The following is a 57,671-nucleotide window of genomic DNA, read 5'->3' on the forward strand; positions in this document are numbered from 1 at the left end:
AATGTGTTGAGCCGACTGGTACTAATCGATCGAGGTCTTGACCTGGAGCAGCCGTCAGCTGTCAGCCATCCGCTGTCAGCACGGTTAAAATATATACGACGATGTTACTTAAAGCTGTTCAGTTTTGAGGGAACACAAAAAGTTTGCTAAAGGGAAGACCAAAAAGCCAACGGCCAACGGCTAATGGCCAAAGGCCGACCCCAAAGAATTACCCAAAAGCATAAAATTTCTGGTGGCGATACCGGAGGGGGTACACCTGTTCCCATCCCGAACACAGCAGTTAAGCCCTCCAGGGCCGATGGTACTTGGGGCTCACGCCCCTGGGAGAGTAGGTCGCTGCCAGAGTAATTTTTAGCACCCGCAGTCAATGGATTGCGGGTGTTGTGTTTTTCTTGCAATAGATGGTAAATATAATAAGGGAATGTTTTTGCGAAGGGGATTGTTCATGCAATCAATGGAATTTTTGGCGGTTTCGGTGGCTCAGGAATTAAATTTAAATCTGATTGCCAGGCATTTTGGAATTGAAAAAAAATTTAAGTGGGAAGAAATTCTGATTCTTCAAGACAAGGATTTAAAGGGAATTCTGGAGAACCATTTCCACAAGACGGTCTACATGTTTCATTTTGGCTGTCTGGTGGCCGTTAATGCAACCCGGTATGATTTATCAGACCTATACAATTACCTTTGTAAAATTGAATCTGCTTTATGCCAAAACGTCAATCATTTAGAGTACTCTGATTCCTACCGTCTGGATATTAAAAGCGACCGGGAACTGGAAGTCCATAACAATTACATGATCGCTCCCAAATTACTGGATTACTACCCGCAAATCATTGCCATTGTCCTGGCCAGATCCGTTGCGTTAGATCGTATTGAAGATGATGTAGAAAGGGTTTCCGATGAAATTGAAAGGATCATTGAATATCTTGATAAAGGTAAACTAAACATTAATGATAACAGACTGGCCAAGTTATCGTCCAAGATCCTTCGCTATAAGTACAATACTATCTCCTATGTTATGGTCCTGGATAAGCCCGATATCACCTGGTATCGGGAAGGTGCGGAGGATTTGTTTCTCAAATTGACAGATCTTTTTGATATACAGGAAAGGTACGAGAATCTGAGACATAAAACGGAAAATATTATGGATATCACTGAGGTCTTTACCATTCTGGCCCACGCCAATAGGGGTACTAAACTTGAATGGATGATCATTATCTTAATCGCGCTGGAAATTATTATTTCGCTTTCGGAAAAAATCTTTTAGCAAGTGTTGGGATAGTATTTGTTAAAGGCAGGTATTGGGCATCAATTGGTTGAATTTAATGAAGACCAAAATATTCCACAGGAGTCGTTTATGGAACAGTTTATCACCAATTACTTTAAATTGTTAAGTTCACTGAGCCTTGCCATGGACTTTGGTTCTCATGGATTAATGAGACACCACCAGAGAGTTGCCTTGATTGCTTTGCAAATTGGCAAGTTATACGGTCTTGATCATCATCAATTAGAAAGGCTTTTTACTGCCGCTATCTTACATGATGCCGGTTCCAGTACCTGGGAAGAAAAGGGTCAGATTACTGAATATTTTACCACGGAAACGCTAAAACACTGCAAAAAAGGATATGTACTCTTTAAGGATCACCTCTTATTCAGATCTATTGCTGACATTATTCTTTGCCATCATGACCGCTGGGACGGATTGCGAAACCCGTCCGGACTCAAAGGGGAGCAAATACCGGTGGAGAGCCGGATTATTCACCTGGCAGACAGAATTGATGTTTTAGTACGGGATGACATATATATACTGGAGCAAAAGAAGCACATCTGCCGAATTATCAATGAAAAGAGCGAGGGATTTTTTGATCCAAAGTTGGTGGATGCCTTTAACGATCTCAGTGAAAGAGAATGTTTTTGGCTGGATCTTCATTCGGAATTCACGACAGACATACTGGCCCACCATTGCCCGGTGGCCACTAAAAAGCTGGGTTTGCCTGAGGTAACCGCTGTTGCAGAGATCATGTCAAAGGTTATTGACTTTAAAAGCTCCTTTACCAACAGGCATTCCGCAGGAGTCGCTAGGGTAGCTCACCTGCTGGCAAGGAAAGCCGGTTTTACAGAGGATCACTGCAATATTGTTAAAGTTGCAGGATTATTACATGACCTGGGCAAACTTAACATCCCGGATCAGATTCTGGATAAACCTGGTAAACTGACAGCCGATGAGTTTAATGTGATGAAGCGTCATACCTATTATACTTTTCACATTTTAAATATGATTGACGGTTTTGAAACCATCAATCATTACGCCTCTTGCCACCATGAAACCCTGAACGGCAGGGGATATCCCTTTAAGTTGGACGAAGCGGAACTAAAAACAGGCGCCAGAATTATGGCGGTGGCGGATATTTTTACGGCCCTCACCGAAGAAAGGCCCTACCGTAAACCAATGGAAAAAGAAATGGTTCTTAAGATATTACATAAACAAGTAAAATCAGGAGCTATTGACCCGGATTTAACCGCTCTTTTACTAACTGACTACCAAGAAGCATTTTTAGCCGGGCAAGGAGAATCTGTGAGAATAATGAACCCTCCACCGAGATAACCTGTTAAGGTGGAGGGATTTTTTGCGCAAAAAACATTATTATTTCAAATTTAAGAGAATTAAAGTAAAAACTTGTCAGGTGAGGTAGAATAAATTAAAATTAATTATCAGTGAGTAAAACATGATTTTGGAGGGAAATAACGTGGCTGAAAAGGGAACATGGACCGTTAAGAAAGGCCTGGCAGAAATGCTCAAGGGCGGCGTTATAATGGATGTTACTACACCTGAGCAGGCGAAGATTGCTGAAGAGGCCGGCGCCTGCGCAGTGATGGCGCTGGAAAGGGTTCCTGCGGACATTCGGGCTGCCGGCGGCGTAGCCAGAATGGCAGATCCCAATGTTATTTTGCGCATTATGGACGCCGTCACCATTCCGGTGATGGCCAAGGCGCGTATCGGTCATTTTGTCGAAGCTCAAATTTTAGAGGCTCTGGGTGTAGATTATATTGATGAAAGTGAAGTACTGACACCCGCGGATGAGGTATTTCATATCAATAAACATGAATTTAAGGTACCCTTTGTATGTGGCGCCAGAAACCTTGGGGAAGCCCTGCGCCGCATCGGCGAAGGCGCTGCCATGATCCGTACCAAAGGAGAACCCGGCACCGGCAATGTGGTAGAGGCCGTACGCCACATGAGACAGGTTATGAGCGAAATTCGCATGGTACAGCATATGCCCAAGGACGAATTGATGACGGCCGCCAAAGAAATGGGCGCTCCCTATGATCTGGTGGTGCAGGTTCATGAATTGGGACGGCTGCCGGTGGTTAACTTTGCAGCCGGCGGCATCGCCACCCCGGCAGATGCTGCATTGATGATGCAGCTTGGCTGCGACGGCATCTTTGTGGGTTCCGGTATTTTTAAATCCAAAGATCCCGTCGCCCGGGCCAAAGCCATTGTTGCCGCCACCACCCACTTCAATGACCCCAAAATTTTAGCGGAGATTTCCAAGGACCTTGGAGAAGCCATGCCAGGCATTGAAATTGCTACCATTGCCGCTGAGCACCGCATGCAAGAAAGAGGATGGTAGGGGGATAAAATGGTTATAGGGGTATTGGCATTACAGGGAGCCTTTATCGAACACCAGAAATCACTGGCTGCCTGTGGTGTAGAAAGTATTCAAGTCCGTAAACCGGAACAATTAGATGGTATTCAGGGTTTGATTATTCCCGGCGGGGAAAGCACCACCATGGGGAAACTAATGCACCGGTTTGATTTGTTTGAACCCATCAGGGAATTAGGGCGGCGGGGGGTGCCCATCTTCGGCACCTGTGCCGGGCTGATCATGCTGGCCAAAGAAATTGCAGGTTCTGACCAGCCCCGTTTGAGTTTAATGGATATCGAAGTGGAGAGAAATGCCTTCGGCAGACAGGTGGAAAGTTTTGAGACCGATCTCATGGTACCGGACCTGGGAGAGGAACCACTGCGGGCTGTCTTTATCCGGGCGCCTTATATTAAAAGTACGGGGAACAATGTTCGGGTGATGGCCACATTTGATGATAAAATCGTGCTGGCCCGCCAGGACAATTACCTGGTTGCGGCTTTTCACCCGGAATTAACCGATGATATCAGACTTCACCGGTATTTCTTAAACATGATTAAGTAAAAAAATAAGAGGCACAGGCCTCTTATTTTTTTATTCTTTTTTCCAAGACCCGGGCGGCAACACTTTGGGCTTGTACGAAGAAACAGGAAGGAAATAAATGGAAATCAATGCAAGACCAATAAATTATCCTGTTATTGAACCAGACAAGTTTTACTGGCATAAACAGGATTAAAATGGAATTATATGGAATTTAATAGACTATGGTACACTTAGATTGACGCTAACTTGGCGGCGTTCAGGAGGTGAACTGCTATGAAGTTTGTCAACCTGAACAAGCCGGGTAAGTGGCTCATTACGTTGGCGGTACTGTTTTCCTTTCTGTTTGGCACCCTGCTAGAGAACAGATTACAGATGGTGCAGAATTTTCAAAATGCCGTTGAAAACGTAAATGCAGTCATATTACCCGCGGGCAACAAAATTAAGGAAAGGTTTGATGCCTACTACAAAAAAGCAGAGAAAACCTACGATGCCTTTAAAATTGGGACAGCCATCAGTATGGCCATCATTTTAAGTTCACTGCCGAAGGCAAATAACAGGGGGCCGTAAAGAGGAGGGTAGAAGAAGGTCCATTAAAAATTTTTAACATATCCATTATTGACAAACAAAAGTCTCCTGTGTAAAATCAAGTACATGACAGAGGACATCGAGAAACCCTGAGAAGGGGAAAAGTAATTTAGACCTGTTCTTTCAGAGAGCCGGTGGGTGGTGCGAACCGGTAGAGGGTTTAAGTGAATTCCTCCCCGGAGGGGATCCGCCGAAACACAGCGAGATAGACATAAGAGCTGCACAGTAGGTGGATACGGGAAGACACCCGTTATAACAAATGAGTGGGTCAGAATTTTTTCTGGCCAACAAGGGTGGCAACGCGGGAGAATAACCTCTCGTCCCTAATGGACTGATCATCCGTTAGGGGCGGGAGGTTTTTTATATTTCCCCCCCGGCGGGTAAGAAACATTTTACTGGAGGGATTGTTCATGATGCAGGACAAAAAGTATCTCTTAATTCCGGGACCTACACCCATTCCCCCCCGGGTGGCTGAGGCCATGTCACGGCCCATCATCGGGCACCGCAGCGCCGAGTTTCAGGCTGTGATGGAACGGGTAACGGGCAAGCTGAAGAAAGTGTTCCAGACCGAAAACCATGTCTTTATCCAGGGCAGTTCCGGTACCGGTGCTCTGGAGGCCGCTGTGGCAAACCTGGTCAACCCCGGCGATAAGGTGCTGGCTTTATCCTGCGGTAAGTTTGGCGAGCGCTTTGCGGAACTGGCCAGGATTTACGGCGGCGAAGTAGATTTTGTGGATTTCGGTTGGGGTTATGATATTGACCTGGATGTGGTGAAGAAAAAGCTGGATGCCGATCCGGACATAAAAGTGGTGCTGGCCACCCAAAATGAAACCTCCACCGGCGTGCAAAATGACATTGAGGGCTTGGGCAAACTGGTGGCCCGGTATGATGCGGTACTGGCGGTAGACGCTGTTAGCGGCCTGGCTGCCATCGACTTAAAGACCGATGAATGGCATGTGGATGTGGTGGTCAGCGGTTCCCAAAAGGCCTTGATGCTGCCGCCGGGCCTGGCTTTCATCAGTGTCAGCGACAAAGCCTGGAGGAAGATAGAACAAAATACCTCTCCCAAATATTATTTCGATTTGTTAAAGGCCCGCAAATCCATAGCCAAGTGGAATACCGCCTATACCACCCCGGTTTCCATGGTTTACGGCCTGGAAGCCGCCCTGGACATGATCCTGGAAGAGGGTTTGGATAACGTTTTTGCCCGCCACAAACTGCTGGCCAAAGCCACCCGGGCCGCCGTGCAGGGCCTGGGGCTGGAGCTGCTGGCCCCGGATGAATGTGCATCCCAGGCCGTCACCGCGGTGCAGTCCCCCATGGTGGTGGATGCCGATACCCTGCGCAAGGTGCTGTTGAGAGACTACGGCGTAGCCTTTGCCGGTGGCCAGGACATCATGAAGGGCAAGATTTTCCGCATCGCCCACATGGGTTATGCCGATAAAATGGATGTGATCATTGCCATCGCCGCCCTGGAAATGGCCCTGGGCAAATGTGGATATAAGGCGGAATTGGGCGCCGGTGTCAGAGAAGCTCAAATGGTATTTGTAGGAGGAGAGCACGCATGATGAAAGTTTTGGTAATGGACGGAGTATCGGAACAGGGACTGGCGCCTTTACGCCAGCAACCGGATATTGAAGTGGTGATCGGGGAAAAAATGACTGAAGATCAACTGGTGGAAGTGATTGGCCAGTACGATGCGTTAATCGTCCGCAGCGCCACCAAGGTGACCGCCAGGGTGATTGAGGCAGCCCATAAATTAAAAGTTATCGGCCGGGCCGGTGTGGGGGTGGATAACATCGACCGCAACGCCGCCACCAACAAGGGTATTGTGGTAGTGAACGCCCCGGACGGCAACACCATTGCCGCCGCCGAGCACACCATGGCCATGATGCTGGCCCTGGCCCGCAAGGTGCCTGCGGCCTGCTGCAAGCTCAAGAACGGCTGCTGGGATAAAAAGGCCTTCCTGGGTGTAGAGTTAAGGGGCAAAACCCTGGGGATTATCGGTCTTGGCCGGATCGGTTCCGCCGTGGCCAAGCGGGCACAGGCCATGGAAATGCATATCATCGCCTACGATCCCTATATTTCCGAAGATCATGCCAGAAAGATGGCCGTCGAAATTGTGACTCTGCAAGAACTTTTCAAGCGGGCAGATTTCATCACTGTTCACATGCCCAAAACCAAAGAAACCTATCACATGATCAACAAAGAAGCCTTTGAACAAATGAAAGACGGCGTCCGTATCATCAACTGCGCCCGGGGCGGCATTGTGGACGAAGCTGCCCTGTATGAATACATGGTAAAGGGCAAAGTGGCGGGAGCTGCCTTGGACGTTTTTGAAACCGAGCCCTGCACCGACAGCCCGTTGCTGCAGCTGGAAAACTTTATCGCCACTCCCCACTTGGGCGCTTCCACCCAGGAAGCCCAGATCAACGTGGCGGTGGACGTGGCGGAGGAGATTGTGGCGGCCCTGCGGGGGGAACTGGTGAAAAATGCCGTCAACATGCCGTCCATGAGTCCTAAACTGCTGGCCAAAATCCGTCCCTTCCTGGACCTGGCCGAGAAACTGGGAACCTTCCAGGCCCAGATGCTAAACGGCCGCATCCAAAAGGTAGAGGTTATTTACAGCGGCGAGTTAGCTAAATACGATGTCAACCCCATTACCACAATTTTACTGAAGGGGTTACTGGACCCCATTCTTCAGGAAAACGTTAACTTTGTCAACGCCACACTGGTGGCCCGCAACCGGGGTATTACGGTTGTCCAAACCACCAAAGAAAACGGCGAAGACTATCATAATCTGATTACCGTTCACGTCTATACAGACAAAGGCAAGAGGCTGCTGGCGGGCACCCTGTTCCAAGGCAATGACCCGAGGATCGTCAATATTGACGGGTTCCGCATCAACGCCGCCACCACCGGGCACATGCTGGTGGTGCCGCACATCGACAAACCGGGTATCGTGGGCAAGGTCGGCACCATCGTCGGGGATAAAAACATCAACATCGGCGGCATGCAGGTGGGACGCGTCGAGCTGGGCGGCAAGGCCATTATGGTCATGATGGTGGACAACATTGTTCCCCAGGATGCCCTGGAAGAAATGACGAAGATCGATGGCGTGTTGGAAGTGAAAATGGTCAGCCTGTAAATTTAGAAGTGAGAGGTTAGAGGTTAGAGGTGAGACAGAACAGTGTCTCATCCTAACCTTTCACTTTTTTCTAGAGCTTTAACATTAGCCCGTTGTTTTACAAAGAGGTGGGGTTGTAGTATAATACAGAAGGAAATTTTTGCAGATTTCGGCAATATTACACCAGGGAACTTTATTTCCTGCCAAATTTGGGGGGCATATCGATGTTAGATATTAAATTTGTACGCAGCAATCCGGAACTGGTACTGGAGGGGCTGAGAAAACGGGGCTCCGACATTTCTTTGGATGAGTTTTTAAAACTGGACGCCGAACGCCGTGAGAAACTGGTGGTGGTGGAGCAATTAAAAAACACCCGTAACGTCGTTTCCCAGGAGATCGGCAAGCTGAAAAAAGCCGGCCAGGACGCCGAAGAAAAGCAACAAGAAATGCGCAGGGTGTCTCAGCAAATTAAGGATATGGATGATGAAATAAGAACCATTGAGGAAAGACTGCAAGAAATCCTGCTGTCTATTCCTAATATTCCTCACGAATCCGTGCCGGTGGGCAAGGATGATCAGGACAACCTGGAAGTCCGCCGCTGGGGGAAACCCCGGCAGTTTGACTTTACGCCCAAGCCCCACTGGGATCTGGGCGAAGCCCTGAACATTTTGGACTTTGAACGGGGCAGCAAAGTGACCGGGGCCAGGTTTTCTTTCTACAAGGGACTGGGGGCCCGCTTGGAGCGTGCCTTAATCAACTTTATGCTGGATTTACATACCCGGGAACACGGCTATACCGAAGTTTTCCCGCCCTTCATTGTAAATACCGACAGCATGGTGGGCACCGGCCAGCTGCCCAAATTTGCCGAGGATATGTTTAAGCTGGAAGGCTTGAACTATTACCTGATCCCCACCGCCGAGGTACCGGTGACCAACCTGTACCGGGAGGAAATCCTGCCCGGCGACAAACTGCCCATTTATCACTGCGCTTACAGCGCCTGCTTCCGGGCCGAAGCCGGCGCAGCCGGCCGTGATACCAGGGGCTTAATCCGCCAGCACCAGTTTAACAAAGTGGAACTGGTAAAATTCTGCAAACCCGAAGAATCCTTTGATGAACTGGAACGTTTAACGGAAAATGCCGAAAAGGTTCTGCAGGCGCTGGGCCTGCCCTACCGGGTAGTCCTGCTCTGCACCGGCGACATGGGCTTTTCCTCCGCCAAAACCTACGACATTGAGGTATGGCTGCCCAGTTACAACGCTTACAAGGAAATATCTTCCTGCAGCAACTTCCTTGACTTCCAGGCCAGACGCGCCAATATAAAGTACCGGCCGGCGCCAAAGGCCAAACCGGAATTTGTACACACCTTAAACGGTTCCGGCATTGCTGTGGGACGGGCCTTATCCGCCATCCTGGAAAACTACCAGGAAGCAGACGGCAGCATCACGGTGCCGCCGGTGCTTGTACCATATATGGGCGGTATTGAAAAGATTACCCTGTGAAACTATGAATAACTCTTAACAATTAAATTGACAACATGTTTTGCCTGTGTTATACTCTATCTTGCTTGGGGTTTCGAGCTGTTGGGGAGGAATCACCTCCGGGTTCGGAGGGATGTCCGAGCGGTTTAAGGAGGCGGTCTTGAAAACCGTTGAACTCTTACGGGTTCCGTGGGTTCGAATCCCACTCCCTCCGCCAGGTAAGATAGAACTACGGAGAGCTGGCCGAGTAGGCTGAAGGCGCTCGCCTGCTAAGCGAGTATACGGGCTTAAACCTGTATCGAGGGTTCGAATCCCTCGCTCTCCGCCATTATATAATGAACCGTTAGTATTAAGCTAACGGTTCTTTGCTTTTCATCACCTCAATGCTTATAAACACTTTATCCTCTGAAGATCTTAAACGGAACGCTTGCTGTCAGAGTGGGTAAAAATATAACAGGCGGCACATAATTACAGTTGATTTTTCTTTTCAACTTATTATATAATAGTTTTTGCGACAGGGATGACCACACTGGTCCGGAGTTTGTTTCTATCGCAGCTGTTTAGTAACACAATACGTGCCCGTAGCTCAATTGGATAGAGCATCTGACTACGGATCAGAAGGTTAGGGGTTCGAGTCCCTTCAGGCACGCCACTGTAAAAGTGTTGTTAGTTCTAAGTGAAAATTTGGAGCTAACAACTTCTTTATATATATGCGCCCGTAGCTCAGGCGGATAGAGCAGCGGTTTCCTAAACCGCGTGTCGGTGGTTCGAGTCCTCCCGGGCGCACCACTTTTTTTATTTTAAGGGGTTTTCACAGTTGTCACATGCTTTTTATATGCGTGAAGCGCTGTCAGAGGCCCGGCAAGCGGCTGCCAGGGGCGAAGTGCCCATTGGCGCCGTGGTGGTGGTTGAAGGAGAGATCGTAGGCCGGGGACACGATTTAAGAGAAAGTCTCTGCGACGCCTCCGCCCACGCCGAGATTCTTGCCATGCGCGAAGCGGCAAAGCGCCTGGGAGACTGGCGGTTAAACAACGCCACACTTTACGTCACGGTGGAACCCTGCGCCATGTGTGCCGGAGCCATTGTACAATTTCGGGTCAGGCGTTTGGTGTACGGCGCTCCCAATGCCAAGTCCGGCTCCGTTGATTCCATCCTTGATATCGTTCATCAAGCACGTTTTAACCACCGGGTGGAAGTGATCTCCGGCATCCTGGAAGACGAATGCCGGGAAATACTGCAGAAATTTTTTCGTGAATTAAGAAATAAATAATCCGGAGAGATGGCCGAGCTGGTCGAAGGCGCTCGACTCGAAATCGAGTAGGCCGTGATGAGCGGTCTCGTGGGTTCGAATCCCACTCTCTCCGCCAGATATTTATAAAGCAAGGGATTCTCGCTGTTAAAGGTGAGGATCTCTTTGCTTTTGGTTAGACTTTTGAAGCTGCAGCCGACGATGTGGCTGACGATGATCGCCATTGGGTCGCCTAAATAGATGCAAGTTGTAGAAAACATTAGTTCTTTAATGAATACGGGAAATTTGTATAAAAAAAGAAAAAGCCTGTATTTATCACCAAGAACGGCATTGCCCAAAGACATAATGCCGATATTGATTTTGCATCCGGAGTAGAGGGTACGACTTTTTATTTCAAATTTAGGACTAATAAATAGATTTCAATTCCGTATTACAGGGCTGTCATTGGCAGCCCTTGTTGTTTTTTGCAGGCGGATTTGAGCCGTCGCTGGGGTGGGCAAATCATATTTATAATTCATACCTTATTTGGGAATATTTTAAATGTTTCCGCTTTTATTGTGCTGCATGGCAATAAATTCCAAAATTTAATTTGTTTTGTCAAGGTGAACCTATGATTCTAAATACTGAACAACTGAGACAAAAAGCTCATGAACTGGCGCTGACACACGAACCTTACATGAGACGCCGGCCTGCCAGGCGCCTGTGGCGGGAGTTTTATGCAGACGTCCGCAATTTACGCGCCTTTATTCGCTCCCTGCGGGACAGCAGTACAAGTTGTTCCCAGCCTGCGGAAGAATGGCTGCTGGATCATGCCGAGTTTATCGAAGACCAGGTGTTGACGGTCCGGCAACAGCTTTCTCATGCCTTCCTGCGGGATTTGCCGATTCTGCACCAGACCGGCGATGCAAGGATCCTGTCTGTCTGTGCTGATTATCTCGAGCATGTGGATGGGAACCTGGACGAGGACTCCTTCGTTTCATACATCAATTTTTACCAGGAAGTATCGGTTTTAACCATTGCCGAGGCCTGGGCGGTGCCGCTTGTCCTGCGTATCGCTTTGATCCGGCGCCTGGCCGAAGTCATGGAAACGGTTCGCCAGCGCCGGGAGGTGTGTACGCTGGTGGAAGGGTTGCTGTCGCGCATCGGGCCGTCCAAGGTGAGCCCGGATGTGCTGAAGGCTGCCCTTGAGGAAGCGGGTCAAGAGATGCCGCTCTCCGGGCCGCTCATCGTCCAACTGGTCAGGCATCTGCGTGAATGGGCGGAGGATTCGGCAACCGTACAGGAGTGGCTGCTGTGCAAACTGGAAAACGGCCCTGACAGCCTTGACCAGATCGTCTCCTACGAGTATCAATTGCAGGCCGCCTATCAAGTGACGACAGGCAACCTCATTGGCAGCCTGCGCAAAGTTTCGCGCTGGGACTGGCGTGACCGGTTCGAGCAGATTTGCATAGTAGAGCAAACGCTGCGGCAAGAGAGCGCGGGGGTCTACCCGCTGCTTGATTTTACAAGCCGCGACCTGTTGCGGAAGCGCGTTGAACAATTGGCCCGCCGCCTGCGTGTACCGGAAAACCTGGTGGCGAAGCAAGCCGTCGAGCTGGCGGCGCAAGAACACCAGCAGGCCTGCGCAGAGTGGGCAGCAGCCGGCGAGGCCGCCGGCAGCGGGGCAGATCCCGCAGAACTGCCCCGCCGGGCCTTTGCTCCCTACTACCTGCTGGAGCCGGACGGTATCAAAAAACTGCGGCACGCCCTGCAAATGTGCGGTAAGCCCCGGCATTTACCGGAAATAGGACTTTTGCGCCGGGCCGCCGGCGCCTATTTCACCCTCCTGATAGGGTTGTTGGCAGCTTTCCTGGCGGCATTCGCCCTGTGGATCGGCAGGGGCGCCGGCATCACCGGGATTCAGTGGGCGCCGGTGCTGCTTGCACTGGCGCTGCCCGCCAGCGAGTGGGCCGTCACCGCGGCACACTGGCTCATCGAGTGCTGCAGGCCGCCGCGGCCGCTGTTGAGATACGATTTCTCCCGCGGCATTCCGCCGGAAGCCGCCACCATGGTGGTCATTCCGGTCATCTGGTCCACAGTCAAAGAGGTGCAGGAATTGGCGGACCGGCTGGAAATGCATTACCTGGCCAACCGCCACGCCAATCTCCACTTCGCTCTGCTGGGTGATCTTGTTGACGCCACTGCGGAAAGACTGCCGGAGGATGCTGCCGTCCTTGCCGCCGCCCGGGCCGCCATTGAGGAGTTAAACCGCAAGTACGCCCGGCCGGACGGCAGTACATTCCACCTTTTTCAGCGCCGCAGGTTGTGGAACCCGTCCCAGGGCGTATGGATGGGTTGGGAGCGCAAGCGGGGCGCCCTGGTGGAATTTGTGGAACTGCTGAAAGGGCGGACGGATACAACCTATGACCTGGTGGTGGGGGATACAACCATTCTGCCGCGTATCCGTTATATCATCACCCTTGACGCGGATACGCAGCTGCCCATGGGAAGCGCTTGGCGGATGATCGGCACCCTGCATCTGCCCTACAACCGGCCGCGGTTGAACCCTGCGGGAACACGGGTTATCGAAGGATACGGAGTACTGCAGCCGCGTATAGGCATCAGCCACGGGGCGGCCTTGCGTTCGCGCTTTGCATATTTATGGTCGGCGGATCCGGGTATTGATCCCTACGCCTTTGCCGTCTCCGACCCGTACCAGGACGGGTTGGGGCAGGGCATATTTACAGGTAAGGGTATCTTCGATGTTGGTTCATTTGCCCGGATCCTGTGTGAACGAATTCCGGAAAACCGGGTGCTCAGTCACGACCTGTTGGAAGGAGGTTTTTTGCGTACCGGTCTGCTGACGGACATCGAATTAATAGATGAGCACCCGTCCACCTTCAGCGCCTATCAAAAGAGAATGCACCGCTGGGTGCGAGGCGACTGGCAACTGCTCCCTTGGCTGTTGCGCCGGGTCCCCGACCGGCGGGGAAGGCTGTTGCCGGTTGATTTGTCCCCCCTCAGCCGCTGGCAGATGATTGACAACCTGCGGCGCAGTTTGCTGCCGCCGGTGTTGTTTGCGGTCCTGCTGCTTGGCCTTACCGTTCTGCCCGGTTCCCCCGGGCGCTGGTTTGCCGTTGTTTTCGCTACATTGTTTTTGCCGTTGCTCCGCCAACTGGCGGCCCTTCGGCGGACCATTTGGCGACCGCGCAGCATACTGGCCACAGTGGGTCAAGTTCTGGTCACCCTTATGACGCTGCCCTTTCAAAGCGTGCTGCTGCTTGACGCCATTGCCAGAACTCTCTATCGGTTACTGGTGTCCAAACGTCATTTGTTGGAATGGGTCAGCGCTGCCGAAGTTGAACGACGCAACCGGGGCGGGCGCTATCCTGCGCTGCTGGGTATGTACGGGGGTTACGCCCTGGTGTTCCTCTTTGGGTTGGCCGCGGCCGGCAGCGGCCCGGCGTTGCAGGGGACAGGCCTGGTACTTTGTGCTGTATGGGCCGCTGCCCCCCTTGCGGTGCGCTGGTTGGACCGGCCTGTGCAGCAGGCCGAACAGCCGCTTACGGCGGATGAAGAGGCAGAACTGCGAAGGTTGGCGGGACAGATCTGGGCATTTTTCGAGGACTACGTTACGGAAACAGATCACTGGCTGCCCCCGGATAACCTTCAAATGGACCCGCCCAACGGCATTGCGCACCGTACTTCGCCCACCAACATCGGGCTTTATCTTGCCTGTGTGCTGGCCGCCCGGGATTTCGGGTTTATCGATACGCCCGGCTTCATTGAGCGTTTGGAACGCACCGTCAGTACCGTTGAGCGCCTGGACAAATGGAACGGCCATCTCTACAACTGGTATGATACGGTGACCCTCGAACCACTGCCTCCCCTGTATGTGTCAACGGTGGATTCCGGCAACCTGGTGGGCTGTTTGATGACGGTCAAAGAAGGGTTGGCGGAGTGGCTGGAGCAGGACAGCCAGGGGGACCGGCAGCCGGGCTCCGAGCCGTATCGGGAGGATTGGCCGGCACGGGGGCAAAAGCTGATAGCCCGCCTGGAGGCGCTGATTAACGAAACAGACTTTCGCCCCCTTTACGATCAAAAGACGAACTTGTTCAACCTGGGCTACCACGCCGCCCTGCGCGAACGTGATCAGATCCTCTATGACCTGCTGGCATCAGAGGCCCGGCTGGCAAGCTTTATTGCCATCGCACTCGGTCACGTGCCTGTGGCGCACTGGCATGCACTGGGGCGGACAATGACCAGGGTTGGGCGGCGGGTCACCCTGCTGTCGTGGTCCGGGACAATGTTTGAATATTTGATGCCCTGGCTGTTTATGCGTACCTACCGGAATACCCTCTGGGACAGCACTTACCGTGCGGTTGTCAGCCGGCAAATCCAGTACGCCCGTGGGCGGGGGGTCCCCTTCGGGATCTCTGAATCCGGCTACTACGCCTTTGATTACCAGATGAACTATCAATACAGGGCCTTTGGTGTGCCCGGCCTCGGATTTAAGCGCGGTCTCGAACAAGATTTGGTTGTGGCGCCCTACGCCACAATCCTTGCTTTACCCTTTGCCAGGGGCGAGGGGCTGACGGACTTGCGCAAAATGGAGGAGCTGGGCGCCCGTGGAAAATACGGCTACTACGAAGCCATCGATTTTACCTCCCAGCGGCTGCCAAAGGACCGGACCAGCATGGTCATCCGCAGTTTTATGGCCCATCATCAGGGGATGAGCCTGCTGGCCCTGGCCAACTTGCTATTGCCAAAGAAAATATACGAGCGTTTTCACCGTGACAAGCGGGTACGGGCGGTGGAACTGCTGCTGCAGGAACGTATTCCCGCGCGGCCTAAAATTATTAAACATCCCGCCTTGGCCTATGTGCCCCTGCCGGATGCCGGGCCCGCAGAGACCGGCGCGCTGCGTGAATACCTCTCTGCGGATACGCCGACCCCCGAGGTGTGTATCCTTTCCAACGGGGCCTTGATGACCATGGTCACCAACAGCGGCAGCGGCTTCAGCCGGTATCAGGGGCTGGCTGTCACCCGTTGGAGAGAGGACCCGGTGCTGGACAATTGGGGCAGTTACCTGTATATCCGTGACGTCACCCGGGATGTGGTATGGTCGCCCACCTTCCAACCCTGCCGCGTCCCGTCTTCTGAACAACGGGTACAATTCTCCCTTGACCGGGCTGTCTTTATGCGGGTGTACGGGGATATACAGACCAGCCTGGAAATATGCGTGTCTCCGGAATGGCATGCGGAAGTCCGCCGGTTGACTCTTACCAACGCCGGCGATGAAGAGCGGATTATCGAAATCACGACGTTTCTGGAGCCGGTCCTGGCGCCTCCCATGGCTGACGAGGCGCACCCGGCCTTCAGCAAATTATTCATTCATACCGAGTATGCAGAGGAGGCCCGGTGCCTGCTGGCCCGGCGAAGACCCCGCCAGGAAGACGAGAAACCGCTATGGGTAGCCCATTCGCTGCTGGTCATGGGACAAAGCATTGGACCGGTGGAATACGAGACCGACCGGGCCGCTTTTATTGGCCGGGGCCATAACCTCTCTTTGCCCCAGGGAATCCGTTCCCGCCTGCGCGGTACGGTGGGCTCGGTGGCTGACCCCGCCCTGATCATGCGGCGGCGATTGAGCATCCGGCCCGGCGAACAAGTGCAGCTTTACGCTGTCACTGCTGTGGCAGACACGAAGGAAGAGGCCATCGACATTGTCAGCCGTTTTTCGGGGGACCTGGTGGTGGAACGGACCTTTCAACTGGCCTGGAACCGCAGTCAAATCGAACTCCGGCATCTGCACATGACTGCCGCCGAGGCCATGGACTGGCAAACCTTTGCCGGCCAGGTGTTGTATACGCCGCCGCTGCGGCAGGAGCGGCAAAAAAGTATTGCTGCCAACAGAAAGGGGCAGTCCGGTCTCTGGGCCTACGGCATTTCCGGCGATATGCCGATGATCCTGGTGCGGATCAAAAACCGCGCCAATCTGCCCTTTGTGGTGAAAGTACTGACGGGGCACGAGTATTTACGCCGCTTGGGGTTGCTGTTCGACCTGGTCATTCTTAACGAATCGGCGGGGGGATACCAGCAGGATTTACAGGAGGCGTTGCGGCGGGCGGTGGAACAGGTTATACAGTGGCATGGCGCAGGGCCCGGCGGTGTCTTTATCCTAAATGACAATCAGCTGCCGGAGGAGGACCGGACACTGCTGTTGGCCACAGCCCGTGTTGCCCTGCGGGCAGACGGCCCCGGTTTCCAGGCGCAAACCAAACTGCCCCGGCGGCATACCGCCTGCCCGGCGCCCTTCATGCCCACAGCGCCCTTAAACAGGTTCGCTGCTCCGGCGCCGGCCAATATGCCCCTGCCGGTGTTCTTCAACGGTTGGGGAGGATTTTCACCGGATGGCCGGGAGTATCGGATGATGCTCAAAAACGGCAATCACCTGCCGGCGCCGTGGATTAATGTCATGGCCAACCCGCGCTTCGGCTGCCTTGTCTCCGAACTGGGCACCGGATACACCTGGTGGCGCAACAGCCGTGAGTGCAAATTGACCCCGTGGTCTAACGATCCGGTGCTGGACCCGCCCGGTGAAGTGTGTTATCTGAGGGACGAAGAGAGCGGCGAGCACTGGTCTGCCACCCGGTCCACCGCCCAGGCAGATCCGCCTTACACCGTTACGCACGGCCGGGGGTTCACATGTTTTCACCACGAGAGACACGGCATTGAGCAGGAAATGACCGTTTTTGTCCCGTTGGAGGACCCGGTCAAGGTGGTGCAACTGCGGTTGCAAAACAAAACCGCTGAGACGCGGCGCCTGTCCGCCACCTATTACACCGAATGGGTGCTGGGTGTACGGCGCCAGGCCAGTGCCCCTTTCATCATTACCGAGTGGGATGAAGCTGCCCGCATCATGCTGGCACGCAACAGATATCAGGAGGCTTTTCGGGATGCCAATGCTTTTTTAGGCGTTTATGTGCAGCCGGAACCTTCCGGAGAAAATGCCGGGGCGGCGGATTTGTCCTGGACGGCCGACCGCAACGAATTTCTTGGCCGTAACGGCACACCGGAAAGTCCCGCTGCCCTGGGACGGGAGCGCCTGTCAGGCACAACAGGGCCTCTGTATGACCCTTGCGGTGCGGTGCAGGCGAAGTTCACACTGGAGCCGGGAGCTGAGCGAACCGTCTACATTCTGCTGGGTTGCGAACATTCCCGGGACGCCGCGGTGCAACTGGCGCAGAAATACTGCCAGGCCTCTGTCTGCGACCAGGCCTTGCAGCTGGTTCGGGAATTCTGGGAGGGTGTTTTGGAGCAGGTGTCGGTTGCCACGCCATCGCCGGAGATGGATGTCCTGCTGAACGGCTGGCTGCTTTACCAGGCCCTGGGCTGCAGAATGTGGGCGCGATCCGCTTTTTACCAGGCGGGAGGCGCCTACGGCTTTCGGGATCAACTGCAGGATTCCCTGGCCCTCCTGCACACCCGTCCCGACTTTACCCGGGCGCAAATTTTGCTGCACGCCGCCCATCAATACGAGGAAGGCGACGTGCAGCACTGGTGGCATGAAGAGACCCGGCGGGGCATTCGCACGCACTTCTCCGACGACCTGCTCTGGCTGCCCTATGCCGTCGGGCGGTATGTGGAGCATACGGGGGACCACAGTATCCTGGACGAGACGGCGCCCTTTCTGCATAGTGAACCTTTGCGGGAGGGCGAACATGAACGGTACGAGCCGACCCAAATTTCTGACCGGAGCGGCACCGTTTTCGAGCACTGCCTGCGCGCCATCGACAGGGCTTTACAGCGCTTCGGCGAACACGGCCTGCCGCTGATCGGCATCGGCGACTGGAACGACGGTATGAGCCGTGTGGGCGCCGCAGGCCGCGGTGAGAGCGTGTGGCTGGGCTGGTTCCTCTGTGAAGTGCTGCACCGGTTCACCGAACTTTGCCGGCAGCGCGGCGATGTTGAGCGGGCGGCACGCTACCGGGCTGTAAGCAAACAATTGGCCTCCTCCCTTGATGAGCACGCCTGGGACGGGCAGTGGTACCGGCGGGCTTTCACCGACGCCGGGCAATGGCTGGGTTCTATTTACAATGAGGAATGCCGTATCGATGCCATCGCCCAGTCATGGTCGGTGATCTCCGGCGCGGCGCCGCCAGAGAAGGCGCAGCAGGCCATGCAGTCATTCGACCGTGAACTGGTGGACAGGGACCTCTCCGTGGCGCGCCTCTTGACACCGCCCTTTGACCGTACGGAGCCCAGTCCCGGTTACATTCAGGGCTATCCGCCCGGTATTCGAGAGAATGGGGCCCAGTATACCCATGGCGTCATCTGGAGCATTGTGGCCTGGTGCCGACTGGGCAACGGAGAGAAGGCCTTTGAGTTGTTTGATATGTTAAATCCTCTGAATCACACGCGCACGCCCAATGAAGTGCGGCGGTACGCCGGTGAGCCCTACGTCATGGCGGCGGACGTTTACACGGCGGAGCCCCACCGGGGACGGGCCGGCTGGACGTGGTACACTGGCGCTGCGGGATGGATGTATCAGGCAGGACTTGAGTGGATCCTCGGCCTGCGCCGCCGTGGCAAACGGCTGTACATTTGCCCGTGCATCCCTGGTGAATGGCCGGAGTTCTCCGTCAGCTACCGTTTTGGCAGCGCCCGCTACCTAATTTCGGTGAAAAACCCGTCGGGCAAGTCAAGCGGCGCCACCGCGTTGGAGGTTGACGGACGGCAAGTTGCCCTTAGGGAGCAAGAGGGGCCTTACGTTGCATTGTGCGACGACGGGCAGGTCCATCAGGTGGTCCTCACCTTGTAAATTGTCTTATATTTTAAAGCGCTCTACGGATGCCTGCAACTGCTTTAATTATAAACCTGCAAGATTTAAAAAACACCAACATAAAGTTACAAAAATATGAATATTAGCGTAAAAAACAGAGAGATTCCGGCCCGGCAGGGCGGAAACTCTCTGTTTTTTACGCCACAATATTTGTTTGGTTTTGCTGCAGCGCCCGGGCCATAACCTCCAGGGAGCTGCGGGAAGGCGGCTGCAGGTGTTCCAGCGTATAGGTGAGCCCCAACCTGTTCCACTTATGGATGCCTAGGGGGTGGTAGGGTAATAACTCGACTTTTTCCACCTGGCTGCCCAAGCTGCTCATAAGTTCCTTCAGTTTTTGTATATGCTGCGCCGAATCATTGATACCCGGCAAAACAACGTACCGGACCCAGATGGGGGTTTTTTCTTTCTTGATATAGTCCAGGGCGGCCAGGAACCGGTGCTCATGCCTGCCTGTCAGCCAGCGGTACTGGTCGTCCTGCACCGCCTTGACATCCAGGAGCAGCAGATCCGTATAGGGCAGCGCCCTTGCCAGGGCTGCCGGGTCAACCCAACCGGAGGTATCCACCGCCGTATGGATGCCTGCTTCTTTGCACCCCTGCAGGATTGCAGCGGCAAACTCCGGCTGTAAAAGAGGTTCCCCGCCGGACAGGGTGACACCGCCCCTGTCGTTAAAATAGGGTTTGAAACGGAGGACCATTTTTATCAGGGCAGAGGCCTCGACTTCCTGCCCCCCTGTTGTCTGCCAGGTATCCGGGTTGTGGCAGTAGCGGCAGCGCAGGGGACAACCCTGCAAGAAAATGACACAGCGCAGCCCCGGCCCGTCCACCGTGCCGCAGCTTTCAATGGAATGAATTCTTCCTGACACCATTTTCGTCCCCGCCTCCCCTCTAAAAACGTTCAAAGAAGGTTCTCTGCAGCACCTCCAGCTGGTGAGCCCGGGACAATTTGGTGAAATGGACGGCATAACCGGAAACCCTTACCGTTAACTGCGGGTAATTTTCCGGTTCCTCCATGGCCTTTTCCAGGGTTTGGCGGTCCAGGACATTGACGTTCAAGTGATGGGCCCGCTGGCCAAAGTACCCGTCCAGGATGCTTACCAAATTATTGACCCGGTCCTCGTGGCTCTTGCCAAGAGCCTTTGGAATAATGGAAAAAGTATTGCTGATACCGTCCAGGCAGGATGCATAGGGCAACTTGGCCACCGAATTTAAACTGGCTAGGGCGCCCTGGGTGTCCCTGCCGTGCATGGGATTGGCCCCGGGAGCAAAGGCTGCGCCCTTTGGCCGACCGTCGGGTGTGGCGCCGGTTTTCTTGCCGTACATTACATTGGAGGTAATGGTCAGTATAGACAACGTATGACGGGCATTCCGGTAGGCGGCATATTTTTGCAAGTTGTCATGGAAGCTTCGGACCAACTCAACGGCGATCTCATCCACCCGGTCGTCATCGTTACCGTACTTGGGAAATTCCCCTTCGATTTTAAAATCAACGGCAATCCCCTGCTGATTCCGAACGGGGTACACCCTGGCGTACTTCATGGCGCTGAAGGAATCTGCCACCACCGACAGCCCGGCAGCGCCAAAGGCCATCAGCCTTTCCACGGCGCTGTCGTGCAGCGCCATTTGTATTCTTTCGTAGGCGTATTTGTCATGCATATAGTGGATCACATTCATAGTGTTTACATAGAGTTTGCACAACCAGTCCTGCAGCTTGAGGTAATTCCTTTTTACTTTGTGATAATCCAGAATTTCATCCTCCAGCGGGGGGATGGCCGGGGCCAGTTGCTGGCCGGTCATCTCGTCCTTTCCCCCGTTGATGGCCAGCAGCAGCAGTTTGGCCAAATTGGCCCTGGCCCCGAAAAACTGCATTTGTTTGCCGATTTTCATGGCAGAGACGCAGCAGGCGATGCCGTAGTCGTCGCCGAAGGTTTCCCGCATCAAATCATCATTTTCATATTGAATGGAACTGGTCTGTATCGATATTTTGGCGCAAAAGTCTTTAAAGGGCCGGGGCAAATCCCCGGACCACAGTACCGTCAAATTGGGCTCGGGGGAGGGGCCCAGGTTGATTAAAGTTTGTAAAAAGCGATAGGAGTTTTTTGTTACCAGCGTTCTGCCGTCCAACCCCATGCCGCCGATGGCTTCAGTAATCCACAGGGGGTCGCCGGCAAACAATTGATCATATTCCGGTGTTCTGAGCTGCCGGGCTAAACGTAGTTTGATCACCAACTGATCAACCAGTTCCTGGGCTTCTGTTTCCGTCAGCGTTCCGGCCTGCATATCCCTTGTAATGTAAATATCCAGAAAGGTGCTGACCCGCCCCAGGGACATGGCGGCGCCGTTTTGTTCTTTGATAGCTCCCAGGTAGGCAAAATACAGCCACTGAAAGGCCTCCCGGGCATTGGCGGCCGGGCGGCCGATGTCAAAGCCGTAGGAAAGGGCCATTTCTTTTAATTCCTGCAAAGATTTAATTTGTTCCCGGATTTCTTCTCTCAGTTGAATGGTTTCCGGGGTCATGGCCAGGGAGGACAACCGGTCCAGATCCTGCTCTTTTTCCAATATCAGCCTGTCTGCGCCATACAGGGCTACTCTCCGGTAATCGCCGATGATTCTGCCCCTGCCGTAGGCGTCCGGCAGCCCGGTAATAATACCGAGACTTCTGGCCAGGCGCATTTCCCTGGTATAGGCATCAAAAACACCGTCATTGTGGGTCTTTTTATACTTAACAAAAAATGCTTCTAGCTGCCCGTCCAGGGTATAACCGTAGGCTTGGCAGGCCTGCCTGGCCATCCGCAGGCCGCCGAAGGGATTGACCGAACGCTCCAGGGGTTTTTCGGTTTGCAAGCCTACAATCATTTCCAATGATTTATCCACATAGCCGGGGCCAAAGGCCGTCATGCTGGTTGCGCGGGAGGTATCGATGCTCAGCACGCCGCCCTTTGCCCGTTCTTCTTTAAAAAGGCGGAGGCACTTTTGCCATAGTTTCTTTGTTTTTTCGGTTTCCCGGCAAAGGAATTCAGCTCCGCCGGTATAGGGCGTGTAGTTGTTTTGTATAAAATCCCGCACATCCACCTCCTGCTGCCACCTTTGCCCCTTAAAGCCGGCCCACTCCTGTCTCATCATGTTCCCACACTCCCTGTTGAAAAATAAATAACCGCCCGGGCCATCACACAATGGCAAAAGCATTGTGATGATTGCCCAGGCGGTCGGCGTTCGTACAGTTACAATCCCCTGTGGTGCTCCACAATTTTCCGCCGGTCATGTAACTGCTTATTATGTTTACGGATAGAATTATAAACGGGGATGCGGAGTTTGGCAACAGTTTTTTGTCCCTCTCAGGATCTGCCAAAACATTCGAATATTACAACTTTCGGTTTGCCCTCCGGTGACCTAAAATAGAAATGAGACAGACTGTCTATGTCGATGAACTCTGTTTATTTCCATTTGCATAGAAAGTGAAAAAGCCTGTATTGGAAAAGTATCTAAAAGCTGGAACAATTATGTTACCAAGCACGTCTACCGAATAGAAGGGGGGATGTTCCGTGCAATGCCAGGAAGCATTAGAGATGCTGTCACCGTACCTGGACGGAGTCCTTGATCCTGCCGAACATGCAGCAGTTCAAGACCATCTGGCCTGTTGTCCCTCATGCAGAGCTGAATGGGAAGAACTACGGTCATGTCTGTCCCTGCTGCAGGAACTTCCGGAAATAGCTCCACCAGCCGGTTTCCGGGCTGGGTTAATGGAAAAGATTGATACATTGACTTTACCGGCACAGGCGCCCCGGCGCACAGACTGGTTTGAGCGTGTAAACGGGGTCACCCGCAAAGGGTGGTACCGTACCGCTGCTGTGGCAGCCGTTGTGGCCATGACCCTGGGGCTGACCGCCCTGTGGGAAAAGGAAGGTCGTCAATTGATTCCCGTTCAACCCGCCACCCAGGAAATGGCTACCATTGAGCCGTTAACCGGCGGGCACAGACAAGAGTACCCGGCAGAGAACCAGGGTAAGCCTGCAGAAGGCAAACAGACCGGCGTGGAGGGCGAAAAAACTCCGGCTTCGGCCCAGGGAAGCAAGGCAACCAAACCGACAGACAAAGCGGCTGCTCCCGGGGCGGCCGGTCAGCCTGAAAGGAAGTTTGTTTCCGAGAGCTACCATTCTCAGCCCAGTGAGGGGATGATTGCACGCACGGTGGTCTTAAAACTGGATGTCCAGGATGCCGGTACGGCCCTGAAGTCCATTGCTGCCATCAGCCAGAAGGTTGGCGGTTCCATCGTGGTGCCCTATACCGAGAGCAATGGAGCCGGTATGGTTGGCATTAAAGTGCCGGCCGGTCACTCCAGGATGGTAGAAAGCCAGATAAAGGCCCTTGGGGAAGTGGTTACAGACATGCCCTCGGAAAGAGACCTGAGCAGCCAACATAAACAGGCTGTAAATGCCCTGGAGCAGCTGCAGGCCCAGCAGACCGACCTGGCCAACCAGCTGGCAGAAAAAGAGGACCCGGCACTGGAAGACCGGCTGGCGAAAATAAATGCCGCCGTTAGCCAGCAAATTAAACTGATTCAGCAAATCGAAGAACAGTGCAGGGATTCAATGATCACCATTACCCTTCAGTAAATGCTGCCACCTCGTTGAGGTGGTTTTTGTTTTTTATTCGGCTTGTCTATAATTGGTTCTTGACTTGCCTGAGAGAAATTAATATAATCTAACATGTAGCCTGTTGGCAAAAACTTAATGTACCTTTGGAGAGGTGGCCGAGTCTGGTCGAAGGCGCATGACTGGAAATCATGTAATGGGGCAACTCATTCGCGGGTTCGAATCCCGCCCTCTCCGCCATCAAAAATGTTAGTCTATGGCCGTGCTAGACGGGGAGGTAGCGGTGCCCTGTACCAGCAATCCGCTGTAGCTGGGTTGAATTCCTGCCATAGGGGTTGGCTTGTGAGGACTGGTCAGCGTAAGGGGCGTTGACGACCGGGTCTTGCGCAGCGTAGGCTCTCGAACCGTGTCAGGTCCTGACGGAAGCAGCACTAAGGGAATCCCTGCGGGTGCCGCGAGGTAGCCTGGTCTGAGCAACCTGCGTTGGTTCGCTCGGAAGCCATTTCTCGACGGTGGGTGCACGGTCTCTTAATTTTACTGGTGATAATGATGAACTGTCTGTGTTTCACGCAGGCAGTTTTTAATTTTTGGGTACAAAAAAGCAGCGGGCCTGCGCCCGGCTGCATAGATGTTATCGACAGTTCAACGTAAATAAATAATTGTATTTGGAACCGTGCTTTAACTCATCCGTATAAATCTCGGTGATCATGTTCCTGTAAGGTAAAAATTCCAACCCGAATAATATTTTGCGATATCTTTCCACCGCAGCCAGTTCCCCAAAAAGGGCTGTTTTTATGCCTTCACAAAAATTTTTGGGTGGTTGAAAGGTCGTCTCAGGCGCCTGGGGAATATCCTGCCCGGTTAGCTCCCAATAGATTTGCCTGAGCATCTTGTTGTGTTTCATTTCGTCATCTCGAATGGAAGCAACAATTTCTTTTTGGTCAGGAGGAGCGATGCTGACTAAATAATTGTAGAACAATTCATCTTCCCTTTCGTTGCTTACGGACTGTACGATCAACTGCAGGGACTGGGGATAGGCATAAACAGGAACGTACATGTAGGTTGGATAATACTTGTAGGTTGTATAGGGGTAGCCGGGGTAGGGGGTTCTCGGGTAAGATGTATTCATCGGGCAACACCTTCTTTTTTCTACCATTTTATGAATAATGGCCTTGAAATGGTTACGAAATAACACAAAATTCCCGAAACAGTAGCCTTATTTACCAAATCTCGATATAATATTTTTACTTGGTTAACTAATTGTTTGGGAGGTGTACAAATGGAAAACGTAATCAAGGTTCAGGTAGACGGAGAACACACCTACGAGGTTGCCCAGGGTACACCGGTGTTGGAGCTTTTGCAGATGCACAGGCAGCAACAGGAGATTCCTGTGGTTGCCGCCAGCATAAACAACATACTCAAGGACCTGAGGACACAATTGGAGGCGCCGTGCCAAGTTAAATTTGTGGATTTGGCGTCACCGGAAGGTATGCGGGTTTACCATCGCAGCGTAACCATGGTGTTAATGAGGGCCATTGCCGAAGTGCTGCCCGGCAGCAATGCGGTGATCCAGCATACCCTAGGCAACGGGCTGTATGGAGAAATTCATTACGACCGGCCCCTGAGGGACCGGGATATTGCCAGAATCGAGCGGCAGATGCGTTATATTATCGAGGCCGATGAACCGTTTCTGCACACCGTCCTGAACAAGGAAGATGCAGAGAGGTTGTTTACCGAAGTGGGGCAAACTGACAAGATTCAATTATTAAAATACGTGCCCGGTGAGGAAGTGGAACTCTATTCCTGCGGCGGATTTTACGACTTTTGCCACGGCCCCATGGTTCCCGGCACGGGGTATTTAAAGAAATTCCGCCTGCGTTTTTACCTGCCCGGCTTTATCCTGGAGCTGCCCAAGGCGGAAAGCCCGCTGGAAATCCCCCCCTATGTGGAGCAGGGGAAACTGGCCAATATTCATTTTGAGGCCAAAAAATGGGCCAATATTTTAAAAGTGAACAACGTAGTGTCTCTGAATGATGTGATAACAAAAGGGGATGCTGCCAATTTAATCCGGGTTTCCGAGGCCTTCCATGAAAAGAAAATTGCCTATATCGCCGACGAGATTGCCGAGAACATTGACCGGATCAGAATTGTTTTAATTGCGGGTCCCTCTTCCTCCGGTAAGACGTCCTTTGCCCAGAGGCTGTCCATCCAGTTGCAGGTAAACGGCATCCGCCCGGTGGCCATTTCCCTGGACGATTACTTTGTGGACAGAGAACATACCCCCCGTGATGAAAACGGCAACTATGATTTTGAGAGCATCAGGGCCATTGATATCCCCTTATTTAACGACCACCTGATCAAATTGATCCAGGGCGAAGAAATTAAACTTCCTTATTTTAACTTCAAGACCGGCAAGCGGGAATATCATGGCGAAAGATTAAAACTGGGCTCGGCTGACCTGCTGGTGGTGGAGGGAATACATGCCCTGAACGATCAACTAACCAGTTCCATTCCCAAAGGTAGGAAGTTTAAAATCTATGTCAGTGCCCTGACGCAAATTAATCTGGATAACCAGAACCGCATCCCCACCACCGATGTAAGACTGTTGCGGCGGATTGCCCGGGACCAGCGCTGCCGGGGTCGTTCGGCCAGAGAAACCCTTGCCATGTGGCCGTCTGTGTGCCGGGGAGAGGAGAAAAATATCTTCCCCTTCCAGGAAAGCGCCGATGTCATGTTTAACTCTGCTTTGCCCTATGAACTGGCCGTGTTAAAGCCCATTGTAGAACCGCATCTCAAGGAAATTACGCAGGAGTATCCGGAATACGCCGAGGCCCGGAGATTGTTGAACTTCCTCAGTTATTTTGCCCCCTTAAAGCTGGATGACGTGCCGTTAAACTCCATTGTCAGGGAGTTTGCGGGCGACAGTTGCTTTGTTGGAACGGTGAGATAGAGAAGTAAAGTCCGCAGATGGGAGATGAATGACAAAACCCTCAGGAAGTCCTGGGGTTTTGTGCTTTTACTGGCCATTGGCCATTGGCCATTGGCTGAAAAGGGCTAATGGCCAACAGCCAATGGCCTGACCCCATAGGAATACTCCTTAGCGTAGAAGTCTTTTTCCCAGCCAGCTCTGGTACACGCTGACGGCCCGGTGGGGGCACAGTTCCTGGCAGCAGAAACAGCGAATACAGGAATTCAGCTTCACCCGGGGCAGGCCCTCCGCCATCTCAATGGCATTGGCCGGGCAGCAGCGGTGGCATTCCCCGCAGCCGATGCACAACTCCGGGCTGAACACGGGCCTGGGCTGCAGTTTACTGATCAAGCCCTTGAAAGGACCGGGAATATCAAAATCCACCTGCCGGTGGGCCGGCAGCCGGAAGGGCGGTGTTATTTCGGGAAGGGGGTCGCCGGTTAAGTGGATGCCGGAAGGTTCCGGGCAAAGTCCCCTTTCCATGGACAGGCGGATAAAAGGGAGACCTGTCGGGTTGATGCCAATTAAGTTGGCACAGACAACGTCCAGGGCATAGGGGCTTGGCGATGCCAGCAGCAGGCCCACTTCCCTGGGGGAACCGGCGGTGGGGCCGTCCCCCTCCATACCCACCACAGCATCCATGACGGTGAGGGAGGTGGGCAGCAGCGTATTGATGTCAATTAAAAGGTTGCTGAATTGTTCCAACCGCTGCATGTTAAAGTGGTACTGGGCCTTTTTCAGTCCGGGAATAGCGCCGTACATTAATTTAACGGCGCCGGTGTACCGGGTCATGCAGTGGGTTTTTAATTTTGGCAGGCCAATGATCACGTCCGCCTCGGCCAGCGCCTTGAGGACGGTGAGCTGCTTCACCGCTTTTCCCCCGGGGTGGGCCAGCGTCATTTCCGTGGTATCAAGGCTGAGCCCGCAGCCTGTGCGCTCGGCCACCGCCGCCATGCCGGTGGCCCGGTAAACGGCATTGAGCAGCCCTTTGCTGCTGGGACCTCCCGGCGAGTCAACAATAAAGGGCTTGCCCCCGGCCTTTTGCACCAGCGTTACCACCGCCTCCACCACCGAGGGATGGGTGGTGGCAGCTTCCTCGGGCTTTTTTTTGGCAATCAGATTGGGTTTAACGGCCACAATTTGTCCGGGGCGGATGAAACTTTGCATACCTCCGAAATGTTGTAGAAGCCTGTCCAGCGAGGCAGCTACTTGCTGCTGGTCATAGTCGGCGCAACGGGATACGGCAACGGTGGGATTTTCCGGCAACGGTTCAGTCTCCTTTCACAGGGTGGTCTCTGGCAGCAGTAAATATAGAAATACCATTTTCGTCAGTGTTCCATGATTTCCTGTTTTTTAAATTGGAAATGGCATCCCGAAAAGGAAAAGCGTATTAAAGGGCGAAACAATATGGAAGAATATCTATGAGGTGGTTTTGTTTTGGCGTATAAAGCATTATACCGGACCTGGCGACCCCAAAATTTCAAAGATATTGTAGGGCAGCAGCACGTTACCCGGACACTGCAAAACGCCCTGCTGCAGGAAAAAGTGGCCCATGCTTACCTGTTCTGCGGCCCCAGGGGTACGGGGAAAACCACAACTGCCAAGGTGCTGGCCAAAGCATTAAACTGCCTGGACCCGGACGGCGGGGAGCCCTGCAACCGGTGTGCCCATTGCACCGCGGTGAACGAGGGCAATTCCCTGGACGTGGTGGAAATTGACGCAGCCTCCAACCGGGGTATTGATGAAATACGGGATTTAAGAGAAAAAGTGAAATTTGCGCCTTCTGCAGGCAGCAGAAAAGTATATATTATAGATGAAGTTCACATGCTTACCGACCAGGCCTTTAACGCCCTGTTAAAGACCCTGGAGGAACCGCCGGCCCACGTGGTCTTTGTACTGGCCACCACCGAGGCCCACAAGGTCCCGTTGACCATCCTTTCCCGCTGCCAGCGCTTTGATTTTCGCCGGATCAAACCTGAGGAGATGGTGGTCCGGTTAAAGGAAGTGGCGGCAGGGGCGGGCATCCAGGCGGAGGAAGATGCCCTGCAGCTCATTGCCAGGGCTGCTGAAGGGGGTCTGCGGGATGCCCTGAGTATCCTGGATCAGGGCGCCGCCTTCGCGGAAAAAACGGTTACCGCGGAGGATATTCACAGTATTCTGGGCACCGTGCAGCAGGACATTCTGGCGGCCATGACCCGCTGCCTGGCGGAGGGAAAAACCGGGGAGGCCCTGCAGCTGGTTGCCGAAATAGCCGACCGGGGGAAAGACCTGCGGCTGTTTACCCGGGAAATGACTTCCTATTTAAGGGGACTGCTGGTGGAAGGTATTGAGGGACGAAACACCGGCCTGCAGATAGGGAACGAAACACTGTTTAACCTCCTGCAAGTCCTTGTCCAGGCAGAACAGGAGATGAAGTGGAGCTCCCAGCCGACCCTGGTTTTGGAACTGGCCCTGGTGAAGGCTTCCCGCCCGGAGATTGCCGGGTCGTGGGAAGGCTTGGCCAGGCGGGTGGCGGAACTGGAGCGGCGAATGGAACAGGGACCGGCGGCGCTGACCCCGCAGGGAGCCCCGCCCGCGCCGTGCCGGGAAACAAAACCGGCCGTCCCTGAACAAGCCGCCGCAGAGAAACCAAAGGCCCCCGGGGTTTTGGAAAAGCCCCGGCAGGTGCCACCCCCCGCTGAAGGCAAGGCTGTTCCGGAGGGCGGCAACGTCAGTGCAGAACAGGTGCGTAAGGCCTGGCCGGCCCTGCTGATGGCCATCAAAGAAGGCAAAAAAATGCCCCTCTGGTCATTGTTAAGCAATAACCGGCCGGCCATGGAAGTGCGGGACCATATTTTAACCCTTTATTTTGAAGAGGAGTTTGACCTGAAGACGGCCGACAAACCGGAATACCGGAAGTATATGGAATGGCTGCTGGGCAAGCACCTTGGCGGGCAATGGGAGGTGCGCTGTGTGCACGCCAAAAAGCCGGCGGCCGGGCCGGTCCCCAGGCCTGAGGAGGACCCCATCTATACCGAGGCTGTCCGTATTTTCGGCAAGGACATCGTGGTTTTGGAAAAGGACCCCGACGAAACAACCCGGGGATGAACATAAAAGGAGGAACGTTGCGCTATGATGGGTGGAAATATGAACAAAATGATGAAGCAAGTGCAAAAGATGCAGCAGGAAATGGCTAAAATGCAGGAGGAACTGGGCAACCGCACGGTGGAAGCCACGGCCGGCGGCGGTGTTGTGAAAGTGGTGGCCAGCGGCAGACAGGAAATTGTCAGCATTACCATCAAACCCGAAGCCGTCGACCCGGACGACGTGGAAATGTTACAAGACCTGCTGCTGGCCGCTGTCAATGATGCCCTGCGTCAGTCCCAGGAAATGGTGGCCAAAGAAATGAGCAAACTCACAGGCGGGCTGAATATTCCCGGATTATTCTAGGCTAGAGGGTATTCCCCTGGGGTCGGGCCTTCAGCCATCAGCCATCGGCTAAAAATAAAAGGCTGAAGGCAATATTTTATCATCTGGCCATTGGCCATTGGCTTCTCTTTTTTTGCCAATGGCCAATGGCTAAAGGCCAAGGGCCGGGTTTAGACAGCAGCCCGATTAAGAAAGATAAGCAAATGTGTTTTAGATATAACTGAGCTAGGAGGACACCCCATGCTTTACTTCTCCGGACCGGTGGCCCGGCTGGTGGATGAGTTTGCCAAATTGCCGGGCATTGGGCCGAAGACGGCCCAGAGGCTGGCCTTTCATATCCTGAACTCCCCGCCGGAGTTGGCCCAGAGCCTGGCCCGGGCGCTGGTGGAGGTCCGGCAGTCTATCAGGCGCTGTTCCCGGTGCTGCAACCTGACCGATGAAGATCCCTGTGCCATTTGCCGGGATCCGGCCCGGAACACCAGGCTGCTGTGTGTGGTGGAAGAACCCCGGGATGTGATTGCCATGGAAAAGGCCCGGGGATACCGGGGCTTATACCATGTGCTGCACGGCGCCATTTCTCCCATGGAAGGCATCGGGCCGGACGACTTGACCATTAAAGAATTACTGAGCCGTCTCCAAAACAACGAGGTGGAAGAGGTGATCCTGGCGGCCAATTCCGATGTGGAGGGAGAGACCACCGCCCTTTATCTGGCCCGGCTGTTAAAACCCCTGGGCATTAAGGTCACCCGCATTGCTCACGGCATTCCCGTGGGTTCGGATCTGGAATATGCCGATGCCATGACGCTGAACAAAGCCCTGGAGGGCCGCGGGGAATTTGGCTAGAAAATATTTTCAGGAATTATGGATACCTGTCATAAAGTTTGTCCAAGCCCCCTATATTTAGCCTAGGGGGCTTTTCTATGGAGTCTGGTCTGGTCTAATGGGTATTCCTTTGGGGTCTTGTCTGGGCCAGGAAGCACTTCTTTGGGGTCAAGGCTAGGCTAATAAGAATTCCTCTTGGGTCTAATGTATTGTAGACAAGACCCCAAAGAATTGCTCATAAGCCCAGACAAGACCCAGTAATAGTACCCGTAAGCCCAGACAAAGAAGCTACGCCAGAAAAATACCACCATGTACGAGGAGGTCTTATTATGGAATGGAAAACAATCATACTTAGCTTGCTGGGCCTGTTCGGCCTGTATCTGTTTGGGACAATCTTTGCCCGTCCGCTGGTATTGATCGGCAAATTGGGCTTGTCCCTGGTGGTGGGAGGAATTTTGCTGGTCCTGGTCAACGTCATCTGCGGCGGGTTGGGGATTCATATTGCCATCAACCCCTTTACCCTTCTTACTGCGGGCATACTGCAGGTCCCGGGGGTGGTGCTGCTGGTGCTGGCCAATTATATCCTCCTGTAACCCTGCAAGATCCTATTTTCCTCACTAATTGAAAAAGATTTAACATTCTTAGAATTAGAATTTTAAGCCGTTGGGGGCGCCAATTTACCTGTTGGGGCGCTCAAATTTGCTTTTCGCCAAAGGCAAAATCCTTTTATTTAGCCGTTCGGGAGGCGCAGGCAACCTTTTAACGAAATGTCAAAAAAATGACTTTAACGGTTGGAAGGGCCTGTTAAATTGGTTAACAAATTGTTGACTTAATAAAAATTTCAGCTTATACTGAGTAAAGGAACTCGGGGTGTGTCTTAATATCCCGGTTCTTGCTATTTATAGACCTTTTAGGAATTTTCTGAAATGGGCAAACTAAAGCCACAAAAGGACTGGAGGTGGTTTACCATCTCGAAAAGAATTGTTGAAGCCTACGTTGGCGAATATGCCAGCGGCAAAAGCGAAGTGGCGGTAAACCGGGCCTTGGAACTGGCCAGGGCTGGCAGAAAGGTAAATCTGGTAGACCTGGACATTGTAGAGCCCTGTTATACACTGCGACCCATTAAAAAAGAATTGGAAGAAACCGGCATGACGGTGCTTGCCTGGGAAACCCGGGATACCGTCGGGTTAGGTGAGGCGGGTAATATTATTAAACCGGAATGCAGGTGGGCATTATACCGTGAGGGGGATGTGATTCTCGATATCGGGTACGGTGTGGAAGGAGCCAAAACCCTGAACCTGTTGGAAGGTGTCGAGGAAACCCCGGAATTACAGGTCTTGGCAGTCATCAATGCGAAAAGGCCCATGACATCCACTGTAGAAGAGATTTTGGACTACATAAAGGAACTGGGCCCTGTTCACGGGCTGATCAACAACACCCATTTGGGTGATGAAACAACACCGGACATTGTGCAAGAGGGTGCCCGGGTTGTCAGCGAAGTTTCCAACATTCTGGGAATCCCCGTGGTGGCCACCACCGCAGACCAGAAAGTGACGAAACAAATCGGTCCGCAAGATTGTATGGGTAATACCGTACGTCCCCTGGTTCGATACATGCCGCGCACATTCTGGTAGGACAACCAGACCATCATACTAAAAATTTCACAAGCTTCCAAAGTCCCTTAAGGATCTTTATTAATTCAGGAGGTGTGGTATCTCTCATGTCCGAAAAACCCATTACCGGAGAAAAGCGGGCGTTCATGACTGGTAACGAGGTAGTTGCCTGGGCAGCCCTGGCAGCAGGCGCTGACATCATGTATGGCTATCCCATTACCCCTCAGAACGAAATCATGCACTACTGGACCCGTCAAATCCCCAAGTATGGCCGTAAATTCCTGCAAACCGAAGACGAACTGTCTGCCGGCTTTACCACAGTGGGTGGCGTTTTAGCCGGCCTCAGAGCCTTCACAGCCACTGCCGGCCCCGGCAACACCCTGATGCAGGAACCCATGTCCATGGCTGAAATGATGAGACTTCCTACCGTTACCATCGTTCAGCAGCGTGGCGGCCCGTCCACCGCTACCGTTATCTACTCCCAGCAAGAAGTTACCCTGACCACCATGGGCGGTAACGGCGAAGGACTGCGCATCGTTTACTCCCCCAGCAACCACCAGGAACTCTTTGACTATACCATCAAAGCATTTAACACTGCCTGGAAATATCGTTTCCCCACCTTCGTACTGGGTGACGGTTACCAGGCCAAAATGCGTGAATCTGTAACCCTGTATGATCCTGCTGAAAGAGGCATCGAAATGGTGCCCACCGAGAAATATGTCGGTAAGCCCGGCACCCCCGGTGTAGACCGTGATCCCGGACATTACCGCAATACCTACAACACCGAAGAAGAATTGTTTGAAGTATTACAGAAGCACTTTGCCGACTATGAGAAAATGGCTCCGGAAGTGGTGGAATACGCCCAGGAAGCTGTAGAGGACGCTGATCTTGTAATCGTCGCCCATGGCGTTGTGTTCCGTGGTGTCCGTGATGCCGTTAAAGAATTAAGAGCAGAAGGGCTGAAGGTAGGTTATTTCCGTCCCATTACCCTCCGTCCCTTCCCGGCTGAGCAGCTCAAGGCCGTGGCCAACAAGGCCAAGAAACTGTTAATTGCGGAATCTGCTCAAGGCCAGCTGGCCAGACTGATAAAAGACGCCATTTACGGCGCTTCTGCGGAGATTGTACCCATGTTCCGCCCCGGTGTAGGTATCACCACTGAGCAAATTGTGGCTAAAGTTAAAGAGGCGCTTTAGAAAATTTTCTTCTAAATAAGGAGGGAGGTTCCAACATGTCTGTGTCTCCACAACCTGCCATGCCCAAAAGCTGGCGTGTAGAAAGCAAACCCCATAAATTCTGCCCCGGTTGCGGCCACGGTCTGGTGCTGAAGTGCTTGGGCGAGGCCATCGATGAACTGGGTATTCAGGATAGAGTTGTTTTTGGCTGTGACATCGGCTGTTCCCTGCTGTCCTGGGATTTCTTCAACTGTGACAGCGTACAAACCCACCACGGTCGCACCACCCCGGTCATGACCGGTATCAAGCGTGCCAACCCAGATCTTATCTGCATTGCCTATATGGGCGACGGCGGCGGTTATGCCATCGGTGTAGGCGGTATCGTCAACGCCGCTGCCCGTAACGAAAAAGTTACCGTCATTCTGGCTAACAACACCGTTTATGCCATGACCGGCGGTCAAATGTCCCCCTGTACCATGCCCGGACAAAAGGTTGAAACCGCTCCCTACGGACGTGACCCCGAAGCAACCGGTATGCCCACCCAGGGTCCGGAAATGATTGCTGCCATCACCGGCGATGGCGCCTATGTGGCCCGCGGCACCACTGCCAACTTAAAACAACTGAAGAGCTATATTAAAAAGGCTCTGCAAACCCAAATGGAAGGCAAAGGTTTCTCCTTTGTGGAAGCGCTGGCTGCTTGCCCCACCAACTGGCGAACCAATGCCGAGAAGACCTGGGCCTTTGTCGAAAAAGAAATGCCTCAGTATTACAAAGTAGGGGAAAAGAAAAATCCCTTCGAGGCAAAAAAGGAGGCTCAGCAGAATGGCTAAAGCTGTAAAAATCTGCTTGGCCGGCGAAGGTGGCCAGGGTGTTCAATCGGTAGCGGAAATTATCGCCGATGCAGCCAACGCAGAGGGCCGCGAGGCGCTCTATATCCCCAACTTCGGCGTGGAACAGCGGGGCGGCGTGTCCATTGCCTACCTGCAGATTGCCGATCAACCCATCGGCGCACCCAAGTTTGATAAGGCAGACATCCTGGTGGCCCTGAGCGACCGTGCTGTACGCCGCTGCAAGCAGTATGTGGATGAGAACACCGTCTACGTCTACGACGCCAGCATCGAAGGCGTGGAAGACGATTTACCCAAGGAAGGCGAGGCCAAAAAGGTGTTGGCCATTCCCGCCCTGGAAATCTCCAAGAACGAACTGCACCCCCGGGTGTTTAACATCTTAATTATGGGCGCCGTCATCGGAGCCACCGGTGTGATTCCTGTGGATGCCGCCAAGGCAGCCATTGAAAAGAAACTGGGTTATAAGTTTGAGCAAAATCCTCAGCTGCGTGAACTGAACTTCAAGGCCATTGACCGCGGCATTGAATTGATGAAATAGGGGGGGGAAATCATGGAATTCAAAGGTCGTACCCTGGAACTCACCAAAGGTGATTGGACTCTTTTCCCCGGTCTGTGCAAGGGCTGTGGACTGTGCATTCAAAAGTGCCCCAAAAAGTGCATCTCCTGGTCCAAGGTGCTTGGCGTATACGGTACCCCCTCGGTAGAGGCCAACGACGAGTGCATCGCCTGCGGCATCTGCCAGATGGTCTGCCCCGATACCGCCATCCGGGTGGATAAGAAGAAAGCAGCGAAAGAAGCGTAAGCATAAGGTATAGCAGAAAGGAAAGAAGCGCTTCCCTTGATGGGAGCGCTTCTTTCACTGTGAGAGTTTTGCTACAGCCGGCAGCCGTCGGCCGTCAGCCTTCAGCTTTTTGTTTTGTTTTTGCCGGGCGCCAGGGTCTTTCTCAATAAAGCTCCTATCCATAACAAAAGAGGAATCCCATACTCCAGGGGGATGGCGTAGACCGGCCAGATGGATTTGGCGAAAAACAATTCATCGATGGCGCTCTCATAAACATATATACTAAAAACCGCCATCAAGGCGCCGGCCGGCAGCACCAGGGGGCGGAAGTCGGAAACCCCGGCCCAGTGGGACGCTCCCTGCACAAAGGCGTAATAACAAATCATAAATTTAATGATTGAAAAAAAGTACCATATGATGGCCATCAAGGTGACCAGGATTTGCCCCCCCGGAATGGAGTTAATGGTAACCAAAGGGGTATAGACGGCACGGGCTGCCACAGCGGGGCTCAGGACAGTGATGGAACGTTCAATGGACAAGAACAGCATGAACAGCCCCGCTACCAGACCAGCCAGAGGATACCAGGCAACGCCTCGGGATTCTTTTACATGATAAAGGACCATGCCGAAGACCACGATTTCTCCCGCCGGAAAAGAAGTGATCCCGATGACGGACCTTGCCACAGGCATGATGCCGTGTTCCAGTACCGGGGTCAGGTTATCATATTGGGCAAAAAGCATGGCGGTGGCCTGGATGATCGTAAAGAAAACAAGGATAAATATAAGAGCAATGCCAAGGGCCCGGGCCATGACCTCTATCCCCAGCCGCACAGCAAAGGCAGACAGAGCTGTTATTGTAACGTACAGAACGGCGGCGGGAGTATCCACCAAAAAAATGACGTCAATAAAGTTAACAATATTGCGCAGCACCAGCGCTCCCAGGTGAAAGGCAAACCAGATGATCAGCAGGCCCACCGCTTTTCCCGGCAAGCCCAGGATCCTTTCGCTATATTGGACGATGGAGTTTCCCGGGTACATTTTGTGTAATGACAACAGCAAAGACAGCAGTATGATGCCGGGCAGCATGGCAATGAAGGGCGCCAGCCACGCATCCTGCCCGGCCATCTCTATGACGGCGGACGGCACCAGAAATAATGCCGTACCCACAACAAAACCAAGCATTAAGAAGAAAAATTGCCTGTCAGAAATGTACGCCTTTCCCAAGATAATCTTCCTTTATAAAACTTATTTGGCAGTACCAAAGAAACTCTCCATTTTCATGGCAGCGGGTTTGAAGACGGCCTCCAAAAAATCAGTGGGATTGGGTAGTTTAAGGTCAAACACCATCCCGTAACCATAGATCATGGCCGGCGCCAGCAGCAGCCAAAAGGCCCCGAGGTCCTTCCATCGTTTTTGTGCCACAAGGCGGGGTACCTCTAGAATAATAATAATGGCGTAGGCAAGGGTAATAAGAAGAAACTTTGTGACCAAATATACGACCTCCTATTTTTGGTTCTTTCTGGGATTGATAGAGGTGGTTATCAGTCCAAGGCCTTTAAGCTTAGGTTTTACTGCAATCTGTACCTCCAAGTCAGGAAAAATGTCCGGCCACTGCTTGGACAGCTCTTTGTTCCAGGCTTCCGGAAAAGTTCTGTGGACTGCTCCGGCAAAACCCAGCACGTCGGAATTAAGCTCCTGACAGCGGGTGACGCCCGCCATCATTTCCTCCTGAATTTTTTTGGCGATCACCTGTTCCAGTTGCTTTCTAACATCTGCATCAATCTTGAAAATACCGGGGCTGGCCTCGGCTAGGTTACATTCTGTTTTCACATCAAGTTTTATGATCAGCCTGCCGTCCATCACCCGGGGTTCAATTTTAGCGGAACTCTTAAGAATTTCAAAAACCACTTTCTTCTTCTCATAGTCAGTAACAAGCAACCCCTGCTGGACTTCGCCTCTCACCCACAAAAGGCCCCTGCTCTCGGTGGGATTCAGCCAGCCCACCATGCGGTCTTCCCTGAAAACAGCGGTATCGGTGACCCGCAATTCAAAAGTTTTTTTTGCTTTTTCCACCGTTTTCACCGCTTCTTCCTTGGGTTTCATAATGCCTTCGAAGAAGGTTACACCGGCTGTAAAGGGTTCCTGGTCAGGACTGTCCAGCATCTGAAAAAAGTCCCCCAGGTTTAAAACCGCGTATTTGGAAGTACGCTCCCGCAGATCAATTATATCGGCCAGAGCTCTGGCGGGGGGCTGCTGGCCCGTTTCGCCGGCCTCTAAAATATCTTTGATTTGTTCATCCCTGGCAATCAGGACCCAGTTGCTTTGCTTAAATTCAGGATCCCTTTCCAGAAAGTCCATAACATCCAGTACACCTTGTCTGGCTAACTTTTCGGAGATTAAAATCACCTGGTTATGGGACCAGAAGAACTGGTTGGGCGATTGGAGCGCCAGGTTTCTCACCGCATCAAACACGGTCTCGCCGGTGGAGTACCAGTTGTGGTAGGGCGGCTTATCATTTCCGGCGCCGTCCCCCACTGCTCCGGTAGGCTGAGGGCGAACCGTTTGGACAACCAGTTCTATGGCGCCGTCCTCTTTCCGGTCAATGCCAAAGCCTACCACGATGGCCGTTTTTTCAGCCTCCCGCAAGTCCCAACAGCCGGTCAGTGTAGATAATAAAAACAAGAGAATCGCGATACGGAGAAGTCGAACCGCCATGGCTGTTCCTTTCTAACCTTTGTTTGGACCGGGCTTCAGGTTTTTGCTCATACGGTTTACATTTCTCTGCACCATTTCAGCGGGCCGGTTCCTTCTGGTCCAGTGGGGCGCCACGATGAGGGTGTCTTTAAAAGACTGCCAATTAAAGGGTGACAGGGGGCTTAAGTAGGGTACGCCGAAGCTTCTCAGCGAACACAGGTGCAGCAGTATGGCCAGCAGCCCCGTCATTAATCCAAATAATCCCAGGAAAGCCGAAGCCAGCATTAAGGGAAAACGCAGCAAACGGACAGACTGACCCAGGTTGTACTGTGGTATGGTAAAGGTGGCAATGCCGGTTGTAGCCACCACAATAATCATGGCCGGGGAGACGATATTGGCCTGCACCGCTGCCTGGCCGATGACCAGAGCGCCCACAATGCTGATGGTCTGGGCCAGGGTGGTGGGCAAACGGATACTGGCTTCCCGCAGGGCCTCAAAGAGAATTTCCATAATCAAGGCCTCAATAACGGCCGGGAAGGGCACGCCCTGGCGGTTGGCTGCAATACTGATAAACAGGGTGGTGGGGATCATCTCCTGGTGAAAATTTGTCACGGCAATATACAGAGACGGTAAGGTTAACGCTAAAAAGAAGGAAAAAAGCCTGATCCACCTGACAAAGGTGGCAAAGTAAAATTCTGTGTAATAGTCCTCGGAACTTTGTATCAGCGAAAAAAACTGTCCCGGGACTACCAGTGCAAAGGGGGTGTTGTCCGTCAATATGGCGACCCTGCCCTCAAGCAAATCCGCTGCCACCTTGTCCGGGCGTTCGGTGGCAATCACCAGGGGGAAGGGCGAGTACGGGCTGTCCTTGAGGAAGTGCTCAAGGTAACCGCTTTCCAGCACCGCGTCAATGTCAATACGGTTCAGCCTTTGCCTCACTTCGGCCACCAGGTCCTCGGAGACCAAACCCTTCAGGTAAAGGACGGACACGTTGGTGGCGCTTATTCTTCCGATCTGATAGTTTTCCACCACCAAATTGGGTGTTACCAACCTCTTCCGAATCAAACTGATATTGACAGAAAGCAGTTCAACAAAGGCTTCCCTGGGACCGCGGATGGCGTTTTCCTGGATAGGTTCCGGAATCCCCCGACCATTGTATCCCTTGCAGCTAATGATGAAAGCCCGGGCAAAGCCGTCTATGAATAAAACAACTTCTCCCACCAGTACATGGGAGACGATGGTTTGAAAATTTTCTCCCTTTTGAATCTCTGCCTTGGCAATAAGACCTCCCTGCGTTAATAATTTCAGTAACTTTTGGCCGGACTTTTCTCTGGCATTTGCCTCCAGGAGGGGTCTCATGATATCAGAGCCCAGGATCTCGGAATTAATCAGGCCGTCCATATAACAAATGGCTGCCTTAATCGGTTCCTCCAGCCCCAGTACAAAATCCCTCTTGACAAAGTCAACGTTATGACCCAGGATGTTGATAATATGCTCCAGGTTCCGGGCAAGGGAGCGGTCCACGGGAAGTTCCATAAGTTCCTGCCTGGTATAGACCTGGTTCAGGTTCAGTTCTTGTTGTCTATAGGGCATCTCTTTTTTTTCGGCGTGTCTGAAAAACAATTTTATAAAATTACTCAGGATACTCAATTTGTCCGCCCTCCTTGGGGGAGTTCCTTGCCATGTCTGAACAAAGATACTGAATATAAGAACAAAGTTAATCCCAAATTAACAAAGGTGATGGAAGCCGGAAAGGTGTACTGGGAAAAATCTAACTGTTTTATCGGGATACCTTTAACCCCAGGGAACTGGAAAGTACCGCAACCAGCAAACCAAAGGCCAGAGCAATGAACAGTGACATCCAGGAACTCATGCCGGCTCCTTTGGCCACAATTCCCGATACAAACAAAATGGATGTGGCATAGACAATCATGACCATAGCCGTGGCCTGCCAGTGTGAAATGCGCCAGGGTTCCAACATTTAAGTCACCACTTTTTTGCCGTCTGTGATTAGTATTTATATCTTTGACAAAAAAGATGTACAATAATAGCAAAAAACTACTTTGTTGCTTGTTAAAACCATGATTGGAAAAAATATTCAACGGAGATATTTAAACCTGTTGCAGAGGAAAAGAGCGGTTGGCCCAAATTAATATACCGGTTTTACAACCGGTATTAAAGAGAAGGTTTGCCAGCACCAAAACCTTTGCAGGAGCATAAATTAAAATAACGAAGTTTTAAACTAACGTTTTTTGACGAAAATAGAAGCAGCGGGGGCGAGGGGGGTTCGGTGATTGTGAAAGAAATGCCAGAGTGCATATTATGTCGGTCAGTCCTGCATGAAAAAAACGCAGGCATTATCATTCTGGGCAAGGGTATTTGTTCTGTTTGTGAGCAAAAAATCACCGACCTGGCCTGGGATGACCCGGATTATGACACTTATATAAGCGGTCTTAAGAAAATTTGGCGCTGCAAGGAGGCCTGAGTTTTTGCAAGGGCCTCTTTCTTTTTTTCCAACCGCAACCTGCGGTGGGCCAGTTCAATGTCCGATTTTATCTGGCGCAATGTCATTAAATCAACGCCGGTTTGGGTGGCCACTTCCACATCGCTTCTGCCCTCTTTCCACAATTTTATCAGCCTGGAAACACTGGTCCTGTATTTTTTTGATAAAGCCTTTTCATCAATCTGCGGGGACTTCGCTTGCCGCATCATGGTGCTCCTTTCTGCTTATGCTGCATTTCTTTGGGGTCAGGCCTTTAGCCATTAGCTGTTGGCCGTTAGCTTTTGGGGTTTATTTTTAAAAAAGCCAGTGGCCAATGGCCAAAGGCCATTTCTTAAACAAGTCTTCAAAGTTAGCTTTCCCTTACGGATTTGAGCTATAAGGCTTAAGTTATTCCAAAGAAATCAGAAACTAAATTAGCAGTTAAAAAGTGTATATGATAAAATAAATTGTTAAGATATTTTCAGAGGTTGTTAAGATGACACAGCAGCGAGCCCCTCTCTGGGAGGCCCTGGTAAAACATTTGACCGCGCCGGGGGCGCAGTTTCATATTCCCGGTCACAGGAGCGGGGAAGCCATTCCGCCTGAATTTTTACAATTGGCAGGCCCGGGTATGTTCCGAATGGATTTAACGGAAATCCCCGGTCTGGATGATTTACACAACCCGCAGGGGGCCATTGCCGAAGCGATGGAACTGGCAGCCGGGGCCTACGGAGCCGACAAAAGTTTTTTTCTGGTAAACGGCACCAGTTGTGGGCTGATGGCTTTAATACTGGCCTGTTGCGGCCCGGGAGATAAAATTATCGTTCCCCGAAACGCGCACCGTTCTGTGGTCTCCGGGTTGATATTATCCGGGGCAATACCCGTTTATTACCAACCGGCGGTTCTCGATGATTTTGCCTGTTTAGCCGGCCCGGATGTTTTACAAATTAAAAAATTATTGAGTGAAAACCGCGACGTTAAAGCCGTGCTGGCCGTAAATCCTACCTACTACGGCGTGGCAGGGGATATCGCTTCTTTGTCCGCTGTTTGCCACGGGGCCGGGGTACCCCTGCTGGTAGACGAAGCTCACGGGGCCCACCTGCGATTTCACCCGGAGCTGCCGCCGGACGCCCTGAGCTGTGGAGCAGATGCGGTGGTGCAAAGCACCCATAAAACCGGCGGGTCCCTCACCCAGTCCTCCATGCTTCATTTAAAAGGAAAACGGGTTGACCACGGGCGGGTGGCGGAAGCCCTGCGTATGCTTCAGAGCACCAGCCCCTCTTATCTCCTGATGGTGTCCCTGGATGTGGCTCGCCGGCAGCTGGCCCTGAAGGGGAGGGAACTGCTGGATAAATCCCTCCGGCTGGCCGGCTGGTGCAGGGACAAGCTGTCTAAAATGCAAGGGGTAAGGGTTTTAAGCCGGGAGCGCCTGGGGGCGGCCGGCGCCGCTTTTCTGGACCCCACCCGTTTAACCATATCGTTGCTCCCTTCGGGTCTCACCGGTTATAGAACAGCCGAACTCCTCCACCACAGATACCATGTCCATGTGGAAATGGCCGATGCCGCCGGTGTGGTGGCAGTGATCTCCCTGGGCGCCAATGAGGAGGACTGCCGGCGGCTGTTTCGGGCCATTGAGGAGCTGGTGGTCACCGAGGCAGGGGCCCCCCTGCACTTGCCGGAGCCCCCAAGGTTACCCCCCCCGGTGGTGGCATTAGCCCCCCGGGAAGCCTGGCAAAAACCCGGTCAATATGTATCGCTGGAGAATTCCCTGGGCATGATCTGTGGGGAAACCGTTGCCGTGTACCCGCCCGGCATCCCGGTCATTTGCCCTGGGGAAGTCATAGAACAACCGGTCCTGGACTATCTCCTGGAAGTCAGGCAGCGGGGCCTGCATGTGCAGGGACCCGGGGATGGAAAATTGCGGAAGTTGAGGGTACTGGTGTAGAGGATACAGCCCTTTAAAAGCGGGCCGTTGGCCATTGGCCTTCAGCAAAAACCATTGGAGGTGGGCAGCATATTCATCGTATTCGAAGGCGTGGATGGGTCGGGAAAAACCACCCAGCTCAACCTGTTAAATAAATATTTAATTCAAAAACAAATCCCCACTTATACCACCCGGGAACCGGGAGGCACTCCGGTGGGGGAGAAAATCCGGGAACTGCTGCTGGATCCAAACTTTTCCGAAATGCAGGGACGCACCGAGGCGTTGCTTTATGCCGCGGCCCGGGCCCAGTTGGTGGCTCAGGTGATCCGGCCCCGGTTGGAACAGGGCAGGGTGGTGCTGTGCGACCGCTACATTGACTCCAGCCTGGCCTACCAGGGTTATGGCAGAGGGATGGATACCGGTTTTTTGGCGAGCATTAATGAATTAGCCACGGGAGGTCTGTGGCCCAACCTGACCATCCTGTTGGATATACCTCCTCGGGAGGGTTTGGTTCGGTCCAGAAAGGACCGGCCGGCGGACAGGCTGGAAAATGAATCCCTGGAGTTTTATCAAAGGGTCCGCAACGGGTACCTGGCGTTAGCCCGACGGAACCCGGAGGCTTATCTGGTGCTGGACGCCCGGCGGTCCATAGAGGAGCTCCATACCGTCATTTGCGGAGTGGTGGGTGGTTTAATCTGTGTATAAATTAAATAATATTATCGGGCATCAGGAAGTGATCCGGACCCTGAGAAATTCCCTGCAGAGAAACCGGGTGGCCCATGCCTACCTCTTTATGGGGCCGCCGGGGGTTGGCAAACAAACAGTGGCGCAGGCCTATGCCGGAGCGCTGTTATGCGATCAACCCAGTGAGGGCGATGCCTGCGGCTGCTGCCGTTCCTGCCGGCAGATAGAAGGAGGAAACCATCCCGACTTGCATCGCTTGGAGCCCACCGGGACCACCATCAAAATTGAACAGGTCAGGGAGATGCAAAGTCAGGTGCAATATAAGCCCTACCAGGCCGGTCGGCAGGTCTTCGTGGTGGAACGGGCGGAAGCCATGACCCAGGAAGCAGCCAATTGTTTTTTAAAAACATTGGAAGAGCCCGCCGGTCAAACGGTCTTTATTTTGTTAAGCGACCAGCCCTATGCCCTGTTGCCCACCATTTTGTCCCGTTGTCAGCAGTTCCAGTTTCGGCCCTTGAGCAACCGGGAAGTGGCGGCAGGGTTGGTCAGCCTTTGTGCCATGAACAAAGAAGATGCAACTAAACTGGCCCCTTTGGCAGGGGGGAGTTTGGGCAGGGCGGTTCGGCTGGCTAAGGGCGATGACCAATGGCCCTTACGGGCCAAGGCCTTGGAGTTGGCGCAGTGGTTACCTCAAACGAATAAAATCCGGGCCCTGGAATTGGCGGAACAGCTTTCCGGCGACAGAAATGAAGCGGCAGAGTATTTGGAGATCATGTTATTATGGTTTCGTGATTTACTGGTCTATCAGTACACAGGCAAAAAAGAGATTTTAATAAACCAGGATAAGCCGGAGAAAATTGTGGAACAGTCAAACCGGTATGATCCCTCTGTTCTTACGGAAATACTTGAAGAAATAAAACTGGCCCGGGAGAGAATTCTGGCTAATGCCAATACACGAATGACCTTGGAGGTTCTCATGTTGAAAATACACTCCCATGGAGGAAACTGGAATGGCAGTAAAAGTAGTTGGGGTTCGCTTTAAAAAAGCGGGCAAGGTATATTATTTTGACCCCGCAGACATTCCTTTGGACAAGGGTGATCACGTGGTGGTGGAAACCACCCGGGGTATTGAATACGGAGAAGTGGTGGTGGCCCCCCGGGAAGTGCCCGATGAAGAGGTGGTGGCGCCCTTAAAGCAGGTACTGCGCAAGGCCGCCGGGGAAGATGACCGGCAGGTGGAAGCCAACCGGGAAAAGGAAAAGAAAGCATTTCAGGTGGCCCTGGAGAAAATTGCCGCCCATCAACTGCCCATGAAGCTGATCGGTGTGGAGCAAACCTTTGACGGCAACAAGATCATCTTCTATTTTACCGCTGACGGCAGGATAGACTTCCGGGAACTGGTCAAGGACTTGGCGGCGGTCTTCCGAACCCGTATTGAACTTCGCCAGATTGGGGTGCGGGATGAGGCCAAGATGGTAGGCGGTCTGGGTTGCTGTGGCCGGGAATTGTGCTGTGCTTCCTGGCTGGCGGATTTTGCGCCGGTTTCCATCCGGATGGCCAAGGAACAGAATTTATCCTTAAACCCCACCAAAATTTCCGGTATTTGCGGGCGGCTGATGTGCTGTCTCAAATATGAAAACGATGTTTACGAAGAGGCCAAGGCAGGATACCCCGAGGTCGGTACCCACGTACTGGCACCGGAAGGAGAAGGAAAAATCGTTGCCATCAATATCTTCCGCAAGACCGTTAGTGTAGAATTGCAGGAGAGCAAAGCTGTCCGGGAATATCCTTTAAATGAATTAAAAATCAAGAAAGGCCGAGGTGAATGCAACTGTGGCTGCCCTGCCCGGCAGGATTAATCGTTTGGAACAGGCCCTGCGTCAAATTTGTGACGAAGTGGATCGACTGAAGCAAGAAGTGAAAGAATTGGAAGACGAAAACGCCCGGCTGAGGCGGGAAGTGGCGGGCCTTTATTTGGAAGACGGCGGGGGAGGCGACATTCAGAATAAGCCCGGCGCAAGGAATTTATGGAATTTATACGACAAAGGATTTCACATCTGTAACCTGTATTTTGGCAAGGGGCGAGAGGGAGAATGCATCTTCTGTTATGCCCTGATGAATAGAGGAGAACAGTGTGATGGAGCGTAAGGCCCCAGGTGTCCTGTATCTCTGCGCCACCCCCATTGGCAATTTGGAAGATATCACCCTCCGGGCGTTACGGGTCCTGAAAGAAGCAGATTGTATCGCAGCAGAGGATACCCGCCACACCAGAAAGCTGTTAAGCCATTACGAAATTCACACGCCCTTGGTCAGCTACCACTCCCACAGCAGCGAGAGTAAAGAAGAACACCTGATCCACCGCTTGCTGCAGGGGGAAAACATCGCCCTGGTTTCGGATGCCGGCATGCCGGGGATTTCGGACCCGGGCGCTGATCTGGTACGCCAGGCCCTGCAGCATGGCATTGAAGTGATTCCCGTTCCCGGCCCCTCCGCCGCTATCGCGGCCCTGGTGGCTTCCGGGCTGCCCACCCATAAATTTGTTTTTGAAGGGTTCCTTTCCAACCAGCGTAAAACCCGGCGCAAGCAACTCCAGGCCCTGCGGTGGGAACAACGGACCATGGTGTTTTACGAATCCCCCCACCGGCTGGCGGATACCTTGAGGGACATGCTGGCGGAATGGGGCGACCGGCCCTGCACGGTGGCCCGGGAACTGACCAAACTCCATGAAGAATTTAAACGGGGCACCCTCTCGGAACTGGTGGAATATTACAACGAAAACCGCCCCAAAGGGGAGATCACCTTAATCGTGGGGGGGCTGCCTCAAGAAGAAGCAGCAGCCCGGCAGCAGGAAAAATGGGCAGACCTTTCTTTAACAGAACACGTGGCAGCCCTAGTGGCACAGGGAGTTGAAAAGAAAGAAGCCATCAAACAGGTGGCCCGGCTGAGGGGAATTTCCAAAAGAGAGGTTTACGCGGCGGTACATGAGGCTTAAGGGTATTCCTTTGGGGTCTGGCTATCAGCCGTCAGCTTTTTAACTGTTAGAATCAAGCGATACTCGCTTGACAAGAGCCATAACCCATAATTGGCTGATGGCTGGAACCATGACTTTACAGAAAAATAAAAAGCGAGAGACCTTCCAGTCCCTCACTTTTATATACCCACTATACAACTTCTTTAGTTATATTTTCTGCCATGGCAGTGGCGCACTCGCGGCAGACCATTTTGCCTTTGTAATGCTGTACGTCCGAGGCGTTACCGCAGAAAACACAAGCTGGTTCATATTTGCGCAAAATAATTTTTTCATTGTCAACGTAAATTTCCAGGGCGTCTTTCTCATCTATGCCCAGTGTGCGGCGCAACTCAATCGGAATAACCACCCGACCCAGCTCGTCCACCTTGCGAACAATACCTGTGGATTTCAATCCGCTTTCCCTCCCCATCTTTTACATTCGACAATATACCAGAATTTACTACAACTAATCATACCAGTCATACCCGTTACAATCAATATTTTACTTTTATTTTTTGTAATAAAATGGTATAAATACCACAGGGACAGGGGAAACTTGACATGGCAGTTTTTGTTGGTTAAAATCGAGATTGTTAAAGGCGATAATGGGGATGAGTAAGTCGGGGGACCCTTACAGAGAGCGGGGGGAGGTGCAAGCCCGCAGGGAAAACCGGTTGAACATGGCCCCGGAGCTGCCGGTTTGAAAGTCGCCAGTAGGGCCGGACGGTGGAGCACCGTTATTTGCTTGTTTAGTGCAGTTAATGCGCTACTGAGACTGCCCCCGTAAGGTGGCAGTGAATCAGGGTGGTACCGCGGGTTCATACCCCGCCCCTGCAAAGGGGCGGGGTTTTTGTTTATCTCTTTATATTATTTCATGAAGGGAAGGGAACGCTTTGACAAAACCTGGTTTTTACATCACCACACCCATTTATTATCCCAGCGACAACCTGCATATCGGCCATGCCTATACCACCGTGGCAGCGGATGCCATCGCCCGCTACAAGCGGCTCACCGGACATGATGTCTGGTTTCTCACCGGCTCGGATGAACACGGGCAAAAAATTGAGCGGGCGGCCAGGGCCAAAAACCAAACCCCCAAGGAATACGTGGATCATATTGTGGCTGGCTTTAAAAGGCTGTGGGAGCGGCTGGATGTCAGTTACAACGACTTTATCCGCACCACCGATGAACGTCACCGCAAGGTGGTACAACAGTTTTTCCAGCAGCTCTATAACCAGGGGGATATCTATAAGTCCGAGTACGAGGGCTGGTACTGCACTCCCTGCGAAACCTTCTTTACCGAATACCAGCTGGTGGAAGGCAAATGCCCGGACTGCCGGCGGGATGTGGAAAAGGTACGGGAGGAAAGTTACTTCTTCCGTATGTCCAAATATGCCGATCGCTGGTTGAAGTTCATCGAAGAAAACCCGGACTTTATTCAACCGGTTTCCCGCCGTAACGAGATGGTCAGCTTTGTCAAACAGGGACTGGAAGATCTCTGCGTTTCCAGAACCACCTTTGACTGGGGGATACCTGTTCCCTTTGACCCCAGGCATGTGGTCTATGTCTGGGTGGACGCCTTGACCAACTATATTTCCGCCCTGGGCTACGGCACAGAGGATGACAGTCTCTACCGGAAATTCTGGCCCGCCGATATCCACCTGGTTGGGAAGGACATTGTGCGCTTCCATACCATCATCTGGCCCATTATGCTGATGGCCTTGGGCCTGCCCCTGCCCAAAAAGGTGATCGGCCATGGCTGGCTGTTGCTGGACAGCGGCAAGATGTCCAAATCCAAGGGCAATGTGGTGGACCCCCATGTGCTGGTGGATAAATATGGGGTGGATGCCGTGCGGTATTTCCTGCTGCGGGAACTGCCCTTTGGCTCCGACGGCCTTTACTCCGAAGAGGCCCTGGTAAAGCGCATTAATATGGATCTGGCCAACGATTACGGCAACCTGCTGTCCCGCTCCGCCACCATGGTGGAAAAATACCGGCAGGGCGTCCTGCAGGCCCCCGGCGCCCCCGAAGGACCGGACGCCGAACTGATTGATCTGGCCACTGAAACTCCCAGGCTGGTGGCAGAATACATGGACAGAAGCGAGATTTCCAACGCCCTGGCGGCCATCTGGCAAATGGTGGGCCGGGCCAACAAGTACCTGGAAGAAACCGCTCCCTGGACCCTGGCCAAAAACGGTCAGACCGAAAGACTAAACACCGTTCTATACAACGTGGCTGAAGTAATCCGTTTTGCCACCATCATGGCCTCTCCTTTTATGCCCAACCTGCCCGGTCGTGTCTGGCCCCAGCTGGGTATTGCAGACAAACCGGAACTGCACACCTGGGACAGTCTCCGCTGGGGCAAACTGCCTGCCGGAACCACCGTGAAACGGGGCGAAGTGCTGTTCCCCAGGATTGACCTGAAGTTGCTGGAGCAGGCCTAAAGGTGCTGCTTAGGAGTGCATATATGAAGAGTGCCACCACCGACCCAACAGGAGGTCTACCATGCTGATTGACTCCCATGCCCACCTTAACAACGAACGTTTCAACGAAGACCGCGCCGACGTCATTGCCCGCTGCGGCCGGGAACTGACTGCCCTCATCAACGTGGGCTATGACCTGGCGTCCTCCCGCCGGTCCATTGATCTAGCAGAAAAATACCCCTTCATTTATGCAGCCGTCGGCGTCCACCCCCACGACGCCAAGGATGTGCCGGAGGACTATTTACAGCAACTGAAGGAGATGGCTGCCCACCCAAAAGTGGTGGCCGTCGGCGAAATCGGCCTGGACTACTACTACGACCTGTCACCCAGAGACGTTCAGCAGAAAGTCTTCCGGGAGCAACTGCTGCTGGCCAGGGAACTGAAGCTCCCCTTTATCATCCACAACCGGGACGCCCACGGGGATATCCTGCAGGTACTGCGGGAAGAGGCCCCCTACCCGGCCTCGGGGGTCATGCACTGTTTCTCCGGCAGTTGGGAAGTGGCCCGGGAATGTATCAAACTGGGACTGTACATTTCCCTGGCCGGACCTGTTACCTTTGCCAATGCCGGCAAGCTAAAGGACATAGCCGTTAAAATTCCCCTGGACCGACTGCTGGTGGAAACAGACTGCCCCTATTTAACCCCCGTACCGCACCGGGGCAAGCGTAACGAACCGGCCTACGTACGCCATGTGGTGGAACATATTGCCCAGCTACGAGAAATGAATCCCGAAGAACTGGCACACCTCACCGCCGCCAATACCATTACCTTGTTCCACCTACCCATCAAAAACTAGTCGAATTCAAGTCAGGGACGGTTCTTGACTTGAATTCAAAATTCTGGAATTCAAGTCAAGAACCGTCCCCGACTTGAATTGAGTGGAAATGGGGGAGTTTTTTTGGAGAAGGAAAAAGGATTGGTTCTGGTTTTTACCGGGAACGGCAAGGGGAAAACCACCGCCGCCCTGGGGCTGGCCCTGCGGTCTTGGGGCCATGGCAGGAATGTCTTGATGCTGCAGTTTATCAAGGGCCGGCAGTGCGGGGAGCACTTGGCGGCGCAGTGCATGCAGCCGGGATTTGAAATCCGGCCCCTGGGGCTGGGGTTTATCAACTTGCACAACCCGGTAGATGTGGCCCGTCAGCAGCAGGCTGCCCGGCAAGCGCTACAACAAGCGGAAGACGCCATGCTGTCCGGGCAATACCAACTGCTGATCCTGGATGAAATCCTGTACGCTCTTAAATATGGGCTTCTTGAACTACCGGCCGTGCTGACATTGATGGACAAAAGACCGGAAGCCCTGCACCTGGTGCTCACCGGCCGGGACGCCCCACCGGAAATCATGAACCGGGCCCATCTGGTCACCGAAATGAAGGAAATCAAACACCCCTACCAACAGGGAATCCCTGCCCAGAAGGGGATTGAGTATTAGACTTAAGGGGATTCCTTTGGGGTCTGGCTGTCGCCTGACGGGTCAAGCTTACGGGTCTAGTAGTTAGACTAACGGGAATTCCTTTGTAGAGGTGAAGTGCCAGGTACTTTTTAGAAATCCCTGGCAGTGGTTTTCTGCCAGGGATTTCCTCGAGCAAAAGACTCAAGAGAACCGTCCCCCTGAGTCCCAAAGAGAACCGTCCCCCTGAGTCCCAAGAACAGGAGGTAAAGCCATAAAGATCCTCGACCTTACCCGCACCATCACCCCGGATATGCCGGTCTATCCCGGCACCAGGCCGCCGGCACTGATTGACGCCTGTGCGTTGGAAAGGGAGGGCTTCCGGGAAACCGAATTGAGAATGTTTTCCCACACCGGCACTCACATGGACAGTCCTGCGCACCTGTTTGCCGATGGTAAGACCCTGGATCAGTTTCCGGCGGATTCCTTTTACGGTCCGGCCTTGGCGGTGGATGTGTCTGCCGTTAAAGGGCGGATTCAGCCCGAGGACTTGCTTCCCCATCAACAGGCGTTGCAGGTCGTTCAGTTTCTCATCCTTTATACCGGCTGGGAACATTTTTGGGGTCAGCAGGAGTATTTTCAAGGGTTCCCGGTCCTATCCCCGGCGGCGGCCCGCTGGCTAACTCAGTTTAATCTCAAGGCCGTAGGGGTGGATGCCATTTCCGTTGATCCTGTGGAAGCGGCCTCCCCGCTGTTCATCCATAAAATTTTCCTTGGCCAAGAGATCTTGCTGATAGAAAATCTCTGCAATATCCAACCCTTGATTGGCCGAAACTTTACTCTTTGCTGCCTGCCGTTGAAGACCCGCCGGGCAGACGGCGCACCGGCCAGGGCGGTTGCCATTGAACGCGTATAAAAAGAGGAAGAACCTCAAGGCTTTTTCTGAGGTTCCTCCTCTTTTTATTTTACTAAACACCCACCTGGCCGAAGGTGACGTCATCAAGCAAGGCGGCGCAGGTATTCCAGGGCTGTGGTGTAAAGGTAAAGCTTACAATGGCGGAAGCAGTGCCTTCGGGAGCGGGCGTGCCGTTGACCCGGAACTGCCGGTAAGTATCACTGAGCTGCTGGGATGTAATGGTTTGCTGGACGGTACCGGTGGGGTTGCCAGCGGCATCCAGAAACTGAATCTGCGCCACCAGGGTGAAGTCGCAGGGGTCCCTGGGCACTTCAACGGAGCGGGCCCAGAAGGTCAATTCATAGGCGGTTCCGGGCAGTACATCCGGTACATTGCGGGACATGCCGGCAGGCAGGGTCGGGCAACAACCCAGCTGGGCGGCCTGGCCGGTACGGCCGTAAGGGTTGGGGCAGACGTTTACACATTGCCACTGGGCGGGGCAGTTGCCAATCCAATCTTCAAAGGTTTCATCCTGAATTCCCAGGGTGGCGGTGGGCTCGCAGCCGTTGGGGAAAACGGAAACAAACAGTTGAGTCTGTTCAACAATTTTCAGTGTAAAGGATACATCCACCACCTGCTGGATCCTGGTGGGTCGGGGCAAATCAAAGCTGACGTTCACGTCGACATTGCGAAAATCAATTTCCACGTTCTGGGGTTCCAGCACGATCAGAGGCGGAGACAGGGTGATGGCTTTGGTAAAATCAATGTCTTCGCTCATGTGACGAACATGATCATCTTTATCAACATAGAAAATTTGCTTGTGGACGGTGCCGTGAATATTTATTTTACGAATTTCCCTGGGTTGATTGCCGCACTGGGGATCGCCAAAGTGCACGGTGGCCTTGGGGCTGTTGCAGACCCCCTCCTTGGTAGGGGCGGTAAATACCGGGTCAGCTTCCAGGTCCCGAACCACCACATCGATGTGATCCACTTTTTTTACTGCTTCAGGCGGGCAAGTGATGTTTTCAACGGTTACCGACCCAGCCGTTTCACCCACTACCACCGGCAGTTTAACCAGCTGGCAGACAGTGCCGTTAGGCATAAACCAATACCTCCTCATCCTTTGTTTATCCTTTATTTGTGGTCAAGCTCGGCGGGCAAGCATGACCGGGTGGTATATTATATTCACTAATTGTCAAAATGAGGCGTGTCCCATTGAATGAATACAGGAATCATGGCCTGCCACTCTTAAAAATGGCATGATTTCCCGCAACCTGAATATATTTGATGGTAAGGACTTGCCAAACCAGAGGGGGGAACTACCATCGATATACGGATTTGTTTGATACGGCAGGACAAGGCGTGTCGGCTCCTCTTAGGGGTATTATTAAGTTTTGCGGCCCTTCTTTTTTACTGCCTCATCTGGGGCAAACACCTGGTGATCTCTGTGGACGGCAGGGAAATCCCACTGCTTCAATTCCGGGGCACGGTGGCGGATGCATTGGGGAAGGCCGGAGTAACTTTAAGAGAAGCAGATATTGTGGAGCCTTCCCCGGGCTCCCGGGTGGTTGATGACCAGAGGATTAAAATATCCCGGGTGACCACCGAGGATATCACCGATCCGCAATTTATTCCCTTCCGGGTGGAGAGAAAAGCGGACCGTACACTGGCTCCCGGCCAACAAAAGGTAATCCGGTACGGGAGTTACGGATTAAGTCGTAATTATGTCCGGGTCACCTACCAGGATGGTAAGGAAGTAAAACGACAGGTCATGGGCAAAGAGGTGGTCAGGAAGCCGCAGCCCATGGTGGTGGCCTGTGGCCCCAACTTTGCGGTATCCCGGGGCGGCAAGCTCAGGGGAGCCGTCCGGACCAATTTTACATTGGAAAAGAGCGGCAAAGTTATGACCGCTGTGTCCACCGCTTATACCCACACCGGCCACCGTATGGCCACGGGGCTTTACCCCTATGAAGGCGTGGTATCCGTAGACCCCCGGGTGATTCCCCTGGGTACAAAGCTATATGTCGAAAATTATGGTTATGCCGTTGCTGCGGATACGGGCGGCGGCATAAAAGGCAACCGTATCGACGTTTTTTTCAACACCTACCAACAGGCCATAAGCTGGGGTAGGCGCACGGTCAAGGTCCATATCCTTGAATAATTGTAAAAATCATATCTTCAAAACTGCCAAAAACCCTGACGTCCCCTGTTGCTCATGGGTGGAATTTGTATGAATTTTTGGGAAGGGTTGCCATGTCCCCTGGGAGAATATGGGTATAAAAGCAATACCCTATCCACGAGAGGAGGTTTATGATGGATTGGTGCCCGGTGGAATGGCCAACTAGATCCCATGCCAGCACAATGGCAAAATTGCAGGCTAGACAGTCCGGCAGAAAAGCAACCATGGCCGGTCTTTTGGGGATCCTCGTTTTATTCTTGATGGCGGCGGCGGCGCTGGGCTATGCCCTGTGGTCCGAAAAGATTGTTTTGCCGGAGGCCCTGACCCATGCAAAGGCTTTTCTGAAAGAAATTGTGTCCGGTGAAATCACCGTCACTTTAACCGTGGACGGTAAAACCACGGTCATTCAAACAAAGGCGCACAATGTTCAGGAGCTGTTGGCGCAGCGGGGCATCACGCTGAAGCCGGCGGATCAAGTGCTGCCGGCTCTCACCGCTTTACTAAAAAAAGACATGGCAATCAAGGTGATCCGGGTTGAAGTGAAGACCATTACCAAAGAGGTAGCCGTACCCTTTGTTACCGAGCGAATTGCCAACCCCGAGCTGCCCGGTGGATTCGCCAGGCTGGTAAAAAAGGGCCAACCGGGCCTGCAAAAGGAAACTTGGCGCATTCGCTATGAAGACGGCAAGGAAGTTTCCCGCACCTGTGTGGCCAGGGAAATGATCCGGGAGCCTGTAAACGGCCTGGTTCAATACGGCACCCTCAGCGCCATCAGCCGCGGCGGGCAGCCGTTACGGGTCTCCCGGGCCCTGGACATGCTGGCCACAGGGTATACTTACACCGGCTTCAACACCGCTTCCGGTATCGCGCCAGGGCCGGGGGTGGCAGCCGTTGACCCCAGGGTCATCCCCCTGGGCACCAAGCTGTATATTGACGGCTACGGAAAAGCTACGGCTTTGGATACCGGGGGAGACATTAAAGGGAACCGCATTGATTTGTTTTATGAAACCAAAAATGAAGCTCTCCGGTGGGGGGTAAGGAAAACAAAGGTATATGTGCTGGAATAGTTGGGAGGAAGGCCTCCTTTTTTTGTGCCATTTCGGAGGGAATTTTTACATATGCTGGATAACATCTTGCATTTCATTTAAAATGATGTATGATAGGTATAACTTCATATATGCCACAGGGGAGCGAAAGCTGAGAAAGGTTAAGACCTGACCCTCAATACCTGATCTGGGTAATACCAGCGAAGGGAGTGATTCACGTTTTGATTCGGTGTGCTTTCCTGTGGGTTTGAAAGCACACCTTTTGTGCTTTGGATGGGTATTTAAAACTTTCAAGGGAGAGATGCCGATGAAAAATGTGCTGACCATAGCGGGTTCTGATTCCTGTGGCGGAGCGGGCATCCAGGCCGACTTAAAAACCTTCAGTGCCCTGGGGACCTACGGTATGAGCGCCATCACAGCGGTTACCGCCCAAAATACCACCGGGGTGTTTATGGTGAAGGAACTGGATGTGGAAACGGTGGCGGCCCAAATTAACTGTATTTATGATGATATTGAGGTGCATGCCGTAAAAATCGGTATGGTCTCCAGCAGCGAAATTATTGAAACCATCGGCAGATGTTTAATGGAGAAAGGGGCCCGCAACATCGTGGTGGACCCGGTGATGGTATCCAAAAGCAAGTATAAATTGCTGCGGCCCGAAGCCTGTGCAGCCCTGGTTAAGGTTTTATTGCCCCTGGCGGATGTGGTGACGCCCAACATTCCGGAAGCGGAGGAACTCATCAAGGGGTCTATTGGGACCGTGGAGGATATGAAGCAAGCAGCCAGGGAGATTTACGATATGGGACCGAAGAATGTGATCATCAAAGGGGGCCACCTGGCAGGCGATGCGGTGGATGTGCTGTATGACGGCCGCCGGATGGTTTTATTTGAAGGCCCGCGGATTGCCACCCGAAACACCCATGGTACCGGTTGCACCTTTTCTTCCGCCATCGCGGCCTATCTGGCCCGGGGTTATGCCATGAAGGAAGCCGTCGGCGCGGCCAAAGAATATATCACCACAGCCATCGCCCATTCCCTGGCCCTGGGCCGCGGAGCAGGGCCTACTCACCATTTTTATTCCTTATACAAGAAGGCGGGTCTGATCCATGAATAAAACCGGGCGACCTGCCAGGGAGGTGAATTTCTTTGAAGATTTTTTATAACGGCAGGGAACTTATTGTGGAGGACGGCAGCACCATAGCCGGGCTGCTTGGCCGGCGGGGGCTGAACCCGGACACCGTCATCGTTGAATATAACTACCGGCTGGTGAAAAAGGAAGAGTGGTCAAGCATCACCTTGCAAGAAAACGACAGCATCGAAGTGCTGCGATTTGTGGGAGGAGGTTAAATGATGAAAGATGTTTTTCATATCGGGGGAAAAGAATTAACCAGCCGGTTGTTCCTGGGCACCGGCAAATATTCCTCCAATCAAATGATTCCCAGCATCATGGAGGCCTCGGGTGCACAGGTGGTCACGGTGGCCATGCGGCGGGTGGATACGGATTTCGAGGAAGAAAACATTTTGAACCACATCCCTGCCCATTGCGTCATCATGCCCAACACCTCAGGGGCCAGAAATGCCAGGGAGGCCGTTCGTATCGCCCGGCTGGCCAGGGCGGCGGGCTGCGGGGACTGGATAAAAATTGAAGTGATTTCCGACAACCGGTACCTGCTGCCGGACAATTACGAAACCATCAAGGCCACCGAGACGCTGGCCGCCGAGGGGTTTAAGGTATTTCCCTACATGAGCCCGGATTTGATGGTGGCCAAGGAACTGGAAAAGGCCGGCGCTGCTGCCGTGATGCCCCTAGGGGCCCCCATTGGCAGCAACCGGGGTCTCAAGACTAAGGAACTGATTCGCATCCTGATCGAAGAAATCTCCCTGCCCATTATCGTGGATGCGGGCATCGGCAAACCCTCCGAGGCCGCCGAGGCCATGGAGATGGGCGCTGCGGCGGTCCTTGTCAACACCGCTGTGGCCACCGCCCGGGACCCCGTCGTGATGGCCAGGGCCTTCGGCCTGGCCGTGCAAGCGGGCCGGGCCGCTTTCCTGGCGGGCCCGGGGGCTACCCGCCGGTATGCCAGCGCATCCTCGCCGCTGACAGGATTTTTAAGAGAAGATTAAGGAGTTGGGGCTGTGAGCTTTTACCAGAAGTACCTGCGGTACAGGGATTTTGATTTTAACGAGTTCTTTAACAGTGTAACCGTTGCAGAGGTTGGGAGGATTCTTGACAAACACCGGCTGTCAGAGTTGGACTACCTGGCGCTGCTGTCACCGGCTGCGGAGGACCTTTTGGAAGAGATAGCCCAGCGGGCCCACCGGTTGACAGTCCAACATTTTGGCCGGACCATCCTTTTATACACACCCATGTACCTGGCCAATTACTGTGTGAATAGATGTGTTTACTGCGGTTTTGCTGCGCACAACCAAATTAAGCGGGAAAAGTTGACCCTGGAAGAAGTGGAGGCGGAAGCCAGGGTCATTGCTGCCACCGGCCTCAAGCACATCCTGATCCTGACCGGCGAGTCCCGGCATCATTCCCCGGTATCCTATATCCGGGACTGTGTGAAGGTGCTGAAAAAGTATTTTACTTCCATCAGCATCGAAATTTATCCCCTGGAGGAAGCGGAGTACGGGGAACTGATTGCCGCCGGGGTGGATGGGTTAACCCTCTACCAGGAAGTTTACAATGAGGAAGTTTACGGGCAGTTACACCTGGCCGGCCCCAAGCGGGATTATCTGTGGCGCCTGGAAGCCCCGGAGCGGGCCTGCCGGGCCGGCATAAGGACCGTTAACGTGGGAGCCTTGCTGGGCCTGCATGACTGGCGTTCCGAGGCCTTTTTCACCGGCCTGCATGCCAATTATCTGCAAAACCGGTACACCGATGTGGAGGTCAGCATATCGCCGCCCCGCATGCGCCCCCATGTGGGGGGATTCCCGCCCAGGGTGGTTGTCAGTGACAAAAACCTGGTGCAATATATCCTGGCCTTCCGTTTATTTATGCCCCGGGGGGGCATCACCCTTTCCACCCGGGAATCCGCAACCCTCAGGGACCGGCTGCTGCCGTTGGGGATTACCAAAATGTCCGCCGGGTCCTGCACGGCGGTGGGGGGCCGGGTCAAAGGGGAGGAGCCCGTGGGTCAGTTCGATATTTCCGATGACCGGGATGTCCGGGCCATGGTCAGCATGCTTTACAAACAGGGCTACCAGCCGGTCTTTAAGGACTGGCAGACGT

Annotated in this window: 50 protein-coding genes, 6 tRNA genes, 1 rRNA gene, 1 other RNA gene, 2 riboswitches and 2 other annotated features (1 of these 62 running past the window's edge); of the genes, 46 read left to right on the plus strand and 12 right to left on the minus strand. The window is 53.1% G+C overall.

What is annotated here, in order from left to right; all coding sequences use genetic code 11:
* The first annotated feature begins 228 nt into the window (after positions 1-228).
* The 16 genes from rrf to BUB67_RS09015 all read left to right on the plus strand — a co-directional run bounded on the left by rrf (position 229) and on the right by BUB67_RS09015 (position 19,429).
* Positions 229-345 (plus strand): 5S ribosomal RNA (rrf, locus tag BUB67_RS08940).
* A gap of 100 nt (positions 346-445) precedes the next feature.
* Positions 446-1,267, plus strand: a complete 822-nt coding sequence (locus BUB67_RS08945; protein WP_073238983.1) for an RMD1 family protein — start codon at positions 446-448, stop codon at positions 1,265-1,267.
* A gap of 90 nt (positions 1,268-1,357) precedes the next feature.
* Positions 1,358-2,605, plus strand: coding sequence for an HD-GYP domain-containing protein (locus BUB67_RS08950; RefSeq protein WP_073238986.1), 1,248 nt, complete (start codon positions 1,358-1,360; stop codon positions 2,603-2,605).
* A gap of 142 nt (positions 2,606-2,747) precedes the next feature.
* Positions 2,748-3,632 (plus strand): pyridoxal 5'-phosphate synthase lyase subunit PdxS, encoded by an 885-nt coding sequence (pdxS, locus tag BUB67_RS08955; RefSeq protein WP_073238989.1) that lies wholly within the window; start codon positions 2,748-2,750, stop codon positions 3,630-3,632.
* A gap of 9 nt (positions 3,633-3,641) precedes the next feature.
* Positions 3,642-4,208: a pyridoxal 5'-phosphate synthase glutaminase subunit PdxT gene (pdxT, locus tag BUB67_RS08960; protein WP_073238992.1), complete on the plus strand. Its 567-nt coding sequence runs from the start codon at positions 3,642-3,644 to the stop codon at positions 4,206-4,208.
* A 252-nt stretch (positions 4,209-4,460) separates the two neighbouring features.
* Entirely contained in the window at positions 4,461-4,754 is a 294-nt protein-coding gene (locus BUB67_RS08965; protein WP_073238994.1) for a hypothetical protein, read from the plus strand.
* 100 nt (positions 4,755-4,854) lie between these two features.
* Positions 4,855-5,100 (plus strand) — a binding site (T-box leader).
* Between the two features lie 82 nt (positions 5,101-5,182).
* The gene (locus BUB67_RS08970) at positions 5,183-6,340 is read left to right on the plus strand and encodes a pyridoxal-phosphate-dependent aminotransferase family protein (RefSeq protein ID WP_073238996.1); all 1,158 of its coding nucleotides are present in this window, start codon (positions 5,183-5,185) and stop codon (positions 6,338-6,340) included.
* Positions 6,337-7,920, plus strand: a complete 1,584-nt coding sequence (gene serA / locus BUB67_RS08975; RefSeq protein ID WP_073238998.1) for a phosphoglycerate dehydrogenase — start codon at positions 6,337-6,339, stop codon at positions 7,918-7,920. Before BUB67_RS08970 ends, serA begins: the two co-directional genes overlap by 4 nt.
* A 203-nt stretch (positions 7,921-8,123) precedes the next feature.
* Positions 8,124-9,398 carry a serine--tRNA ligase gene (gene serS, locus BUB67_RS08980; protein ID WP_073239000.1) on the plus strand — a complete coding sequence of 425 codons (1,275 nt, stop codon included), beginning with the start codon at positions 8,124-8,126 and terminating at the stop codon, positions 9,396-9,398.
* Between the two features lie 106 nt (positions 9,399-9,504).
* Positions 9,505-9,594: transfer RNA gene (locus tag BUB67_RS08985), tRNA-Ser, on the plus strand.
* Positions 9,595-9,610: 16 nt separating this feature from the next.
* A tRNA-Ser gene (locus tag BUB67_RS08990) sits at positions 9,611-9,705 on the plus strand.
* Positions 9,706-9,952: 247 nt separating this feature from the next.
* A tRNA-Arg gene (locus BUB67_RS08995) sits at positions 9,953-10,029 on the plus strand.
* A 60-nt stretch (positions 10,030-10,089) separates the two neighbouring features.
* Positions 10,090-10,166, plus strand: a tRNA-Arg gene (locus BUB67_RS09000).
* Between the two features lie 28 nt (positions 10,167-10,194).
* A complete protein-coding gene (gene tadA, locus BUB67_RS09005) occupies positions 10,195-10,647 on the plus strand; it encodes a tRNA adenosine(34) deaminase TadA (protein ID WP_207647627.1) in 453 nt (150 codons plus the stop codon).
* Positions 10,648-10,650: 3 nt separating this feature from the next.
* Positions 10,651-10,744: transfer RNA gene (locus tag BUB67_RS09010), tRNA-Ser, on the plus strand.
* A gap of 492 nt (positions 10,745-11,236) precedes the next feature.
* Positions 11,237-19,429: a glycoside hydrolase family 94 protein gene (locus BUB67_RS09015; RefSeq protein WP_073239002.1), complete on the plus strand. Its 8,193-nt coding sequence runs from the start codon at positions 11,237-11,239 to the stop codon at positions 19,427-19,429.
* Between the two features lie 157 nt (positions 19,430-19,586).
* Here the strand turns inward: BUB67_RS09015 and pflA are convergent, their stop codons facing one another.
* Both pflA and pflB read right to left on the minus strand, forming a co-directional pair.
* The gene (gene pflA, locus BUB67_RS09020; protein WP_073239005.1) at positions 19,587-20,318 is read right to left on the minus strand and encodes a pyruvate formate-lyase-activating protein; all 732 of its coding nucleotides are present in this window, start codon (positions 20,316-20,318) and stop codon (positions 19,587-19,589) included.
* 19 nt (positions 20,319-20,337) lie between these two features.
* Complete coding sequence (gene pflB, locus BUB67_RS09025; protein ID WP_073239007.1) at positions 20,338-22,572, minus strand: formate C-acetyltransferase; 2,235 nt, start codon at positions 22,570-22,572, stop codon at positions 20,338-20,340.
* A 66-nt stretch (positions 22,573-22,638) separates the two neighbouring features.
* Positions 22,639-22,721, minus strand: a riboswitch (ZMP/ZTP riboswitch).
* Between the two features lie 270 nt (positions 22,722-22,991).
* Between pflB and BUB67_RS09030 the strand changes: the two genes are divergently transcribed.
* From BUB67_RS09030 to ffs, 3 genes are all read left to right on the plus strand, one after another.
* Positions 22,992-24,062: a zf-HC2 domain-containing protein gene (locus BUB67_RS09030; RefSeq protein ID WP_073239009.1), complete on the plus strand. Its 1,071-nt coding sequence runs from the start codon at positions 22,992-22,994 to the stop codon at positions 24,060-24,062.
* Between the two features lie 127 nt (positions 24,063-24,189).
* Positions 24,190-24,281, plus strand: a tRNA-Ser gene (locus tag BUB67_RS09035).
* A gap of 20 nt (positions 24,282-24,301) precedes the next feature.
* Positions 24,302-24,565: signal recognition particle sRNA large type (gene ffs / locus BUB67_RS09040), an RNA gene on the plus strand.
* A 107-nt stretch (positions 24,566-24,672) separates the two neighbouring features.
* On the opposite strand, the gene BUB67_RS09045 is transcribed toward ffs, so the two are convergent.
* On the minus strand, positions 24,673-25,170 hold the full coding sequence (locus BUB67_RS09045; protein WP_073239011.1) for a ferritin-like domain-containing protein: 498 nt from the start codon (positions 25,168-25,170) through the stop codon (positions 24,673-24,675).
* A gap of 150 nt (positions 25,171-25,320) precedes the next feature.
* On the opposite strand from BUB67_RS09045, the gene BUB67_RS09050 reads away from it, so the two are divergent.
* Positions 25,321-26,991: a nucleoside kinase gene (locus BUB67_RS09050; protein ID WP_073239013.1), complete on the plus strand. Its 1,671-nt coding sequence runs from the start codon at positions 25,321-25,323 to the stop codon at positions 26,989-26,991.
* Positions 26,992-27,138: 147 nt separating this feature from the next.
* Here BUB67_RS09050 and BUB67_RS09055 read toward each other — a convergent pair whose 3' ends face one another.
* On the minus strand, positions 27,139-28,275 hold the full coding sequence (locus tag BUB67_RS09055; protein WP_073239015.1) for a DUF362 domain-containing protein: 1,137 nt from the start codon (positions 28,273-28,275) through the stop codon (positions 27,139-27,141).
* A 171-nt stretch (positions 28,276-28,446) separates the two neighbouring features.
* On the opposite strand from BUB67_RS09055, the gene dnaX reads away from it, so the two are divergent.
* The 9 genes from dnaX to BUB67_RS09100 all read left to right on the plus strand — a co-directional run bounded on the left by dnaX (position 28,447) and on the right by BUB67_RS09100 (position 35,674).
* Complete coding sequence (gene dnaX, locus BUB67_RS09060; protein ID WP_073239017.1) at positions 28,447-30,096, plus strand: DNA polymerase III subunit gamma/tau; 1,650 nt, start codon at positions 28,447-28,449, stop codon at positions 30,094-30,096.
* 24 nt (positions 30,097-30,120) lie between these two features.
* A complete protein-coding gene (locus BUB67_RS09065) occupies positions 30,121-30,438 on the plus strand; it encodes a YbaB/EbfC family nucleoid-associated protein (RefSeq protein ID WP_073239019.1) in 318 nt (105 codons plus the stop codon).
* A gap of 219 nt (positions 30,439-30,657) precedes the next feature.
* On the plus strand, positions 30,658-31,260 hold the full coding sequence (gene recR, locus BUB67_RS09070; protein WP_073239022.1) for a recombination mediator RecR: 603 nt from the start codon (positions 30,658-30,660) through the stop codon (positions 31,258-31,260).
* Positions 31,261-31,568: 308 nt separating this feature from the next.
* Positions 31,569-31,832 carry a pro-sigmaK processing inhibitor BofA family protein gene (locus tag BUB67_RS09075; RefSeq protein ID WP_073239024.1) on the plus strand — a complete coding sequence of 88 codons (264 nt, stop codon included), beginning with the start codon at positions 31,569-31,571 and terminating at the stop codon, positions 31,830-31,832.
* A 333-nt stretch (positions 31,833-32,165) separates the two neighbouring features.
* Entirely contained in the window at positions 32,166-32,873 is a 708-nt protein-coding gene (locus tag BUB67_RS09080; protein WP_073239025.1) for a hypothetical protein, read from the plus strand.
* Positions 32,874-32,959: 86 nt separating this feature from the next.
* On the plus strand, positions 32,960-34,045 hold the full coding sequence (locus tag BUB67_RS09085) for a transketolase C-terminal domain-containing protein (protein ID WP_073239027.1): 1,086 nt from the start codon (positions 32,960-32,962) through the stop codon (positions 34,043-34,045).
* A gap of 35 nt (positions 34,046-34,080) precedes the next feature.
* Positions 34,081-34,854, plus strand: coding sequence for a thiamine pyrophosphate-dependent enzyme (locus tag BUB67_RS09090; RefSeq protein WP_073239029.1), 774 nt, complete (start codon positions 34,081-34,083; stop codon positions 34,852-34,854).
* Positions 34,847-35,410 carry a 2-oxoacid:acceptor oxidoreductase family protein gene (locus tag BUB67_RS09095; RefSeq protein WP_073239031.1) on the plus strand — a complete coding sequence of 188 codons (564 nt, stop codon included), beginning with the start codon at positions 34,847-34,849 and terminating at the stop codon, positions 35,408-35,410. The genes BUB67_RS09090 and BUB67_RS09095 overlap by 8 nt, the downstream gene beginning before the upstream one ends.
* Positions 35,411-35,422: 12 nt before the next feature.
* Positions 35,423-35,674, plus strand: coding sequence for a 4Fe-4S dicluster domain-containing protein (locus tag BUB67_RS09100; RefSeq protein WP_073239033.1), 252 nt, complete (start codon positions 35,423-35,425; stop codon positions 35,672-35,674).
* 101 nt (positions 35,675-35,775) lie between these two features.
* On the opposite strand, the gene BUB67_RS09105 is transcribed toward BUB67_RS09100, so the two are convergent.
* The 5 genes from BUB67_RS09105 to BUB67_RS09125 form a co-directional block, all read right to left on the minus strand.
* The gene (locus tag BUB67_RS09105; protein ID WP_073239035.1) at positions 35,776-36,876 is read right to left on the minus strand and encodes a GerAB/ArcD/ProY family transporter; all 1,101 of its coding nucleotides are present in this window, start codon (positions 36,874-36,876) and stop codon (positions 35,776-35,778) included.
* Positions 36,877-36,897: 21 nt separating this feature from the next.
* Positions 36,898-37,143 (minus strand): hypothetical protein, encoded by a 246-nt coding sequence (locus BUB67_RS09110; protein ID WP_073239037.1) that lies wholly within the window; start codon positions 37,141-37,143, stop codon positions 36,898-36,900.
* 12 nt (positions 37,144-37,155) lie between these two features.
* Positions 37,156-38,367, minus strand: a complete 1,212-nt coding sequence (locus BUB67_RS09115) for a Ger(x)C family spore germination protein (protein WP_073239039.1) — start codon at positions 38,365-38,367, stop codon at positions 37,156-37,158.
* Between the two features lie 12 nt (positions 38,368-38,379).
* Entirely contained in the window at positions 38,380-39,996 is a 1,617-nt protein-coding gene (locus BUB67_RS09120; RefSeq protein ID WP_238457004.1) for a spore germination protein, read from the minus strand.
* 130 nt (positions 39,997-40,126) lie between these two features.
* Complete coding sequence (locus tag BUB67_RS09125) at positions 40,127-40,327, minus strand: hypothetical protein (RefSeq protein ID WP_073239041.1); 201 nt, start codon at positions 40,325-40,327, stop codon at positions 40,127-40,129.
* A 324-nt stretch (positions 40,328-40,651) separates the two neighbouring features.
* Here BUB67_RS09125 and BUB67_RS09130 point away from each other — a divergent pair, with 324 nt between their 5' ends.
* Positions 40,652-40,831, plus strand: coding sequence for a sigma factor G inhibitor Gin (locus BUB67_RS09130; RefSeq protein ID WP_238457008.1), 180 nt, complete (start codon positions 40,652-40,654; stop codon positions 40,829-40,831).
* Here BUB67_RS09130 and BUB67_RS09135 read toward each other — a convergent pair.
* Positions 40,786-41,055, minus strand: coding sequence for a hypothetical protein (locus BUB67_RS09135; RefSeq protein ID WP_073239043.1), 270 nt, complete (start codon positions 41,053-41,055; stop codon positions 40,786-40,788). The genes BUB67_RS09130 and BUB67_RS09135 overlap by 46 nt on opposite strands.
* Positions 41,056-41,324: 269 nt before the next feature.
* Between BUB67_RS09135 and BUB67_RS09140 the strand changes: the two genes are divergently transcribed.
* The 6 genes from BUB67_RS09140 to rsmI are packed head-to-tail and all read left to right on the plus strand — an operon-like array spanning position 41,325 to position 46,428.
* Positions 41,325-42,773, plus strand: coding sequence for an aminotransferase class I/II-fold pyridoxal phosphate-dependent enzyme (locus tag BUB67_RS09140; RefSeq protein WP_073239045.1), 1,449 nt, complete (start codon positions 41,325-41,327; stop codon positions 42,771-42,773).
* A 60-nt stretch (positions 42,774-42,833) separates the two neighbouring features.
* Positions 42,834-43,457: a dTMP kinase gene (tmk, locus tag BUB67_RS09145; protein ID WP_073239152.1), complete on the plus strand. Its 624-nt coding sequence runs from the start codon at positions 42,834-42,836 to the stop codon at positions 43,455-43,457.
* The gene (gene holB, locus BUB67_RS09150; protein ID WP_073239047.1) at positions 43,450-44,478 is read left to right on the plus strand and encodes a DNA polymerase III subunit delta'; all 1,029 of its coding nucleotides are present in this window, start codon (positions 43,450-43,452) and stop codon (positions 44,476-44,478) included. The genes tmk and holB overlap by 8 nt, the downstream gene beginning before the upstream one ends.
* The gene (locus tag BUB67_RS09155; RefSeq protein ID WP_073239049.1) at positions 44,447-45,295 is read left to right on the plus strand and encodes a PSP1 domain-containing protein; all 849 of its coding nucleotides are present in this window, start codon (positions 44,447-44,449) and stop codon (positions 45,293-45,295) included. Before holB ends, BUB67_RS09155 begins: the two co-directional genes overlap by 32 nt.
* Entirely contained in the window at positions 45,270-45,584 is a 315-nt protein-coding gene (locus BUB67_RS09160) for an initiation-control protein YabA (RefSeq protein WP_073239052.1), read from the plus strand. The genes BUB67_RS09155 and BUB67_RS09160 overlap by 26 nt, the downstream gene beginning before the upstream one ends.
* On the plus strand, positions 45,574-46,428 hold the full coding sequence (rsmI, locus tag BUB67_RS09165; RefSeq protein ID WP_073239054.1) for a 16S rRNA (cytidine(1402)-2'-O)-methyltransferase: 855 nt from the start codon (positions 45,574-45,576) through the stop codon (positions 46,426-46,428). Before BUB67_RS09160 ends, rsmI begins: the two co-directional genes overlap by 11 nt.
* A gap of 169 nt (positions 46,429-46,597) precedes the next feature.
* Here rsmI and BUB67_RS09170 read toward each other — a convergent pair whose 3' ends face one another.
* Positions 46,598-46,858 (minus strand): AbrB/MazE/SpoVT family DNA-binding domain-containing protein, encoded by a 261-nt coding sequence (locus BUB67_RS09170; RefSeq protein WP_238457005.1) that lies wholly within the window; start codon positions 46,856-46,858, stop codon positions 46,598-46,600.
* Between the two features lie 181 nt (positions 46,859-47,039).
* Positions 47,040-47,282: a binding site (T-box leader), on the plus strand.
* 57 nt (positions 47,283-47,339) lie between these two features.
* Here BUB67_RS09170 and metG point away from each other — a divergent pair.
* The 4 genes from metG (at position 47,340) to BUB67_RS09190 (ending at position 51,232) form a co-directional block, all read left to right on the plus strand.
* On the plus strand, positions 47,340-48,890 hold the full coding sequence (gene metG, locus BUB67_RS09175) for a methionine--tRNA ligase (protein WP_073239058.1): 1,551 nt from the start codon (positions 47,340-47,342) through the stop codon (positions 48,888-48,890).
* A gap of 61 nt (positions 48,891-48,951) precedes the next feature.
* A complete protein-coding gene (locus tag BUB67_RS09180) occupies positions 48,952-49,725 on the plus strand; it encodes a TatD family hydrolase (RefSeq protein WP_073239061.1) in 774 nt (257 codons plus the stop codon).
* Between the two features lie 102 nt (positions 49,726-49,827).
* Positions 49,828-50,358: a cob(I)yrinic acid a,c-diamide adenosyltransferase gene (cobO, locus tag BUB67_RS09185; protein ID WP_073239064.1), complete on the plus strand. Its 531-nt coding sequence runs from the start codon at positions 49,828-49,830 to the stop codon at positions 50,356-50,358.
* 238 nt (positions 50,359-50,596) lie between these two features.
* Positions 50,597-51,232 (plus strand): cyclase family protein, encoded by a 636-nt coding sequence (locus BUB67_RS09190; RefSeq protein WP_274377237.1) that lies wholly within the window; start codon positions 50,597-50,599, stop codon positions 51,230-51,232.
* Positions 51,233-51,284: 52 nt separating this feature from the next.
* On the opposite strand, the gene BUB67_RS09195 is transcribed toward BUB67_RS09190, so the two are convergent.
* Complete coding sequence (locus BUB67_RS09195) at positions 51,285-52,313, minus strand: SPOCS domain-containing protein (protein ID WP_073239067.1); 1,029 nt, start codon at positions 52,311-52,313, stop codon at positions 51,285-51,287.
* A 336-nt stretch (positions 52,314-52,649) separates the two neighbouring features.
* Here BUB67_RS09195 and BUB67_RS17215 point away from each other — a divergent pair, with 336 nt between their 5' ends.
* The 6 genes from BUB67_RS17215 to thiH form a co-directional block, all read left to right on the plus strand.
* Positions 52,650-53,372 carry a 3D domain-containing protein gene (locus tag BUB67_RS17215; protein WP_274377235.1) on the plus strand — a complete coding sequence of 241 codons (723 nt, stop codon included), beginning with the start codon at positions 52,650-52,652 and terminating at the stop codon, positions 53,370-53,372.
* A gap of 149 nt (positions 53,373-53,521) precedes the next feature.
* A complete protein-coding gene (locus BUB67_RS09205; RefSeq protein ID WP_238457007.1) occupies positions 53,522-54,457 on the plus strand; it encodes a G5 domain-containing protein in 936 nt (311 codons plus the stop codon).
* A gap of 107 nt (positions 54,458-54,564) precedes the next feature.
* Positions 54,565-54,662: riboswitch (TPP riboswitch) on the plus strand.
* Positions 54,663-54,743: 81 nt separating this feature from the next.
* Positions 54,744-55,550, plus strand: coding sequence for a bifunctional hydroxymethylpyrimidine kinase/phosphomethylpyrimidine kinase (thiD, locus tag BUB67_RS09210; RefSeq protein WP_073239073.1), 807 nt, complete (start codon positions 54,744-54,746; stop codon positions 55,548-55,550).
* A gap of 32 nt (positions 55,551-55,582) precedes the next feature.
* Complete coding sequence (gene thiS / locus BUB67_RS09215) at positions 55,583-55,783, plus strand: sulfur carrier protein ThiS (RefSeq protein ID WP_073239075.1); 201 nt, start codon at positions 55,583-55,585, stop codon at positions 55,781-55,783.
* Positions 55,784-55,786: 3 nt separating this feature from the next.
* Positions 55,787-56,560, plus strand: coding sequence for a thiazole synthase (locus BUB67_RS09220; RefSeq protein WP_073239156.1), 774 nt, complete (start codon positions 55,787-55,789; stop codon positions 56,558-56,560).
* Positions 56,561-56,572: 12 nt separating this feature from the next.
* Positions 56,573-57,671, plus strand: partial view of a 2-iminoacetate synthase ThiH gene (gene thiH / locus BUB67_RS09225; RefSeq protein ID WP_073239077.1) — the 5' portion only. Its footprint extends 8 nt past the window's final position; 1,099 of the gene's 1,107 nt are visible here — the first part of the coding sequence; the start codon lies at positions 56,573-56,575; its stop codon lies beyond the right edge, outside the window.

This window comes from Desulforamulus putei DSM 12395 (assembly GCF_900129195.1).
Taxonomy (GTDB): Bacteria; Bacillota; Desulfotomaculia; order Desulfotomaculales; family Desulfotomaculaceae; genus Desulfotomaculum; species Desulfotomaculum putei.

Coding starts and splice junctions, on each gene's coding strand:
- BUB67_RS08945 (WP_073238983.1), top strand. CDS start 446: ATGCAATCAATGGAATTTTTGGCGGTTTCGGTGGCTCAGGAATTAAAT.
- BUB67_RS08950 (WP_073238986.1), top strand. CDS start 1,358: ATGGAACAGTTTATCACCAATTACTTTAAATTGTTAAGTTCACTGAGC.
- pdxT (WP_073238992.1), top strand. CDS start 3,642: ATGGTTATAGGGGTATTGGCATTACAGGGAGCCTTTATCGAACACCAG.
- BUB67_RS08965 (WP_073238994.1), top strand. CDS start 4,461: ATGAAGTTTGTCAACCTGAACAAGCCGGGTAAGTGGCTCATTACGTTG.
- BUB67_RS08970 (WP_073238996.1), top strand. CDS start 5,183: ATGATGCAGGACAAAAAGTATCTCTTAATTCCGGGACCTACACCCATT.
- serA (WP_073238998.1), top strand. CDS start 6,337: ATGATGAAAGTTTTGGTAATGGACGGAGTATCGGAACAGGGACTGGCG.
- serS (WP_073239000.1), top strand. CDS start 8,124: ATGTTAGATATTAAATTTGTACGCAGCAATCCGGAACTGGTACTGGAG.
- BUB67_RS09015 (WP_073239002.1), top strand. CDS start 11,237: ATGATTCTAAATACTGAACAACTGAGACAAAAAGCTCATGAACTGGCG.
- pflA (WP_073239005.1), bottom strand. CDS start 20,318: ATGGTGTCAGGAAGAATTCATTCCATTGAAAGCTGCGGCACGGTGGAC.
- pflB (WP_073239007.1), bottom strand. CDS start 22,572: ATGATGAGACAGGAGTGGGCCGGCTTTAAGGGGCAAAGGTGGCAGCAG.
- BUB67_RS09045 (WP_073239011.1), bottom strand. CDS start 25,170: ATGAATACATCTTACCCGAGAACCCCCTACCCCGGCTACCCCTATACA.
- BUB67_RS09050 (WP_073239013.1), top strand. CDS start 25,321: ATGGAAAACGTAATCAAGGTTCAGGTAGACGGAGAACACACCTACGAG.
- BUB67_RS09065 (WP_073239019.1), top strand. CDS start 30,121: ATGATGGGTGGAAATATGAACAAAATGATGAAGCAAGTGCAAAAGATG.
- recR (WP_073239022.1), top strand. CDS start 30,658: ATGCTTTACTTCTCCGGACCGGTGGCCCGGCTGGTGGATGAGTTTGCC.
- BUB67_RS09075 (WP_073239024.1), top strand. CDS start 31,569: ATGGAATGGAAAACAATCATACTTAGCTTGCTGGGCCTGTTCGGCCTG.
- BUB67_RS09080 (WP_073239025.1), top strand. CDS start 32,166: ATGGGCAAACTAAAGCCACAAAAGGACTGGAGGTGGTTTACCATCTCG.
- BUB67_RS09085 (WP_073239027.1), top strand. CDS start 32,960: ATGTCCGAAAAACCCATTACCGGAGAAAAGCGGGCGTTCATGACTGGT.
- BUB67_RS09090 (WP_073239029.1), top strand. CDS start 34,081: ATGTCTGTGTCTCCACAACCTGCCATGCCCAAAAGCTGGCGTGTAGAA.
- BUB67_RS09095 (WP_073239031.1), top strand. CDS start 34,847: ATGGCTAAAGCTGTAAAAATCTGCTTGGCCGGCGAAGGTGGCCAGGGT.
- BUB67_RS09100 (WP_073239033.1), top strand. CDS start 35,423: ATGGAATTCAAAGGTCGTACCCTGGAACTCACCAAAGGTGATTGGACT.
- BUB67_RS09115 (WP_073239039.1), bottom strand. CDS start 38,367: ATGGCGGTTCGACTTCTCCGTATCGCGATTCTCTTGTTTTTATTATCT.
- BUB67_RS09125 (WP_073239041.1), bottom strand. CDS start 40,327: ATGTTGGAACCCTGGCGCATTTCACACTGGCAGGCCACGGCTATGGTC.
- BUB67_RS09130 (WP_238457008.1), top strand. CDS start 40,652: ATGCCAGAGTGCATATTATGTCGGTCAGTCCTGCATGAAAAAAACGCA.
- BUB67_RS09135 (WP_073239043.1), bottom strand. CDS start 41,055: ATGCGGCAAGCGAAGTCCCCGCAGATTGATGAAAAGGCTTTATCAAAA.
- BUB67_RS09140 (WP_073239045.1), top strand. CDS start 41,325: ATGACACAGCAGCGAGCCCCTCTCTGGGAGGCCCTGGTAAAACATTTG.
- BUB67_RS09155 (WP_073239049.1), top strand. CDS start 44,447: ATGGCAGTAAAAGTAGTTGGGGTTCGCTTTAAAAAAGCGGGCAAGGTA.
- rsmI (WP_073239054.1), top strand. CDS start 45,574: ATGGAGCGTAAGGCCCCAGGTGTCCTGTATCTCTGCGCCACCCCCATT.
- BUB67_RS09180 (WP_073239061.1), top strand. CDS start 48,952: ATGCTGATTGACTCCCATGCCCACCTTAACAACGAACGTTTCAACGAA.
- BUB67_RS09195 (WP_073239067.1), bottom strand. CDS start 52,313: ATGCCTAACGGCACTGTCTGCCAGCTGGTTAAACTGCCGGTGGTAGTG.
- BUB67_RS09205 (WP_238457007.1), top strand. CDS start 53,522: ATGATGGATTGGTGCCCGGTGGAATGGCCAACTAGATCCCATGCCAGC.
- thiD (WP_073239073.1), top strand. CDS start 54,744: ATGAAAAATGTGCTGACCATAGCGGGTTCTGATTCCTGTGGCGGAGCG.
- BUB67_RS09220 (WP_073239156.1), top strand. CDS start 55,787: ATGAAAGATGTTTTTCATATCGGGGGAAAAGAATTAACCAGCCGGTTG.